The sequence below is a fragment of the Nisaea nitritireducens genome (assembly GCF_014904795.1).
In the GTDB taxonomy this organism is placed as follows: domain Bacteria; phylum Pseudomonadota; class Alphaproteobacteria; order Thalassobaculales; family Thalassobaculaceae; genus Nisaea; species Nisaea nitritireducens.
Map to the genome: position 1 here is coordinate 1 of NZ_JACZFS010000034.1, position 48,282 is coordinate 48,282.

A 48,282-nucleotide genomic window follows, 5' to 3' on the forward strand; every position below is an offset into this window, starting at 1 on the left:
CGTGCCGCGCTGGATCGAGCCGTCGACGACGATCTCGGCCCGCCCGGCAACCGCGTCCACCACCTCCGGCAGAACATCGAGCGACCCGCGACCATGGTCGAGCTGGCGTCCGCCGTGATTGGAGACATAGACCACGTCCACGCCACGCTCGACGGCCATGACAGCATCCTCTGCCGTGGCAATTCCCTTCAGGATCAGCGGAATGTCATACCGCTCCTTGAAGCGCTCCACGTCTTTCCAGTTGAGAGCCGCCTGCCAATCCGCGCCGGCACCGGCGCGCCACGGCTTGACGAAACGGGCGGCAATATCCCGCTCGCGCCGACTGTAATAGGCGCTGTCGACGGTCAGCGAGACCGCAAAACACCTGGCATCCTTCGCCCGCTGCACCTGCTCATCAAGCCAGCCATCGTCGCCGCGCTTGTAGAGGGCGGAGATCAATAATCCGTCGGCCTCGGCAGCGACGTCCTCAATCGGAATAGAGCCGACATTGCTCAGCATCAGGGCATTGCCGAATTCCGCCGCCGCCCGCATCGCGGTCTTGCCGCCGCCGGGCTCGAAGCTCTCCAGCGAGCCGACCGGCGCCAGCAGGACCGGCAGGGCCAGATCCTTGCCAAGCAAACGGCCGCCGACCGCGACTTCACGCATGTCATTCAGAACCCGTGGCCGGAAGGCCACGCTGTCCAACGCCTGGCGGTTCCGTTTCATCGTCGTCTCGGTCTCGGTCGCGCCGCGCAGATAGTTCCAGATATTCTGGCTCAACGCCTGCTCCGCCGCCTCGACGATCTCGTGCAGACACAAGAATCGTTCCGAGGGATCTGTATTGTCCGCCTCATTCATGCCGGACACCACGCTACTCATTTTATTGTCTCCTCCATCCAAGCCCCGAGCGGTTCCCAGACCGCTTTCTTGGCATTCGAACTTGCCATCATGCCCACATGACCGAGCGGCACACGCAAAGTTTCGGCATGCGGCAAAGCCGCCGCCAGCGCTTCGGCCGAGGGCGGCGGAACGATCCTGTCCCGCGACGGAATAATAATTGCGGTCGGCAGACTGATATCGGCAGGGTCGACCGTACGCCCGGCAATCTTCCATTGCAGCTGCGCAGTCGTGTTCGCGCCGTACCATTCAAGAAATGCCTCGGCCGCGACCGGCCCCATCAACGGCACCCCGTCATTCAGCCAGTCCTCGAGCGCAACGAAATCAATCGCTTCGGCACCATCGGCATCCAGAGACCGGAAACGCAGAAACTTCTTTATGACCAACATCGGATCCAGCATGTGGAACAATGCCTGCAGCAAATCGGTCCCGACCTCGTGCCCCCTGTCAGAGGTTGCCGTCAGGAATGGCCTCATAAGTGGCAGGAGCGCAGCAACGGGTGGCGCGCCGGCGGCAAAATCCCATGGGGTTGCCAGCAGTCCAAGCGCCCTGATATCGGCCTGACGCCGGGTTGCCAGCGCCAGGGCAAGCAACCCGCCCATGCAATAGCCGAGCACGATCGGCGGTTTTCCCGTAATTGCCCGGACAGCATCAAGAGCCTGGTCCAGGCGGCCGGCGACATAATCGGTCAGGGTAAACCGGGCCTCGCTCGGCCCCGGTCGGTCCCAGTCCACCACGAAAGGCCGGAAACCGCGACTTTCCAGATAGCGGAGAAACGACTGGTCGGATCTGAGATCGAGGATGTAATAGCGATTGATCAGCGACGGGACGACGAGAACCGGCGGGCCGTCGAGATTCCGCGTTCCGTAATCCAGAAGCGCTGTATTCCCGGCCCGCCAGGCCACGGGCGCGGGTTCGGTTTCGCGAACGTAAGGATGCCGGCGATACATCAGGACCGCATCGAGCAAATCCTGACTGCGTTCCAGGATTGCCTGGTCGACGGCGGCGACGAAGGCATTCCAGGTCTTCGCCTCATCCCCATTCCCGGAGGATTCAGGAGCGCCGTTTCCGGCTGTCTCCGCGGCGCTGTCTTTCAGTTGGCGTTCCAGATCCCGCTGCAGTGTCTCGAGGCCGGGATTCAAGGGAGGCAAGCCGCTCCTCAAGCTCTCTGACGCGAGCCGCGAGCCGCTCCAGTTCAGCATCGCGGTCGTCAGGTACAGCGGCAACGGGCGCGGCCCCAGTCTCGGCGGACGCTCCGGATTCTCTGGCTTCGGGTCCTTCATCGACACCGCGTGTCTCTCCTATTTCGCCGGGGCCGGCTGCTGCGGCCCGGCCGGCACCATGTGCCCGGCTTGCACCGCCTGCCCGGTAATCCGGTGAAAACCCGTCATGCTCCCTTCCGGCAGCACCGTCCGGCTCTGCCGGCGTTTGGGCGAACGGCATGAACAGAGCCATCCACTGCTCGGCAAATGTCCGCATTTCAGGGTCGCGGGCCATACGGGTTGCCTGATCCTGCCAGAGATCAAGAAAGCTGTGGGCCAGCGCATCGTAGTCGACCTGCTTCGACATCGTTCCTTGAGCACCAATTTTCCGCCGGTTTTAAGGGCACCTTCATCACCTGCCAAATCTGAACGGGACGGGCGATTTCCGCAATCTCTGTGAGAAAATTTCAATGACCGGAAAGATCATCGCAATATTTCGCATTGCAACGAAGGATTTTCCGAATACGCTTTTCACTGTGCGATGCAATATCGCCGAATACCGTGAATCCGGAACCGGACACGGTCACAAGGGTGGAAGCAAGGGGAAACCGGCATGGCAACTCAACGCAAAAAGGCGTCCCAGAATAATCCGGAAACGGGAACGGAGGGGGCTGCCGAGGCGACCGCCGGGGTCATTACCATCAAGAAGTATGCGAACCGACGTCTCTACAACACGGCGACCAGCAGCTACGTGACGCTCGATCACCTGTGCCAGATGGTCAAGGACGGCCAGGATTTCGTCGTCTACGACGCCAAGACAGGCGAGGACATCACCCGGCCGGTCCTGACGCAGATCATCGTCGAGGAAGAGAGCAAAGGCCAAAACATGTTGCCTATCAGCTTCTTGCGCCAACTCATCGGTTTCTATGGCGACAATCTGCAGATGGTGGTTCCGCGCTATCTCGAGTTCGCGATGGCGGCCTTCACCAAAGATCAGGATCGCACCCGCGATTACATGCAGGAAGCACTCGGCGGCATGTTCCCGTTCTCCAATTTCGAGGAAATGGGCAAGCAGAACATGGCCATGCTCGAGAAGACCATGGGCATGTTCAACCCCTACCGGTCGCAGGATAGCGAAGATAACGGGACGCCTGAGGCCAAACCTGCAAGCCCGGCCACGGATCCGGCCAAGGGCGCGGTCGATGCCCTGCAGTCGCTGCAGGAGCAGGTTGTGCAGTTGCAGCAGCAGCTAACCGCCCTCAGCACGGGCAATGTGGCCGCGCAACCGTCGAAGAAAGACGACAAGGACGACAGCTGAGCCGCTGCCCGCCTTTGTTTTTGGCTACTTCTGCAAGATATTGGTGATCTCACGCAGCTGCGTTCGGGCCCGCAGCAGGTAAAAGCCCTGCACCGAGAGATGGCTCGGGAAAAACAGGCCGTCCGGCGCCCCGTTCATGATCACCAGCGGGTCGAGCGCGGCGGCCGCACGCATGGACGCAAGCATCTGGTTCCAGGCCGATCCGAGGTCACGATCCTGGATCACCCGGTCGAAATCGACGCCCAGCTCCCGCAACAACATGTAATAGCCATAAAGGCGGCCTTTCACGTTGTAGAAGATGTCGTCCACCTTGGTATCCATGCCCCAGCCGCCGGCATGTGTCAGATGCTGGTCGATAATCGCCGAGGATGAGCCGAGATCGGCCGTCATCCGCTCCAGCGTGGCCTGCAGATTGTCGGAACGCTTCTCGAACGTGGCGTCACCGGCGGCCAGCCGCTGGTTATAGGCAATCAGTGCGCGGCGGGCGGCTGCATATTGCTTTTCCGCGGGAGTGGTCGGCGCCCAGGAGGTTTCGAAATCAAACAGCCAGATGGTGCCCGGGAACTTCAGCTTCCCAGCAGCATCTTCCAGATCCTTGTCGACTTCGCTGGAAGCGCGTGTCCGGCCAAGCTGATCCGACATTTCGATGGCGAAACGGCTGATCGCATAGATGATGCCCTGCTGGAAATTCGGCATGTTATCGAGCATGTAGCCGGGCAGGAAGAACGGGTTATTGGCGACCCAGCTGTTCTGCTCCGTCTCGCGATATATCAGATCCGCCGCCATCTGCACGGCCCGGCTGGAACCCGGCGTCGTCTCGCTCAATGCCTGGTCGACATCGTCGGAGATCCGGTGCGTCAGAACCATCCCGATCAGGTAGTAGGCCACAATGGCGACGATCAGAAGCCCGATCCCGTACCCGCCAACGCGCGCTATCCAGGGCGCAATCGCGCGCCGCTGTGCCGGAGTATCGTCGTCCCAGTTCAGATCGTGCTTTTGCGCCATCACTCATTTCCGTCGGTCAGAAGTCCCGTCTAACATGGGAATGTTACGGAGAGAGCGCAATCGAATTGAGGAAACGAAGCTTTGCGAGGCGGGACGGCGCTGAGCCGATCTAGCGGCGGCGAAGGAAGCGCTTGGCGGCAACAGGCACCAGCGCCAGCAGTCCAAGCCCGACCATGGCGAGGATAATTTCCGGGGTCATGATATCTCCGAGGCCGATTTCACCTTCCTGATCGAAGATGCTGCCGAGGCCCGCGCCGACAGTCGCGAACACGAACCCGCCAGGAATGATGCCAATGACGGTTGCCAGAATGTACGTACGGGTGGACACACCGAGGAAGGCGGGCACCAGGTTGACGATAAAGAACGGGAATGCCGGCACCAGCCGGAGAAACAGCAGATAGTTGAAGGCATCCCGGCGGAAACCTTCACGCATCAGGCCGATCGCCTTGCCGGCCCGGGCCCGCAGCGCGTCGCCAAAAGCCGTCCGCGCGGCCCAGAAAATCGCCGTCGCACCAATCGTCGCGCCGATCACTGCATAGGCTGTGCCGCCGATAGTCCCGAAGAGGAAGCCGCCACTCAGCGTCAACACAGCCGCCCCCGGCACGGAAAGCCCGGTGACAACGGCATAGAGGACAATGAAAGCCAACGCCGCCAGCAGATAATGGTCCGCAACGAAACCGGTCAGCAGTTCCCGGTTATCCCGCAGCAGCTCCAGGCTGACATAACGGTCGAGACCAAGGCCGAAAAACAGAGCCATGGCGAGCACGAGACCGAGAACCGGCGCCATACGCGAAGCCCAGCCGCGTTTACCGCCATTGGCTTGCGCCCCGTCGCTGTTCTCCACGCCGCTTACCCCGGTTTCCTCAACCACCTGAATCCTCGCATCTGCTTGTTCGATCAGGTCTGGAGGTAATCTACGCGGCATGATTCCGCACATGAAAGGATTTCACACCAGCGTGACCGATCCGCGATCCGGCACAGGATGCGTCTTCAGATCTGACGCAACCGGCTCTCCGGAAACCGCAATGTCACAAGCGTTCCCTTGCCGATCTCACTATTGATACTCAGGCTTCCCTGATGCAGTTCGATCAGGCGGGAAACGATGGACAGGCCGAGGCCGGAGCCTTCCTGCGCCACCAGCCGGCCTTTGCCGACCTGGCCGAACGGCGTCAGCGCGACCTCGATATCCTCCGGGGCCATGCCAATCCCGGTATCGCCGACGCGGAATTCCAGATGGCCGTCGACGATTTCTCCGCCCTCAACCCAGACCTTTCCGCCCTCATCGGTGAATTTCACCGCATTGGACAGCAGGTTAAGCAAAATCTGGCGGAACATCCGCTGATCGGCTTCGACCGCAAGCCGCTTCGCATCGATGGAGACCGCAATTTCGATTTGCTTACGAGCCGCCCGCTCACTCATGAAGCGGACGCAGCGGTCGACCGCCGAGATAGCGTCGAACAGATCGTCGGAGACAATGAACTCGTTCGCCTCGATCTTGGCCATATCGAGAATGTCGTTGATCAGCTCCAGAAGATGCACCGCGCTGCTGTTGATATCGCCTGCATATTCCTTGTACCGATCGTTCGAGAGTGCCCCGAACATTTCCGATGCAATCGTTTGCGAGAATCCGAGGATCGCGTTCAGCGGCGTGCGCAGCTCGTGGCTCATATTGGCGAGGAATTCGGACTTGGCCCGATTGGCGAGCTCGGCCTGCTCCTTGGCCGCGCGCAGCTCGTCTTCGTGTTTCTTGCGCGCCGTGACCTCGGTGACCGAGCCGGCCATGCGCGCGACCCGTCCGGCCGCGTCGCGAACCACCCGAAAATGATTGGAAACCCAGACCGGTTCCCCGTCACGGTCCTCGATCCGGTATTCCAGTGAAAAACTGTCCGCGCCCTCGCGCAGCTTCCGCATCATGGCGCGGCGTGCCGCCCTCCGGTGCTCCGGATGAATGTAGGAATCGGCGGACCGGCCCGGCATGGTGCGGGATTCCTCGCCCCACCCCACCGTTCGGCACATCTGCGCCGAGGCAAAGAACTCGTTGCCAGCCAGGTTCCAGTCCCACAGCCCGTCGCGCGCGCCTTCGACCGCAAGCTCGTACCGCTCCTGCGCCTTGCGGAGCTGATCCTCGATCTCCTTGCGATCGGTGATGTCCTCCACAGTCTGCAACACCCAACCCCAGCTCTCCTCGAAGCCGGGCATGATGCTGGTACTGGTCCGAAGATAGACATCCCGTCCATCAAATGTCGTGTCCCAGCCCTCGACAACGACCTTGGTCTCGCCAGCAAAGAAACGCGTGAGCAACTCAACAAAGATGTCGGAGAGCCCGGTTTCAGGATTATAGGAAGAAAGATCGGGGGCCTGGTTGAAATGCTCGATCAGGGTCCGCTTGTCCGGCGCGTTGTATGTCTTTACCGCCGCCTCGTTGAGGTCGACGATCCGCGCACCATCGGCAAGATCCACCAGGATCTCAGGATTCGCCCTGACATAGGCCGGGATATCGGTGTGACCGTCCCGCTTCAGCCGTTCGAGCACCCGCCGGGCACCGGTCCAGTCTTCATCCGTGGTGCCGACCGGGTAATCGTCGAACCTCGAGCGTTCCAGCTCCAGGTTACGCAAAACCGTTTTCTCCCGGCGTGCCGCCGAAGCATTGTCCGTCGCCACGACAGCGACCCCGGAGACCGCCCCCTCCGTGTCGCGTATCGGATATGCATCGATACGCAGAAAGCGCTCGCGCTCTCCCGCATGCGCCCGAAGATTGCGGCTACGATTCTCCCCGCTGGCGAGAACCGACTTCAGCAGGGAAAGGTAGCCCGGATCGACCTCTTCGAGGGTGCGGACATTGAGATCCTCGAGCACCGCCTCGAAGCCGGGCGTGCGGCGCAGAACGCCGAGATCGGACCCACGAAATTCCGACGGAATGGCCGCGGCAAATCCGCTGTCCAGCATCGCCGTGACTGTCTCCCCCGCATCGTCGATTGAGCGGTTTTTGGTGTTCACTACCAAATCAAGTCGCCAGTCACAGGTCTCAGATTACGTCATCGGAGAAAGCAGAGTGACCTATTCCATGTTCGAAGGAAATCCGCGCATTGCCTACTTTTTTCAATCCTACCTGCGGCTGTTATGCTCATTGCCGGGCACTGCGGCAGACAGCCCCGACTCCAGAAACGTTAAATATTTGTAAAGACACTTCATTTTCTAAAAAAATTTCCGTGAAAACTGTTTCCATACAGCCAATTTCACCGAACCCTCGCGAAGACGACGGGATCAAGGCCTTCGCGTATAGATAATCATCGAACTTTCCCGGCCAATTCCGCATCGGGCCCGAATCGCTGTAATGCTTCGGCTTTTCGTCCCCGTCAGGCGTCCGAAATCCGGCCCAGCGTCCGCTCCGACATCTCTTCATAACTGTCCGCACGGGTCAGACGCTTCATCAGGTCAGACGATGCCAGAGGTGTTTTGATTTCGGACGGATGACAGCCGTCCCGCAGCGCGCGCAGCGTTGCCTCGACGGCGGCAACCGCCGCGGCGATCGGCTGGTGCCCCTGAAGGGCAATGCGGACGCCGCGCGCCGAGAGATAATCCCAGTCGTCCAGCTCCGGCGGCACACCGCCGATGATCAGCGGGCGGTTTACCGCCCCGGCAACCGCATCGAGATCGGCCCGGGTCTTGATGCCGATCAGGAAGATGACATCGACACCGACTTCTTCGTACGCCTTCGCCCGCTCAATGGCATCCGCAACCCCATTGATGCTTGCCGCACTGGTCCGCCCGGCAATGACGAGATCGGGGTCCTGCCGGCCGGCGAGCGCGGCGCGCATCTTGCCGACGCCTTCCTCAAGGCTGAGCAACCGCGCCTTTCCATCACTGCCATATGGCTCGGGCAGGTCCGTATCCTCGATCGAGAGACCGGCGGCACCCGCCGTCTCCAGTTCCTCCACCGTACGGCGGACATTCAGCGCATTGCCGAAGCCATGATCCGCATCGATCATCAGCGGCAGGTCGCCAGCACGATTGATCCGCAGCACCAGCCCGGCAAGCTCGGACAAGGTAAGCACCATCACGTCCGGCGCACCGAGAACCGCGAGCGAGGCGACGGAGCCGCCAAGCATTCCGGCCTCGAAGCCGAGATCCTGGGCGATCCGGGCGGACAGCGCATCATGCACGGAGCCGGGCCGGATGCACCGCTCACCCTCGATAACGCCGCGAAACCGGCGCCGGCGATCTTTCCAGTCCAAGTTCAGTCCTCCCTTTCAGTCCGTCCGGCGGTTAACCCGCTCTAGCGGAAATCGAATCCGAGTTCCTTCAGCCGCTCGCGCAGATCGTCGCGAAGCGGCGGAGAGAATTTCTTGTCCATATCATCGGACCATGACGCGTCGGTGGTCTCCCGGCCCTGGGAGCGATAATGCTTCGCCAGCGCACCATCGTAGCTGTCCACGATTGCCGTTGCGTCGGCGCCACTCCGGCTTTTGCCATACTGTTCGAAATGCACCAGACCGTCGTAATCCATGCGCGGCTTCTGCGCCGGAGCTTCCCCGGGCCAGCCGAGACACATGCCAAAAACGCAGAAGACTCGCGGCGGCAGACCGAGAATCCGGGCGACTTCGACCGGTTTGTTGCGGGCACCACCGATCATCACGCCTTTGAGGCCCAGGCTGTCCGCCACCAGATAGGCGGACATGCCGACCAGCCCGGCATCGAGGGCGGACACCAGGCCGGTTTCCAGATTGTTGCTGTCGATGTTGTGTCCGTTGCGGACCAGAGCATCCTCGATCCGGGTAAGATCCGCGCAGAAGGCCAGGAAGACCGGCGCTGTGCCGATATGTCGCTGATTGCCGCACGCCGCCATCAATGCATCGCGCCGTTCCTGATCGCGGACCACGACAACGCTATAAGTCTGGATATTCGAGGAAGTCGGCGCCCTGAACGCAGTCTTCAGGATCGTATCGATCATCTCCTCGCTGACCGGCTGGTCGGTGTATTTGCGAACGCTGACCCGGTTCAGGAGCGTTTCGATCACATCGTTCGAAGGGATGTTCTGGCTGTCGGGCATTGGCGGTGTTTCTCCGGTTCCGATCGCGCAGCCTCGGCTGCGTCTGTTGGCGGCAACTCTACCCGGTCGCCGCAGGGCTGCAAGCGGCCCTGCCACAATGTGGGGCTGAACACCGGAATTCCAGCGGTTCCCCATCGGCAAGAATAAGCAGCGTGCACCACGTTGCGGATTTGCTACCGTTGGCGAATGGGCAAATCACTTCTCATCGTCGCGCACGCTCCGTCCGAAAACACACGCACCCTTCTTGATGCGGTTCGCAGCGGTGCCGAGGAAGCCGGCGACGGCAGTGTGAACGTGACCTGCCTCTCACCATTCGATACCGGCCCTGATGCCGTCCTCTCCGCCGATGCCATGATCCTCGGAACGACCGAAAATCTCGGCTACATGAGCGGGGCGCTGAAGGACTTTTTCGACCGGATCTATTATCCCTGCCTGGAGGAAACCCAGGGCCTGCCCTATGCGCTTTTCGTGCGCGCCGGGCATGACGGCACCGGCACCTGCCGGGCAGTACAATCGATCACAACCGGTCTGCGCTGGCGCGCGGTTCAGGAACCGCTGGTCTGCCGCGGCACGTTCGATCCGCGCTTCATCGAGGAATGCCGCGATCTCGGTGCCGGCATGTCTGCCGGGCTGGAGGCCGGAATTTTCTAGGAACGGCATTCATGTCGCCGTGAAGCATTTACATGCGCATCAACCTGCTAGCCTGATTGCTCCCGCCCTCTCTCCTCGGAGATGCCGATGACCCGAGATCCCCTGCTGCAGCCTTTCCAGCTCAAGCACCTGACCCTGCGCAACCGGCTGATGTCCACGGCGCACGAGCCCGCCTATTCTGAGGACGGCCTGCCGACCGACCGTTACCGGCTCTATCATCTGGAAAAGGCCAAGGGCGGCATCGCCATGACAATGACGGCGGGGTCCGCCCTCGTCTCCGAAGACAGCCCGGCCGCCTTCGGCAACCTGCATGCCTATCGCGACGAGATCGTTCCGCATCTGAAACGCATTGCCGACGACTGCCACGAATACGGCACCGCCGTGATGATCCAGATCACCCATCTTGGCCGGCGCACCAACTGGAACAAGGCGGACTGGCTGCCCGTCCTCGCCCCGTCCCCAGTGCGCGAGCCGGCCCACCGGGCCTTTCCGAAAGAAGCCGAGGACTGGGATCTCGACCGCATTGCCGAGGATTACGCGACGGCCGCCGAACGAATGCAGGCCGCAGGCCTCGACGGTATCGAGCTGGAAGCCTACGGGCATCTGCTCGACGGCTTCTGGTCACCGGCGACGAATTTCCGCGAAGACGAGCATAATGGCAGCCTCGACAATCGGCTGCGCTTCACCCGCCGGGTCCTCGACAGCATCCGCGACCGGGTCGGCGCCGATTTCATTGTCGGCCTTCGCCTGGTCGCGGACGAGCAATGGGACAAGGGGATTTCAAAGGACGAGGGAATAGAGATCTGCCGCCGGCTGGTCGGCACCGGTCAGGTCGACTTCCTCAATGTCATCCGGGGCCATATCGACAGCGATGCGGCATTGTCGAACGTCATCCCGGTCCAGGGCATGCCGGCATCCCCGCATCTCGATTTCGCCGGCGAGGTCCGGTCCGAGACCAGGTTCCCGGTCTTCCATGCCGCCCGGATCGCGGATGTCGCCACTGCCCGGCATGCCGTGGCCGAGGGCAAGCTCGATATGGTCGGCATGACCCGCGCCCATATCGCAGACCCGCATATCGCCCTGAAGCTGAGCCAGGGCCGCGAGCACGATATCCGGCCCTGTGTCGGCGCCACCTATTGCCTCGACCGGATCTACGAAGGGCACGAAGCGCTTTGCATCCACAACGCGGCGACGGGGCGCGAGCTGACCATGCCGCAGATCATTTCGCCAACGGAAGGACCGCGCAAGCGCATCACCGTGGTTGGCGCAGGTCCAGCCGGCCTTGAAGCCGCTCGGGTCGCCGCCGCGCGAGGGCATCATGTCCATGTTTTCGAAGCCGCGCCGGATGCAGGCGGCCAGGTCCGGCTGGCGGCGCAGAGCCGGCGCAGGTCCGAGCTGATCGGCATTGTCGACTGGCGTCTGGCACAGCTTGAGGCGGCCGGGGTCCAGATCAGCTTCAATACCTACGCCGAAGCGGCGGACGTTTTGGCGGAAGAACCGGATTTCGTCTTTATCGCCACCGGCGGTCTGCCGAACACGGAAATCCTCGAAGAAGGCAACGCGTTGGTGCATTCGAGCTGGGATGTGTTGTCAGGCGATCTTTCGGCAACCGGCCGGGTGCTGGTCTTTGACGATAATGGCGGTCATCCCGGCATGCAGGCGGCGGAAATGCTGATCGAGAAGGGTGCGGAAGTCGAGATCGTCACGCCGGAGCGCTTTTTCGCGCCGGAAATCGGCGGCCTCAATCATGTCGCCTATGCCAAGGCGCTGCATCAGTCGGCCAGCCGTATCACCATCAACATGCGGCTGATCGGCGTCTCTCGGAACGGGAACGAACTTGTAGCCACGCTCGGCTCGGATTACGGCGAGCGGACGGAGACCCGCGCCGTCGATCATGTCGTGATCGAACATGGCACGCTGCCGATGGACGAACTTTATTTCGATCTGAAGCCGCAGTCGCGCAATCTCGGTGCCGTGGATTACAAGGCCCTGATCAGGGGCGAGGACGCCTTCCCGGCACGCAATCCGGACGCCGGTTTCACATTGGCCCGGATCGGAGACGCAGTCGCCTCCCGCAATATCCACGCATCGATCTATGACGGCTTGCGCTTCGCCAAGGACCTCTAGTCCCGACGCACCGTGCGCAGGGCCCGGGAGCGGAATTCCCGGCGATGCAGGACCGCGACGACCCAGAGCGAGGCGGCGATGAAGGCGAAGGGATGCACGAACCATGTGCAGACCGCGAGGCCGAAATAATAGGAGTGTACACCGCCGTTGTAATGCCGGGCAGCCAGGCTCGCGAGTTCGGCCGCAACCCCGGCCCGTTCACGACCGACCTCACGCAGATCCTCGATTTCCGGCTGCGGGATCGCACCGAGCACCACGGCCGCGTTGTTGTGCAGCCTGATGGACCAGGCCAGCCGGAAGAAGGCATTGGTGAAAATGAAGATCAGCAAGGCAATCTTCAGACCGAACCGGTCCTGACTTGTTTCGACAAGAAAACGAAACTGGTTCAGTACCGCGACGGCCTGTTCAGACGCCCCGAAGACGGCAGCGAGGCCGCCAACCACGAAAATGCTGGTCGAGGCCATGAAGGCCGAGTTCCCGGCAAGCGAGCGCAGGATCTGGATATCGATGATCCGGTTTTCCCGGGTCGCGGAGGCCTCGAACCAGTCCCGCCGCCAGGCCTGCATGGCCGCCGGCAGACCGTGCCCACGCTTGATCCTGAGCGCCACGAAGGTCTCGTAGCCAAGCCAGCAGGCTATGAAAATCGCCAGCGCGACCAGATCGTCGCGCCGCAGCATGTCCAAGAGTGACGCCATTCCAGACTCCCCGTCCCCGATACCAGTCTATCCTGCCAGTATCGGGACACCAAGCAGCCGCAGGCGAACCGCCAGGCAGCGGGTTCAGCGAACCCGGTTAAGCACCCGGGCGCGGATCGTGCCCTCAAGCGCACGAACGGCGCGGATCACCTTGTCCGCCTCGGGAACATGCCCCTCCGCGTCGAGCACGACATACCCGATCTCACCGTCCGTCTGGTAATGCTGGGCCGCGATGTTGATATTGTGGGCCGCAAACACATCGTTCAGCCGCCCGAGTTCGCCCGGCAGATTGCGCTGCACCTGGATGAAGCGGGTGCCGGCCGGACGCGGCGGAAGCTGTACTTCCGGAAAGTTCACCGCACCGGCGGTCGAGCCTACATCGGAATATTCGATCATCTTGCGGATAACTTCCTCTCCGATACGCTCCTGCGCTTCCTCGGTCGAGCCGCCGACATGCGGTGTCAGGATCACGTTGTCGAGCCCCTGCAGCGGGGACTGGAACGGGTCCGCGTTCGATTTCGGCTCTGTCGGGAACACATCCACCGCCGCACCGGCGAGATGCCCGCTCTTCAGAGCCGCCGCCAGCGCGTCCACATCCAGAATGGTGCCACGGGCATTGTTGATGAGATAGGCGCCCGGCTTCATCTTGGCGATTTCGCGCGCGCCAATCATGTCCTTGGTTTCCGGGGTTTCCGGCAGGTGCAGGGAAACCACGTCGGACGCTTCCAGCAACTCGTCCAGGCTGGCTGCCGGCTCCACATTGCCGTGGCTCAGCTTGTCGGTGCGATCGAAATAGATCACCCGCATGCCCATCGCCTCGGCAAGATTCGCCAGCTGGGTGCCGATATTGCCGTATCCGACGATCCCGAGAGTCTTGCCCCTGATCTCCCGGCTGCCGGCCGCCGATTTCTCCCAGCGGCTCTCATGCGCCGCGACCGACCGCGGGAACACCCTCCGGAACAGCATGACGATTTCAGCAATGGTCAGTTCCGCGACACTGCGGGTGTTCGAAAACGGCGCATTGAAGACAGGAATACCCTTCCGCTTCGCCGCTTCCAGATCGACCTGATTTGTACCAACCGAGAAACAGCCCAGCGCGATCAGCTTGTCCGTCGATGCGAATACGCTTTCCGTCATTTTTGTACGGGAGCGGATACCGAGCAGCCTGACATCCTTTAGCGCAGCTTTCAGCGCCTCTTCCTCAAGTGCCTTCGCCTGCCGCTCGATACACGGATATCCGGCAAGCTCAAGCTGCCGTATTGCAGTCTCTGAGATGCCCTCAAGCAGCAGGAACTTGATCTTGTCTTTCGGCAGGGACGGATTCTGGATCTTGCTCATTCTGGCGCGGGTCCGGGTGGGTTTCAGATGCCCCTCGCGTGCTCAATGCGCTTGATCGCACTGCAGCGCGGCGGCGGCGCTACAGATATAGCGACCCCGGCCGAATCGCAAGGCACCGCCTCGTCGCGACGAGGAAAGAAACCAGGCACCCCGAAAACCGGTACGGATTCTGCATTGTCGAAATCCGTCGTTTACGAATTCGAAAGTCTTCAGCTCGACAGTAACGTGGGCAGTGAAGCTGCATTTCCGTCGGGGGACGGAGCTGTCCTGCGGTGAAAGGGGAAGTCACACATGCCGCGCTGGATCTCGCACAAACCCGGCCATCATGCAGACATGAACGATGCGCTTCCGAGTTTCGTGACACGGAGCTGCACGCTTCTCGCAACGGGATATGCCAAGCTGATGCAGAATAACGGGGGCAAAATCCCCGCCAAGAACGGGCTGGATATTTCCAGCTTCGGCCCCGTCATGGCAAATACCGCACTTGGGGCCGTGACGCTCGGCTCAGCCTGCACTTTCCGTATCGCAGGAGAGAGTATCCGGGAGCGTTTCGCTCAAAAGCTGGTTGGCACCGACTATTACGATCTTGTTGATCCGGCACGCCGTAGCTGCGCCATGAAATCGATGGACATGGCCGTCAGCTTCCCCTGTGCTTTCAGGGCGGAACTGCTTCAGAAATACGACAATGGCGAGGAACGCCGCGCTGAAGCATGCGCTTTCCCGCTACTATCGGACGAACCGGACATCGATGGCTTCATCTTGTTTGCCAATGAAGATATCGACCGTACGCGGCGCATCTCAGTGATCCGGCCTGTCCTGACCAAATCCTGGGTCATCCACCGCGAGCTGATAGATCTCGGCTTCGGCATCGACGAGAGTTTCGAGGATCTCGTGCCAAGAGATCTGATGCTGGCGCCGCCCGCACTCTAGTCAATCAGTACCGGTGGTCCGTCTAACCGGGAAATTTCAGCCGCGATCCCCGCCTGACCATCCTCAAGCTCAACCATATCCCGAACGCCAAGCGCGGACAGTAATCGGCCAAGGCGATCCGGCTCCGGGTGGCGCAGAATAAGCTTCGAGATCGATAAGCCGAGATCCGGCATCCGACCCGCCGGATGCGGCCCGTCCGGCCATTGAATGAAGACCGGCAGGGTTCCGCCCTCCGGCAGATCTCCGTCATCGCGGACGGAAAGCCGCCATGTCAGGTCGCCCCTGCTGACCTGAACCGGCTCCCCGAGATCAAGACCAAGGTCACGCGCCACGCCAAGCACGGCATCCAGATCGTCCGTCGCGACAATCCAGGAAAGCGGCCGCAGCGCCGTCTTCGTCATTTCATGAACCGCCGGATCGTCCATCCGGTACCAGCGCTTCCTGCCCGGATCGGCCTGCTCCGGGTCAATGGCGATGATTTCGAGGAAATTATCCGGTCCGGTCCGGGTCAGTCTGTTGTGGGTGCCCATTTTAGGATGCGCGCCGCCAACATTCATATCGACGCCGAGCCGCTCCCTTGCCCAGTCCGTCCCGACTTCAAGGTCAGCGGCCACAACGGCGAGATGATCGAAAACAAGGCGCATGAGAGTCACTCCGGTGAGGGGCGAGTTTACCGTTTAGAGCGGCCGATCTGGCCGCGACATGAAAACGTCATCAAACCGACGTCAAGACGACACGGACCCAACATCAGGCAGAGATACCCCTCCGATAAGGTCGGACGTTCAGACAAACCGGGCGATAACCCGACATTTGGAGGCATTACCGATGTTGCGCAAGATCCTTGCGGCCGCGATCGTGGCCATCTCTCTTCCGACCATTGCACAGGCGGGTGAAACTGTCCGCCTCGCGGTCACCGACATTGAAGGCCTCGAGGCCCTGCAACAGGAATTCGGTCCCTTCGAAGCAGCGATCGAGAAAAGTACGGGTCTCGACGTTGAACTCTTCCCGGTCGGCAACCGCACGGCCGCCGTGGAAGCGATGAAATCCGGCCAGGTCGATTTCGTGCTGACCGGCCCGGCCGAATATGTCGTCATCAAGGAGCTGGCCACGCCGGAAATCGTTGTCGCCTGGCAGCGTCCCGACTACTTCGCCCAGATCGTCACGCTGGCGACCGGGCCGGTGAAACAGGTCAGCGACCTCAAGGGCAAAGTGATCTCCTTCGGCTCTGTCGGCTCAACTTCCCAACATCTCGGCCCGGCACAGGCGCTGGCCGATCTCGGCCTCGATTACGGCCGCGACTACGAGCCGAAAATCATCTCCCGCAATGTCGCCATCGAGGCCCTGATCCGCGGCGACCTCAGCGCCATCGGGATGAATTTCGGCCATCTGCAAAAAGCCCGGAAAGCCTATCCGGACGTTGCTTTCACCGTGATCGCACGCGGCCGCGATCTGCCGAACGATATCCTCGTCGCCCGCACCGGGCTCGACAAGAACCTCGTTGCAAAGGTCCGCAAGGCCTTTGAAGAGGATGGACAGGACCTTCTGGCCGCCGTGCTGAAGGGCGATGACAACCAGAAATATCGTGGCGGTTTCTTCCTCTCGTCGGTCAACGATGCCGACTACGACTATGTCCGCTCCATGTACAAGACCATCGGCGTCGAGCGCTTCACCAGCTTCGTCGGCGACTGATTGAAATTGCCAGGCACGGGCCCGGGACCCACTGTCTCCGGCGCCCGTGCAGCGGCATCGTTGCATGACCGGATCTATAATCCAGGTACGCCACGCGCAGAAGAGCTTCGCGCCCGGCATGCCTATCCTGAATGGTGTCAGTCTCGATATCCGGCAGGGTGAACGCGTCGCCCTGATCGGCGCCAACGGCGCCGGCAAGTCCACCCTGCTGCGCTGCCTCGCCGGCCTTGTTCCTCTGAGCGCCGGGGATGTCGAGATTCTGGGCGAGACATTTTCCGGCAGTCCCAGCGCGCGCCAGCGGAAGGCGCTGCGCCGCCAGCTCGGCTTTGTCTTCCAGTTCCACGGGCTGGTCCGCCGCACAAGTGCACTGTCGAATGTGGTGAACGGGTATATCGGGCAGGGCCACGGTATGCGGGCCTGGCACCAGATGCTTGCCCCGCATACCGTCCGTGAAGAAGCCCGGGCAGCCCTCGAAGCGGTCGGCCTCGGGGAGAAATGGGATGCCCGCGCCGACACGCTTTCCGGCGGGCAATCCCAGCGCGTTGCCATTGCCCGCGCCATTGTTCACAAGCCCTCCCTGATCATCGCGGACGAACCCGCGGCAAGTCTCGATCCAGCGGCCGGAAGTGACATCATGACGCTGTTCCACCGGCTTGCCGGAGCGCGGGGCTGCACCCTGCTCTTCACCAGCCATGACATGAACCACGCCCTTTCCTATGCGGACCGGGTCATCGCGCTGAAAGCCGGCACGGTGATGCTGGACGCGGCCAGCAGTGACCTCACACCCGCAGACCTGGAGCCCGTGTTCCATGGCGACTGATATCCGTACGGAAAAACCCGTCATGCCCCGCATTGCCCGGCTTGATCCACTGCGCTTCGCGCTCGCCGTCGCTCTCGGCGCGCTGCTGGTTGCTTCCATCGGAGAAGTCACTCCGTCGCCGGAGCGGTTGGCCGGGGCCCTGCCGCGAATGGGCTCCCTGCTCGACAGGATGCTGCCGCCGGAAACCGACCCGGCCTTCCTTGGCCGGATGGCGATGCGACTGCTCGAGACCGTTCAGATCGCGCTCGCCGGGACATTCTTCGGCATCCTTGTCAGCTTTCCCCTGGCCTGGTGCGGCGCCATGGGACTGTCCCCGCTGGGACCCTTCCGCTGGGCGGCACGGATGGTCGTATCCCTGTTCCGCACGGTGCCTGATCTGGTCTGGGCATTGTTCTTCGTCTCCGCCGTCGGCCTTGGCGCCGTCGCCGGAACCCTGACCATCATCGTGGATACCGCCGGGTTCTGCGGCCGCTTTTTCGCCGAAGCCATGGAGGATTCCGACCGGCAATCCCGCGAGGCGCTCGACGCCGGCGGTGCCCGCAAGATCGACATCCTGTTCGCCGCCGTGGTGCCGGACTGCATGCCGTCCTTCATCAATACCAGCCTGTTCAGTCTTGAACTGGCAGTGCGATCGTCGGTGGTGCTCGGGATTGTCGGTGCCGGGGGTATCGGTCAGGAACTGAAGTCCGCCTTCGAGCTGTTCCAATACCCGAAGGCCTCCGCCATCATTCTCGCGATTTTCGTGATCGTTTTGGGAATGGAACAATTGACGGACTGGCTGAGGCGCCGCATCGCCTAGTGCGGCCTGCGCTTAATAATCCACGCCTTTTCCCCTGAATGTTTCTTGATTTCTGTCAATTGTGTAAACCGGAGTTATTGAAGTTAATACTATTTATCCACGGTCTCTGTTAGTCTCGATTCACGATGTATTGGCATCTGCCTTGCATTGCTTTCCGCGCACCAGAAGGTTGCAAGGATAGCGGCGTTGCATTCTTGGAACCCGCTACGGACCGGAAGAAGAAGGAATATACTTATGTCCCGGACTAAAACGGTCCCGAATGTAAATTGGCTTCCTGGGCTCCGACCCCGCAAAATCCTGCTCGCAGTCATGCCCTATGAAGGGGAAGTGCGGGACAAGGTAACAGACAAATTCTACAAGAACAGCGCCGTCAAATACATGCCGCTGGGTGTCCTGAGCATCGCCGCCTGCATCCCGGACTGCTATGAGGTCAAGGTGCTGGACGCAGCGAGCCGCGGCCTTACGCTAGAAGAAACAATCAATGAGATTGAGGCCTTTGCACCCGATGTTCTCGGTCTCTCAGTCGTCACCTATCGCGCATGGTCGATGGTGCAGATCCTCAAGCGCTGTTCGGCCCCTGTCAAAGTGGTCGGTGGACCGCACGCGACCAAAAGTTCAGCCTATATAATCGAACAGGGCGCGGATGCGGTATTTATCGACGATGCGGAAGTTACCTTTCCGAAATGGCTTGCCAACGGCTGCCCAAAGGGTGTGTTCGATGGCGGTCAAGCCGACCTAAATGCCCTGCCGCTGCCGGCGCGGCACCTACTCGACAAAAAAGACTATTACATCGAACACAATGACGATCTGCTGTTCGATGTGGGCCGCCTCCGGCTCCCAGTCTTCACCTCAAAGGGTTGTCCGTTCAGCTGCATCTATTGCGATGTTCAGCAGAAAACCTTCAATTTCAAATCGCCGGAGCGGGTCGCAGAAGAATTTGCAGACTTGGTGGAGTATGGCGCAACCTCAATCCATATTCTCGACGACGCCTTCAACATCCGTAAAAATCGTGTCGTTGGTATCAGCCAAGTTCTTGCGGAACGGGGCATCGACATTGACTGGAGTGCACGCGGCACAGTCGAGGTGCGCGAGGAAGTCATCGCCGAACTCGCAGCTGCCGGCTGCAAAAGACTGCATGTCGGTATCGAGAGCCTTGACGACAAAGTCCTGCAGAATCTTAAGAAAGCCCAGCGCTACAAGCATATCGAAACATTTGCCAACCACTGCGCCAAGCACGGGATCGACATCCTCGGCTACTTCATTATGGGATCGCCTGGCGAGACCGAAGCGTATCGCCAGAAGCTTCCGGAAATGATCGCGGACCTAGGTATTCGCATCCCCTATTTCAACATTCTCTCACCTCTCGCGGAAACTCCCTACTACTCTCAACTTCTCAAAGAAGGCCGCTTTGAGCGCGATCATTGGGACGATTTCAGCCGCGAGCCGGTTAAAGATTTCATCATGCCGGATGTGCGGCCACAGGAAGAGCGTGCCATGCTCGAGTCAACGATCGTTGACTATGTTTCCTATTTCAAGCGCCGGGATATGCATGTCTTTGCAGCATAGGGAACAGAACAGACGTCTTACGCACGGGTAGACCAAAAGAGGTGTCCTCGTAAGTCAGCCGTGCTGCCGTCTGTTCTCAGCGTGGCGACTATTTCCGATTCCGGAATTCCCTATATTCGATATGGCGATTTGAAATTTTCCGCGATCTGACGCATTCTTAACCATAACCGGGCCGTGTAATTCAGAGATTGCGGGATTCGGATCGGTTGACCGCAACGGTCCACACCATCGTCTTCTTCAGTAAATGTGGGGGCGGGCCGATGCTGTTTGCAAACCTTCTATCCCGGATGATAAAGACCGGGACGATCACGATTATCGGACCCGGCGACCGGCGCCGGACTGTTGGATCGGGCGCACCGGATGTCACGATCCGCGTGCATGACCGCACGACCGACATGCAGCTTGCGCTTTATCCTCAGCTCGCTCTCGGCGAAGCATACATGGACGGCCGGCTAAGCATCGAAGAAGGCCGGCTCTACGATCTTGTCGAGATCGGCATGGTGAATTACCAGCGCCTTGAAGATCAGCCTCTGCAACGCATGCTTGGCGCCATAAGCTGGGCGGTGCGCGGGCTGCAGCAATACAACCCGATCAGTCGCGCCCGCGAGAATGTGGCTCACCATTACGACCTCTCGGGCGCCCTTTATGACAGCTTCCTCGATCCGCAACGGCAGTATTCCTGCGCTTACTTCCCGCAACCCGATACCGGTCTCGACGCCGCGCAGGAAGCGAAGATCCGGCATATCGCGGCGAAGCTTCTGCTGAAACCGGGACAGCGGGTACTCGATATCGGCTGCGGCTGGGGCGGGCTCGCCATTGCCCTGGCGAGGATGGCGGATGTCGAAGTCCTCGGGGTCACCCTTTCGGAAGAGCAGCATAAGAGTGCCGTTGCCCGAGCCAAAGCTTCCGGCCTGTCGGACCGTGTCCGGTTCGAGTTGATGGATTACCGCCTGATCGAGGAGAAATTCGATCGGATCGTATCCGTCGGCATGTTCGAGCATGTCGGCGTCAACCAATACCGAGATTTCTTCTCGAAGGTTCGCGGAACTCTGACGGAAGACGGTGTCGCCCTGTTGCACTCCATCGGCCGCCAGGACGGGCCGGGCTTCACCAATCCCTGGATCCGCCGCTATATCTTCCCGGGCGGCTATTCACCGGCATTGTCCGAAGTACTGCCCGAGATCGAGCGGCAGCAGCTCTGGGTGACCGATATCGAAATCCTCCGCCTGCACTATGCCGAAACCATCCGCCATTGGCATGACCGATTCATGGCCAAGTGGGACGCCATGTCCGCACTCTATGACGAGCGTTTCTGCAGGATGTGGGAGTTTTACCTGATCAGCTCCGAACTCTCCTTCCGTCACTTTGGTCACATGGTGTTTCAGGTACAGATCGCGCTCGATCAGGAAGCCGTTCCGCTCACACGCGACTATATCAGCGACTATGACCGCGACATGCCGACAGCCTTGCGCGCGGTTCCGGACGCTGCCAGGCGCTAGACTTCAGTTCCCGCTGCGCAGGGCCTCTGTTCCGGCTACGTCCAGCGCAACAGCCAGCGTTGCGCCAGGATCGTCCGGATCCCCCTTCAAGATCACGCCATACTGGTCTCGCGCACATCCTGTTGAAACCAGCCCGTCCCGCCAGTCCCGCCAAACCTCTTCCACGGGCCGGGATTTCGGGTCGCCCCATCCACCGCCACCGGGAGAACTGGCCGTCAGTCGGGCGGCTCCCATGTGCTTGAGGCCGAATTTTGGCGCCAACTCGGGCTCTTCACCCTCCTCCTGCACATGCATCTCGCCCGCCTGCCCCCAGAAACCGCCCTTGATGCCAAAGCCGGTCTGGTAGCGGAGCCCCTCGCCCCGGAAGGAATAGAGAGCCGGGGTTTTTATTTCGACCTCGTAATGTGCGCCCGTTCCACCGCGCCAACGCCCGGCACCGCCACCGTCGCAGCGCAGTTCCTGGCCTTTGAAATGCACAGGGTAAAGCCGCTCATAGGTCTCCGCATTGGAGATGGTCAGCCCGCCAAGGGTGCAGAGATGGCCGATCTGGTTGAAACCGTCCCGGCCCTCGACCGCGCCGGCGCCGGCCGCCGCCAGCCCGTGATAGAAAACGTAAGGACGGCCTTCAGTGCCGTGCGTTCCCGGCTCCCGGCCGGACGTCACGCCGAAGATATTCTTCGCCCACCCGGCCACAGCCCGATCCGGCGCCGCCTGGTTCAGCGCCTTCCAGACCGCATGGATGATCTCGTGCGCGACGAAAACCGTGTCCATGGTTGTCGGCGCGCCTTCGCGGGCGTTCACCAGGCTGCCTTCCGGCGCCGCGATATCGATGACGGAGAAAGTCCCCTCGTTGCGCGGAATCGCCGGATCGAAGAAAGCGGCAAAGGCGGTGTAAACCGCCGAATGGGTGTTCGCGACGGTCGAATTCTTGAACCCCCGGATCTGCGGGTCGGTGCCGGTGAAATCCACCGTCGCCCGGCCGTTCGCGATCGTCACCGTCACCCGCACCCAGATGTCACGCAACTCGAAGCAATCATTATCGCTGCGCTCCTCACCCTCGTAGGTGCCATCCGGCAAATCCGAGAGTGCGGCTCCCATCCGGCCGGCGGCATGGGCAAGGATGCCGTCGAAGTAACCGAGTGCTGCATCGACACCAAGCTCCGAGACGAGCTTCGCCACTTGTTCCGCCCCAATCCTGGTCGACCCCAGCATGGCGCCAAGATCCCCTTCCAGCAGATCCGGCGTGCGGGTATTCAGCAGCAACAGTTTCCACAGATCGCGGCGGACCCTGCCGGCCTCGACCAGCTTCAGCACCGGCAGCCGCACCCCTTCCTGCCAGACTTCGGTGGCTTCGGGATTGTAGGTCCCGGCGGCCCCGCCACCGATATCGGACTGGTGCGCCCGGTTGCAGACGAGAGAGACAAGCCGGCCCTCGACGAAGACTGGCCGCGCGATCACCCAGTCCGGCAGATGATTGCCGCCGGCGGCCCATGGATCGTTCAGCAGAAAGACGTCGCCATCCTGGATATCGCCGTCGAAATCGCGCAGCACGGCACGCACCGCGAAACCGCCGCCGCCGCTATGGATTGGAATTCCGTCCGCCTGCGCTGTCACCCGCCCGTCCGGCCCCGCGATGAAACAGGTGAAATCATGCGCCTGGCTGAAAATTGGACTGCGTGCAGTGCGAACCATGACATGGCCCATCTGCTGCGAAATATGATCCAGCCGGTTCTGCGTCAGGGCCAGAAGAACCGGATCTGCGGCTTTCGTCTCGGCCCGGCTCATGCCGCGTCCCTCCGTTCCTGAAATGTAATGAGATAGTTGCCCGCCGCATCTACCGTCACGAGATCGCCCGGCCCGGCAAAAACGGTTGTGGTCTCTTCCTCGATCAGCAGCGGCCCATGGAGCCTGTGCCCCGGCAACAGAGTGGCGCCGCGATAAATCGCGGCCTCCTGCGTTCCGTGACGTTCGTCGATGAAGACAGGCCGGCGCTCAACCGGCTCGGCCGGACAGGCCGCAGAGGGTAATCTGCCTTCGGCCAGCGTTGGCAACAGCCCCTTGCCGACAACACGGAGCGCGGTGACGAGAATCCGCCCGCCCGGCACCAGATGGCCGAAACGCTGTTCGTATTCCCTCTCGAACGCGGCCCGGATGTCCACCGGTCCATCCTCCGTCGCCACCGGGATACGCAGGTCCCATTGCTGACCGTCATAGCGCAGATCCATCTCTTGCTCCGTTCGCATTGCGTCCGGTGCAAAGCCTTCATTGGAGAGCATCGCCAGCGCGCGCTCCTCCAGCGCTGCGTATCTCATCGTGACAGGTTGTTCCGATATCGTATCCAGATCCTGGAAATGCACATCCATGAAGTCCTGGCGGACATCCGAATACAGCATGCCGAGAGCACAGAACGCGCCCGCCTGACGCGGCACATAGACCGCCGCGCAACCGAGCCGTCGACCAACAGTTGCGCCATGCATCGGCCCGGCCCCACCGCAGGCAACAAGCCAGAACCGGCGCGGGTTCTCTCCCCGCTGGACCGAAATCCGCTCCACCGCATGCAGCAGATTCTGCTCCACCAGCCGGATGATCCCGGCAGCCCCATCCTCGACCGACAGGCCAAGCGGCTCCGAAGCCCTTGTTCGCACCGCCTCCCGGGCCTTTTCCAGATCAAGGCTGACGGACCCGCCGGCATAGGCGCCAGGCTTCAGACGGCCGAGCACCAGATTGGCGTCCGTCACAGTCGGCTCGGTGCCTCCGAAGCCGTAGCAGGCCGGACCCGGACGGGCGCCCGCACCTTCCGGCCCGGCGAACAGCATGCCAGCGCCGTCGACCCCGGCAATGGTGCCGCCCCCGGCGCCGACCGTGTGGATATCGACCGAGGGGATAACGAGATCGTAGTCGGCCACCGACAGCTCATCGGTGACGGCGATCCGGCCGGCCCCCATCAGCATCACATCGCAACTGGTGCCGCCGATCTCCATCGAAAGCAGGTTATCGTGACCCGAGACATCCGCCAGATGGCGCATCGAGCCAACCCCGGCAGCCGGGCCCGAGAGAATCAGGTTCACCGGGCGCTCGGCAATCTGTCCAACCGAGACCGCACCGCCATTCGACTGCAGCATGAAGAGTTTGTGCCGCAATCCGGAGGCCGCCAGCGTCGCCTCCAGTTCCTGCAGATAACCGACCACGCGCGGCGCCACATAGGCGCTCACAACCGTGGTCGAACTGCGTTCATATTCCCCGATGATCGGCGCCACCGCACTGGATCGCGCGATCCAGTCCCCGCCCCAACTCTCCGCCAGCACCGCGGCCGCGGCCTCTTCGTGCGCCGGATTGGCGAAGGCATTCAGCAGGCAGATTGCCACCGCCTCCACCCCTTCGGCCCGGAACCGCTCGCCCACCGACCGGATCTGGTTGAGGTCGAGCGGCTCAAGCTCCTGGCCGTGCGTGTCCAGCCGCCCGGCAACGGGCCGCCGCAGATAACGCGGCACCAGCACCTCAGGGTAAGGCGTCCGGTGGTCCCAGGGATTAGTCCGGATGCCACGCCGGATCTCCAGTGAGTCCCGGAAGCCCTCGGTGGTCAGCAGCCCGACGCGCACACCCTTGCGTTCCAGCAGCGTGTTGGTCGCGACCGTGGAACCGTGCGCGAAGAAAGAGCATTGCCCGAGAAAATCGTCCTGGCTCAGCCCCATGTCGTTCGCCGCCTTCGCCACCGCGTTCATCACGCCGCGCGCAGGGTCCGACGGAACCGAGGGCACCTTGAAGACATGCAGCGCACCGTCCGCGCCGGCCACCACCATATCCGTGAACGTGCCCCCCACATCGACGCCAATCCGCCAGGGGGATTTTAGGAAAATCATCAGAAAGAACTTTCGGGGCTGTTCGGAATTACGCCCACAAGTGTGGTGTGATATAGCCCGAGCTCACAAGCTCACTGCTAGATCAGAAATTTAGATAAGGCTTAGCGGCCACCAGCTTCAGCTAGCTTTGCCTCCAACTTCGAGGCCATTCTTATATATTCGCGTGTAGATTCCAGAGAGGGAGAGAAGTCAGCAGTATGAGCAGCGTGGTTCCGAAGCGTGCGAAGCTCATAGAATACAGACGCAGTTTCTGGCTCAATCACTCCCCGTTTAACCAGTTCGTCGATCAATCTCCAACTAAGCTTCCGCAAATCTAAATCTTTCAAATGCTTCTGAGCAATGTCGTGCAACGCAGTATCAACGAGTATCCAGGCTTCTAGGATTGCCCCACGCGGACTGATTTGCGCCTCGGCAAAGAGTGCAAGTTCATCTGATCGTGAAATTAACCCTCCAGGACGCGGCAATTCTGAGCTTTTTTCATGTTCCAGTTTTTGCGAAAGCGATGCGACTTCGTGCTCGAACTCGGCCTCCAACGGGCCTGCTTTCAAACGCTTCAACAGCGGAACTAAGTCCCGAATATGCTTTCGAAACAGAACAATAAAAACAATCGTGACCGTCGGCCAAATGAGAACGTCGACAAGACTTACCGCAACCTCAAAATACTTAAGTAGGGAAATTTCTTTATCGCTCATCACGTAAAAATAGCACCCACGATGCTACATCAAAAAATGAAAAATTCACGGTTCGCTCACTGCGTCATCAAACTCCCATATCCCTCAACTTCCGCCCGCGCCCCCGCCAACCGCAAGCAGTGCCAGAGACTCGCCTGATTGGCCGAAATCACCGGACGCTGCAAATCCTCCTCCAGCGCTTCGATGATCCCGACGCAGCGGAAGCCCGTGCCGAGGATGAGCACGCCGTCGGCCTCAACCGGGCAGGCGGCTTTGACCTGGTTGTAGAGCGGTTCGATCTGCTGCTCGAACCCGAGACCCATCGGGTACATGTCGCCGGTCGGCACGTCACGCCAGCCCGGACCCGGATCGTAGCGCAGCATGCCGGCGGGCTCGACGCCGTGATCGCGGAAATAACCGAGGCCGACGGCGAGTGTGGCGTCGTTGAACCAGGGCGGCAGGACCAGAAAAGGGTTTTTGATTTCAGACGCTTTCAGAGCGGCAAAACAGTCGAGAGCATTGGTGGTGACCGGGATATCGGGCCCGAGAATCTCCGAGACCCCCTGTACGACCGCTTCATCCCAGCCCTTGCCGCCAACCAGACTGCTGGAGCTGTGGCCGAGCACCACCGCCGACAGGCGCATGGAAGCGAACTGCTTCGCGCCGCGTTCCAGATCCTCCGACAAGGTGACATGTGTCCGCGCCGCATCCCAGGCAGCCCAGGGCGCCGGCGCGGTGACGCGGGCGGCATGGACGGAGACATGCGGCGGCATCATTGCCCACCATTCCGCCTCCGGAACGGCCTCGCTGCTGACAATGAACATGCCGATCCGGGCCTTCCAGCCCCAATTGTCCCGTGCCGTCATCCACCGCCTCCCTTTTTTATCCTGCGAATGCTGCTTTCGCGGCTGCAAGTGCAGCACCTTTATCGGCGCTGGCACCAAGGTCGGCAAGGGCAGCGGAAATCTGTTCCAGGTCGGTCAGGATATCTGCCTCGCTGACCCATCCCATGGTGCCGATCCGAACCAGGCGATCCTTCAGGTCCTCGAACCGGGTGCCGGCGATCATGAAATTATAGCGCTCCGCCAGATGATCGATCAGCGCCGGAGCGGAAACTCCCTCCGGTGTTTTCACCACAACCAGCGTCGGGCTCGGCGTGCCTGTCGGGAAAACCGAGAAACCGAGGGCTTCAAGCCCGGCGGTAAGCGCACGGTTAAGCCGCAGATGCCGTGCCAGTGTCGCATCCAGCCCCTCCTCGCCGATCATGGTCAAGGACTCGTCGAGGGCATTCAGCATGGCGACCGGAGCTGTATAGGTCGGCTCGCCCTTCTCCGCCATCGGCCGGAAACGGCGATAGTCGAAATAGCCGCGCGGACCGCGATCGTCGCGCTCGATCACACCCCATGCCTTCTCGCTGATGCTGGCGATGCCGAGGCCCGGCGGGCACATCAGGCATTTCTGCGAGGCGGACACCACGATATCGACGCCCCACTCATCGGCGCGCAATTCGGCCCCGCCAAGACCGCTGACACTGTCGCAGACCAGAACCGATTCCGTTTCCGCAACGACCCCGCCAAGCGCCTTCAGATCGGTCAGCGCACCCGTCGAGCTCTCGCTGTGCACAGTCAGGACAGCCGCATAGCTTTTCTCGCCCAGCGCCCGGCGCACGCCATCAAGATCAATCGGATCGCCAAGACCGGAGACTACCTCGTCGACCTCGGCGCCGATCCCCTCGGCCAGCCGCCGGAAGACCGGCCCCCACTGGCCGTTGGTCGCGATCAGCACCCGCTGACCGGGCCCGGCGACATTGATAACGCCCGATTCCATGGCGCCAATGCCGGTCGAGGCGAAGATAAAGGGCGGAACGCCGGAGCGGCCGAGAATGGGCTGCAACCGGTCCTGGATCGCCTTGAACCGGGCCAGGAATTCAGGCCCGCGATGGGCGATCATCGGCTGTGCCGCAGCATTGCGGACCCGTTCGGGAACGGCGGTCGGGCCGGGCAGACGCAGGCGGTAGGGCAGGGAAGCCCCGGTGCTGGAGGCGGACATGGCTTTGCTCATGAAATGGATCTTGGAACGAGGAGACCACGCCATGGAACCAGCGCTGTCATGTCAGCGCAAGGGGGCAGTCAGGAAAGAAGATCCGGCGGTAGCGGCACGGACCGCGCTCAAAGCATCAGGAAATCGTCGGCACTCTGGATCAGGGGCTGGCTGGCCGCGTCAAACCGGAAAAGCTCGGCGTCGCTCGCGCTGGAAACAGTCCCGGTCTCCTGATCCGCCGCCCGGCGATGCAGACCGATCTCGTTCAAGCCGTCTTCCGGAACGGCGCGGGCCGCTTCCATGCCCCGCATGGCGGCATGCATGGGCGAGCCTTCAAGCCCGGCCCGACGGGCAGCACCGGCGACCGTATCGACCAGTTCCAGTTCATAGAGATCGGCGCCAGCTGAACGGACCAGCGCATCCGCGCCGATCTCGTCCCGGGCACTGTCCTCGCCATAGGAAGCAACCAGCCGACTGATCGCGGCAAAGGTCTGGTCCGTCTCCACACCGGCAACAAGGCTTCCGGTCTCGATCACGATCTCGGCGGGCTCCGCACCGCGTGCCTCGGGCAAGGATGGGCTGGACTCGCGCAGATGCGACGGGTCTGACGCCCGCCGGTAGCCTTTGAAATCCTCTCCGTCCAGATTCCGCGCAATGACCTCGCGCGACCAGTCGCCCGGCGCAACTCCCTGCTGCCAGAATCCAAAACTGTGCATCTGAAGGCCGTCCGCACCGGCGCCTGCAGGTGCGGATACCTCCGAAACCCCGGAGTCCATTCTTTCGGCAAATGCCATCGGCAACTGCTTCCATCACGTGTTCAGGCCCGCCCGGCGGCGCGCCTCTGTAGAGACGTGAGGTAAGCAAGAAGCAAGCCAAACCTGGAGTTCATCGAGAAAGACGCGTTCGGCGCCGGACGTTAACCCTGAGCTTCGTCTTCCCCGCGCGGGATGATCCCCGGATCGCCATAGCCGAAATGCTCGGCATACGGGGCAAGTGTGTCCAGATAAGGCGCCATCTGGTCCCGGTATCGTGCCCACCGGCCAACAGCGCGCGTATAGATCGGCTCCGAAACCTGGCGGAAACTGGGGGTGCGGATCATCCCGCGCGCCTTGGCGTGCGCCGTGTGATCGAGGACCGCGTCGGTCCAGTCGAGGCCAAGGAAGCTGGTCACCCGCCGGGCAGTTCCTTCCGTGTCCGCAACCAGATCCTCGTAGCGCACGGTAATATGGTCGGGCGACAGCGTCTGCTCAATCTCCTGCCACAGCGCCATGACGCGCGCGTAGAAACCGGCGGCTCCCTGCATAGAGGTGAAACTGGCCATCGCCGAATTGAGCCGGATCGACTGCATGAAACAGCTCAGGCAGCAATCGCAGGGATGGCGCAGGGACAGGATGACCTTGGCCTTCGGATAGAGCCTGAGGGCCAGCGGCAGATAGACGATGTTGAGCGGCATCTTGTCGATCACCACGCGCGGCCGGCTCCCCTCTTCCCCTGCCCAGCGCGCCAGCTTTGCCCGGTATTCCGCCCGCAGCTTGTCGGCGTCAGCCTGCGTGAGCGCGGCCAGCCGTTCGGCCAGCGTTCCCTCCCCCAGCGCCGCGAACCCGGCCCCGACGCTGGAAAGCACGGGCTGCTCCTCGATCACCCGCGCATCCGGATGGGCATCCAGAATCTGGTCCAATAACGTTGTTCCCGAGCGAGGAAAGCCGACCATGAACACGGCGGGCGGTTCCGCCTCCGATAGAGGCGTCCAGCGCGTCGGCCACCCGTCCGATATCGCCCTCTCATAAGCATTGAGCGTGTTCAAAAACAGGCGCGGGTCAGCAGTACCCGACGGCGCGCGCTGGACCGCGATCTCATTGCCACGCTCGAAACGAGCCCAGGCCTCATCATATTGCCCGAGCCGGTCGAGAACGGTCCCCAGCTCAAACTCGACGGCATCGCGCCCCGCCTCGCCGTCCAGCGCCTCCGGCAAAGCCTGCAAGCGATGCAGAGCCCCTTCGAGATCGCCCTGGCGACGCTCGACAATCGAGAGAAACACCGCGCTCACGTGATCTTCCGGATCGATGACCAGAGCCCGGCGAGCCGCCCTGTCCGCGAGGTCAAGTTTCGACAAGGTCTCGGCGAGGGCCGCCATCCGGCGCCAGGCAAGATTGCCGTCCGGGCCGGCAAGCAAGGCCCGGCGCAACTCCGTCTCGGCTTCTCTCTCACGGCCGGATTCACGCAGGATCACGGCGAGATTGACCCGTACCCATGCCATGTTCGGATCGGCATGCAGGGCATCCCGGGCAGCGCGCTCCGCTTCACGGAGTCGTCCCAATTCCTGATAACTGCTTGCAAGGGCACCCAGCGCCTCTGCCTTGCCCGGATGGGTCAGCGCCCAGAGCGCCGTCGCCCTGTGACGGCCGGCCAGAGGTTCTGCAGTGGAGGCAACAGTCAACAAAGCCGTCGCGGATGGGGACGCCGGATCAAGCAGCACAGCCCGCCGCGCCGCCGTCAGGGCAAGCGAGGGCACTCCAGCCCGCAATCCCGCCGCCGCCGCCTGAACCCATCCACCCACCGCCGCCGGGTGGCGCCGGGCGACACGCATGAACCCATCCGCCGATCCCGCCAGATCCCCACGCTCCAACGCCGCCTGCGCCTCTGCCATCAGGCGGCGGCTTTCGGTCAGATAATCTGGATCAGCGACAAAGGCGGACATCGGGCAAACTCTTTGGCAATTCAACGCGAGAGTAGTTGATCAGCACTGGCCAGCGATAGCCATACCCATGCAATAAATAAGAAGGGGGACAGCCAAGGACGAACAGGGGCCGGATCCCGTTGAAGATGCGGCGCCATCCTCAGAAAACAAACCGGATGCACCGGGCGTGACGGCCGCAATCCCCGTTGGCAGAGCTCCGCTCCTGGTCTATGGGATGTAGACGGTCATTCACGGCCGACCTGCCAAGCGCTGCTTCAGACAGCGCCAGAAAAGTCGATCCGCACCCGGAGGAAACATGCCAAGCGTCGGCACCCTGATCGTGGATACACTGGTCCGGAACGGCATCGACCGGGTCTTCTGCGTCCCCGGCGAAAGCTATCTCGGCCTGCTGGACGCGCTGTACGAGCGGGACGATATCGACACTGTGGTCTGCCGGCACGAAGCCGGCGCCGGGTTCATGGCCCTGGCCGACGCCCGGCTCTCCGGTGTGCCGGGTATCGCCTGTGTCAGCCGCGGCCCCGGTGCCAGCAATGCCGCCATCGCCGTCCATACCGCCCAGCAGGACGGCGTGCCCTTCATCCTCCTCGTCGGCCAGGTGCCGACACAGGACTTGCGGCGGGATTCCTTCCAGGAAATCGACTACGGCCACATGTTCGGCCGGATCGCCAAATGGACCGCCGAGATCACCGACCCGGAGCGGGCCCCGGAGGTCATGCTGCGGGCCCTCGTCACCGCCACGACGGGGACGCCGGGCCCGGTTGTCGTGGTCGTGCCGGAGGACGTGCTGACCGCGAGCCTCGACGCCCTGCCGGTCATCGTCCCGGCACTGCCGGTAATGGCGCCCGACCCGGCCCAACTCGCCACGTTGCGCGATGCCCTCGTCGCGGCCGAACGGCCGCTTGCCATTGTCGGCAGCGCCTTTGACCGGCCCGGCGGCCGCGCGGCCATCGGCGATTTCCTCTCCACCTGGCAGATCCCGGCAGTGGTCTCCTTCCGCCGCCAGGACCTGGTCGACAATACCGAGCGGCACTATGCCGGCGACATGGGGCTGGCCAACCCGGCGGACCAGATGGCGGCGCTGCGCGACGCCGACCTGCTGCTCGTGCTCGGCGCCCGGCTCTCGGACATCACCACCCAGGGCTACAGCTTTCCGCGCATGGTCCGGCCGGAGATGAAACTGGTCCACGTCCACGCTGACCCGGCGCAGATCGGCACCCATTTCGCGCCGGACATCTCGTTCGTCTGCGACCCCATCCGTTTCGTTACTGAAATGGGTTCGAGCACGACACCACCGCCAAACGGCAGGGCGGCCTGGACCGACCGGTTGCGCACCATCCGCAACGGTATCGCCGCGCCGCGCAGCTTTTCCGTTACCGACGGCATGCCGTTCGAGACGGTGATCCACCGGATGGGTGAAATCCTGCCGGAGGACGCCATCGTCACGGTGGATGCCGGCACTTTCGGTGCGCCGGTCTATCGGGTGGTGCCCTTCCGGCCATCCCAGCGGCTTCTGGCGCCGATTTCCGGCGCCATGGGTTTCGGAGTCCCGGCCGCGGTTGCAGCCGGCCTGCGCCGGCCCGGCACGCCGGTGATCTGCCTTGTCGGCGACGGCGGTTTCCTGATGACCGGCAGCGAGCTTTCCGTCGCCATGGAACGCGGTCTGCCGCTGAAGGTGATTCTCTCGGAGAACGGCGTCTATGCGTCGATCCGGATCAACCAGGAGCGCCACTTTCCGGGCCGTCCGGTCGGTACCGGCTTCGTCAATCCGAACCTCGAGCTGATGGGACGGGCCTATGGCTTCGCCGTCACACGGTTGAAGACAGAGGCCGATCTCGACCTCCTGCCGGCGCTTCTCGCCGCGCCCGGGCCGCAATTCATTGTCGTCGATACCAGCTTGGACGCGGTGCTGCCCAGGAACAGTTAGGCGACCGCCCATCAACCATCGAACTGGCCAAACCGGTCCTGGAGTCCAAACTGCCAACAAGGCAACGGGAAGGGAAAGCATTATGAGCGAGCGGAAAGTCGCATTGATCACAGGCGGGGGCGGCGGAATCGGGGCCGCCATGGCCAGGGCGGTCGCGGCACGCGGCGTCCGGATCGCGGTAACCGACATAGATGGCACCGCCGCCGGCAGAGTAGCTGCCGAAATCAACGAGCAGCATGGCGCGGGCTCCGCCATCGCCTTCCCGCACGATGTCTCCGTCGAGGATGACTGTACCAGGGCCGTCGCCGAGACAATCGCCGCCTTCGGCAGCCTCGACATCCTGTTCAACAATGCCGGGATCAGCGTCAGCACCTTCCGGCCCGACGCGGAGACGAACCTGCCCTCCATAGCGGAGGTCACTCCGGAGCTGATGACCAGGTTCTTCACAATCAACTACATGGGCGCCGTGCATATGATCCGCGCCGCGGCGCCGGCCATGGTCGAGCGTGGCTGGGGCCGTGTCGTCAACAACACGACCAGTTTCATTACCATGCTGCGGGTGCTGCCCTACGGCCCCCTGAAAGCCGCCCTGGAGGCGAGCTCCGCGGTCTGGGCGCAGGAACTGGAAGGCACCGGCGTCACCGTCAACGTCCTGGTTCCGGGCGGACCGACCGATACCGCGTTCATCAGCGACGAAGCGGGCATTCCGCGCGCCAAGATGCTGAAGCCCGAGGTGATGGGGCCACCGGCCGCCTGGCTGGCCAGCCCCGAGTCCGACGGGATCACGGGCAAGCGCTACATCGCCGGCTTCTGGAACACGGCCTTGACCGAGCGCGATGCCGCAAAGGAGGCCGGTGCGCCGATCGGCTGGCCCGACCTCGCCGCCGCCACGCGGCTCTGGCCCGGTCAGGAGCCCGGCAAGGGTCCCGGCAAAGGGCTCTAGCGGGGTAAGGGGGGCGAAATCGGAAAACGCCGTCCGGCCGGTCGTCGGCGGGCCATAACTCATTGAATATAATTTAAGGGGGTCTGGCGGAGAGAGAGGGATTCGAACCCTCGGAACGCTTGCGCGCTCAACGGTTTTCGAGACCGTCCCGTTCAACCACTCCGGCACCTCTCCGAACAGGGGCCGGAACATAGCGGGGCGGGTGGCGGGATTCAATACCGGAATTGCATGTCCAGCGTTCCGGCTTTCGCACTGGCCCGCGTCGCCTATTTCAGCCGGTTATTTCAGATGATAGGTCAGGGCGCTGCGGATGAGCAGCCGCAGCGGGTCGAGCGGCAGGGCTGTGCCCTCTCTGAAATGCACCGCGCGATTGCCTTCATACCGGAAGTCATCCGGGAAGAGGCTGCGGAAGTCCGGGATGAGTGTCGTCTGGCAATGGGTATAGAGGGCGAAGCCGCCCTGCTTCGGCAAACCGAGCCGGATGGTGGAGCCTGATCTGGTTTTCGGCGTCAGGTAGGCGGGCTGGCCCCATTTCAGGGTTTCCTCAAGAGGGCCGACCCCCGGCGTCTCCGCCGCCGTCTCGAAGATCAGATCGCGCAGCGCCAGCAGACCTTCCCGCTCCCTCGGAGGAAAGGACTCGTATGCAGCCGCGACGGCCGGATTCTCGAAAGGCGGTATTGCGTATGTCATGATACCGGTCCGCTTCACCCGGCCTGATCGTATCCGGCAGTATATTTCCCGTCAAAAGCACGGCGAAAACGCAATGCGCCTTCCGGCAATTCCGGCCCGGTTTTCCCGGCCTTTGCGCCTGCCCGCGTCGGACACTATATATAGGGGCCTGATCCGGTGACGATGCGGACATCCGGGGCCAACATATCTGCCCCGCAGATTCTCTCAAAAACCGGGCAATCCGCTGTTGACTTGAACGTCGCCAGGAGTATAGTCCGCCGCTCTGACGCGGGAGTAAGTGTCCGCGCGCCCTTTTCATTGCCAGAGTATTGACAATGTTCGCAGTCGTTAAAACCGGCGGTAAACAGTACAAAGTCGCCCCGAACGACGTCATCAAGGTAGAGAAGCTTTCCGGCGATGCCGGTTCTTCCGTTGATCTTGCCGACGTTCTGATGCTGGGTGAAGGCGAAGACCTCACAGTTGGTGCGCCGACTGTCGAAGGTGCTGTTGTACGCGCCGAAGTGCTTGAGCAGACCAAAGGCGACAAGGTCGTCGTCTTTAAAAAGAAGCGCCGTCAGGGCTATCGCCGGACCCGTGGACATCGTCAGGAACTGACGGTTCTGCGTGTGACCGACATCCTGGCCGACGGCAAGAAGAAAGCCGCGCCGAAGAAGGCCGCTGCCAAGAAAGCTCCGGCGAAAGCTGAAGCTCCGGCAGAGGTTTCGGCCGAAGCCGAGACGAAGGAGTAATCCATGGCCCATAAAAAGGCAGGCGGTAGTTCCCGTAACGGTCGCGATTCCGCCGGACGCCGTCTTGGCGTCAAGAAATTCGGTGGCGAAGCCGTGATCCCGGGCAACATCATCATCCGGCAGCGGGGCACCAAGTTCCATCCGGGCGAGAATGTCGGCATGGGACGTGACCACACCCTGTTCGCGCTGTCGGAAGGCAAGGTTGCTTTCCGCCGGAAGAGCAACGGCCGCACCTTCGTGGAAGTGGCGCTGGCTGAAGCAGCAGAATAACGCCGCACCCGCTTCCGGGCGGGTCACGGCTGCGGATGAGGGAACGGTCCTTTGGCTGTTCCCTTTTTTCGTGCCCGAATTCCGGATCTCTGGGCCGGGCCGGGTATTACTGGATGACATGAGATGAAGTTCCTCGATCAGGCCAAGGTGTTTCTGAAAAGCGGCGACGGCGGCCCCGGTTGCGTCAGCTTCCGGCGTGAGGCTTTCATCGAATATGGCGGGCCGGATGGCGGCGATGGCGGTCGCGGCGGCGCCGTGGTGCTGGAATGCGTCGACGGCCTGAACACGCTGATCGACTACCGCTACCAGCAGCATTTCAAGGCCGATAGCGGCCGTCCCGGCTCCGGCGGCAACCGCAGTGGCGCCAGCGGCGGCGACTCCGTGCTGCGCCTGCCTGTCGGAACGCAGGTCCTGGACGACGACCGCGAGCATGTCATCGCCGACCTGACGAGAGTCGGTCAGCGCATCGTCTTGATGAAGGGCGGTGACGGCGGCTTCGGCAACGCGCATTACAAGACATCCACGAACCAGGCGCCGCGCAAGTCCCTGCCCGGCTGGCCGGGTGAGGAAATGTGGGTCTGGCTGCGGCTGAAACTGATCGCCGATGCCGGTCTGCTCGGCCTGCCCAACGCCGGAAAGTCGACCTTCCTGTCCAGTGTCACCCGGGCCCGCCCGAAAATCGCGGATTACCCTTTCACCACCCTGCATCCCGGTCTCGGCGTCGCCACGGTCGGCAAGGATGAATTCGTCATTGCCGATATTCCTGGCCTGATCGAGGGTGCCTCGGAAGGGGCCGGGCTCGGCCACCGCTTCCTCGGCCATGTCGAGCGCTGCGCCGTACTGCTGCATCTGGTCGACGCAACCCAGAACGATCCGGCCGCCGCCTATCGCACCGTGCGCCAGGAGCTTGAGGATTATGGCGGGGGTCTCTCCGACAAGCAGGAGATCGTCGCGCTTTCCAAGATCGATGCGGTGCCCGAGGAAGATATCCCCGTGCTGATCGACATGGTGCAGCAGGAAATCGGCCGTGAGGTCATCACCCTTTCCGCCGTCTCCGGCGCCGGCCTCGATGCCGCACTCGCTGCCCTGATCGGACCCGTTCAGGAAGCGCGCCGGGCGCGTAAGGATGCGGCGGAGAAGGACGACAACGACAACGCCGCGTCCGAAGACGAAACAGAAGGCTCCGAAGAAACCGGCGAGAGTGGAGCCGGCTGGTCTCCCGTATGAGTCCCGACGGCACTGAGCTGCTGAAGACAGCCGGTCTCGACACCGCCGAGCGGATCGTCGTCAAGATCGGCTCTGCCCTGCTCGTGGACGAGGATGGCGGCGAGGTCAGGCGCGACTGGCTGAACTCCCTGGCCGACGATATCGCGGAGCTGAAGGCGCAGGGCAAACAGGTGCTGGTGGTCTCCTCCGGCGCCATCGCCGTCGGACGGCGCCATCTCGGCCTGCCGAAAGGCGCGCTGAAGCTGGAAGAGAAACAGGCCGCCGCCGCGACCGGACAGGTCCGGCTCGCCCATGCCTATCAGGAAGCTCTGGCCCGGCATGGCATCACGGTCGCGCAGGTCTTGCTCTCCCCCGACGATACCGAAGAGCGGCGGCGCCACCTGAACGCGCGCTCCACGCTGACCGCCCTGCTGGGCCTTGGCGCTGTTCCGGTGATCAACGAAAACGATACTGTCGCGACCGAGGAAATCCGTTTCGGGGACAATGACAGGCTCGGCGCCCGCGTCGCCCAGATGGTCAGCGCGGACACCCTGATCCTGCTCTCCGACATCGACGGCCTCTACACCGCCGACCCGCGCCATGATCCCTCAGCCGCGCATCTCCCTTTCGTCGAGCATATCGACGCGGAGATCGAAGCCATGGCCGGGACCGCCGGCAGCGATCACGCGTCGGGCGGCATGGTCACCAAGATCGCCGCCGGGAAGATCGCCACCGCCGCCGGGTGCCGCATGGCCATCGCCAAGGGTTACGCGCCACACCCGCTACGGGCCATCAGTGACGGCGCGCCCGTGACCTGGTTCGCGGCAGCGACCACACCGCGCGGCGCACGCAAGAACTGGATTGCCGGCTCTCTCACGCCAAAAGGCTCTCTCACCCTTGATGAGGGCGCCCTGAAAGCGCTGACACGCGGCAAGAGCCTGCTGCCCGCAGGTGTCACGAAGGTCGGCGGCGCTTTCGAGCGCGGCGACCTGGTGGAAATCCTCGATCCGGCGGGGCGGCCGGTCGCACGCGGGCTTTCGGCCTACAGTGCGGCGGATGCCAAGCTGATCGCGGGGTACAAATCCCGTGAAATAGAACGTGTCCTCGGCTACCGTGGCCGCGACGAGTTGGTCCACAGGGACGATCTGGTGCTTGAGCGCTGACCGGCGCGCACCGAAGGAAATTTGGGAGCAAGCGGACCCATGGCCATTCTTGAGATCGACAGCACGGATAATGGCGACATTGCCGGGATGATGTCCGGCCTCGGCGCAGCCGCGCGTGAGGCCTCAGCCGCCCTCGCCGTTGCGACAACGGAACAAAAAAATGCGGCGCTGAAAGGTGCTGCCGAAGCGATCCGTGCCTCCCTGCCGCAAATCCTGGAAGCGAACGCGAAAGACCTTGATTTCGCAAACGAAAAAGGCGTTCGCGAGTCCCTGATGGACCGGCTGAAACTGGATGCGGACCGGATCGAGGCCATCGCCCAGGGCATGGAAGACGTCGCCGCCCTGCCGGATCCGATCGGCGGTGTGATGGCCGAGTGGGACCGCCCGAACGGGCTGAAAATCGCCCGCGTCCGGGTGCCTCTCGGCGTCATCGGCATCATCTATGAATCCCGCCCGAACGTGACCGCGGATGCCGGCAGTCTCTGCCTCAAATCCGGCAATGCAGCGATCCTGCGTGGCGGCTCGGAAAGCTTCCATTCCTCGAACGCGCTGGTCGAGTGCCTGCATCAGGGGCTGAAAGCCGCCGGTCTTCCGGAAGCCGCGGTGCAACTGATCCCGACCCGCGACCGCGCGGCTGTCGGCGCGCTTCTGACCATGAACGACACGGTGGACATCATCGTGCCGCGCGGCGGCAAGAGCCTGATTGAGCGGGTGCAGAAGGAAAGCCGGATTCCTGTCATCGCCCATCTCGACGGCGTCTGCCATGTCTATGTCGACGCGGCGGCGGACCCGGATATGGCCCGCGATATTGCACTGAATTCGAAAATGCGCCGGACCAGCGTCTGCGGTTCCGCCGAAACACTCCTGATCGACAAAAAAGTCGCGGCGGCTCAGCTCCCGGGCATCGCGTCCGCGCTCCGGGAAGCAGGGTGCGTTCTGAAAGGCGACGCTGCCGCGCGGAAAATCGTTCCGGATATGCAAGAAGCGACCGAAGCAGACTGGTCGACGGAGTATCTCGACGCAATTCTCTCGATCCGGGTGGTCGACGGCGTTGATGCGGCAATCGACCATATCAACGGCTACGGCTCGCACCACACGGACAGCATCGTGACCGGTGACGCGGCTGCGGCCGCGCGTTTTACCGCCCGGGTGGACAGCGCCATCGTGCTGCATAATGCCTCGACCCAGTTCGCCGATGGCGGCGAGTTCGGCATGGGCGCCGAGATCGGCATTTCCACCGGCAAACTGCACGCGCGGGGGCCTGTCGGTGCGGAACAGCTCACCAGCTTCAAATATGTCGTGACCGGGACCGGCCAGACGCGCCCGTGAGCGGGCAGCAGCGTCGTACCGGCACCATGTCATGATCAAAAACCCCAGGGCCCGCCGTTTCCTTGCCGCCGCGCGCGGCAAGACCATCGCCGTGATGGGCGGGTCCTTCAATCCGGCGCACAAGGGCCATCTCGACGTCGCGCTTTACGCTCTGCGGAAGTTGCGGGCGGACGAGGTCTGGTGGATGGTCTCGCCGCAAAACCCGCTGAAGACCGCGGATGACATGGCGCCGTTCGCCGAGCGCATGGCCTCGGCCGAGCAGCTTGCCCGGCATCACTCCAGAATACGGGTGACGGATATCGAGGTTCTGCTCGGCACGCAGTTCACCGCCGACACGCTCTGCACCCTGGTCGGCAACGCCAGGGATACCCGTTTCATCTGGGTTATGGGGGCGGATAATCTGGTCGGCTTTCACCGCTGGGCTGCATGGCAACAAATCTTCAACAGTGTCGTCATTGCAGTTTTCGACCGTCCATCCTATTCTCTAAGGGCCTTGTCGGGCCCGGCGGCCCGCCGTTTTGCCAGGAAGCGTCTCCGGGAGCGTTCCGGTTCGCTGCTTCGCAATCGACGGGCACCGGCGTGGGTGTTCTTTCACACCCCGCTCAATCCGTTGTCCGCTACCCGTATCCGGTATGGGGCGGAACAGTAGGACAGACGGACGCTTACCCTGACATGTGCTACAAACTGGCGCCGTTCCGGATTAACGGTGCCACACTATTTGATCGGCTTAGCGCCATTGGCGCGAAAGGAGACTGTCATACCGAAAAAAACCGCTCTCCCTTCAAGGGAAAGCCTCGTCGATCTGGCCTCTCGCTCGCTCGACGATATTAAGGCTGAGGATCTGGTCGTTATCGACCTCGAAGGCAAAACCTCGATATGCGATCACATGATCATCGCAAGCGGGCGGTCCAGCCGCCAAGTCGCCGCCTTGGCGGAACACCTCATCGAGACACTGAAATCCGCCGGCGTAAAGGGAATCTCGGTAGAGGGTCTCTCGCAAGGCGATTGGGTTCTGGTCGATGCCGGTGACATCATCGTGCACCTGTTCCGACCGGAAGTTCGCGAATTCTACGGACTTGAGAAAATGTGGGGCAGCGAGCTCGCCGACAGCGGCAGGACCGTTCAGGTCGGCAGCATGGACGATGCCCGGGAATTTGCCCACGCCTGAATAACTGACCGGCAGGTGGCGCGGCGCCGATAGCACGGACTGGCGCCCGCCTCGACATCCGCGGTCCCGGAATGCATTCATGAAACTGACCCTGGCTGCGGTCGGCAAAGCTCGTCGTGACGTCCATTCGGACCTGTTCGCCCACTACAAAGGGCGTCTTTCCTGGCCGCTGGAACTCCGCGAAGTCGATATCCGCCGCAAGCTTCCACCCGAGCAGATGCAGGAGGAAGAGGCCGCCCAGCTTCTTGCTCTTGTGCCGGACGGCGCAATCGCCGTGGTGCTGGACGAGCGCGGCAAGGCGCTTTCGAGTGCCGAGTTCGCAGACAAGATCGGCACCTGGCGTGACGATGGTATCAGGGACATCGTCTTTCTGATCGGCGGCGCGGACGGACATCATGAGCGCGTCCGGCGCCGGGCGGATCTGCTGTTCTCTCTCGGCCGGGCAACCTGGCCGCACATGCTGGTGCGCGGGATGATCGCCGAGCAGCTTTACCGGGCACAGCAAATCCTGGCCGGACATCCCTATCATCGGGAATGATTCGGCCATGAACATGCATGACCCAACTGGCGGAAATCTGTATAAACCGGAACCATGACCGAGCAGCTGAACAAACCGCGTCCCGTCGTCCTCTGCATCATGGACGGCTGGGGACAGCGCAGCGAGCGTGACAACAATGCCGTCGCCCTCGCCAACACCCCGAATGTCGATCGCCTGACCGCTTCCGAGCCAAGCGGCTACATGCGCGCCAGCGGCGCCGATGTCGGCCTGCCGGACGGGCAGATGGGCAATTCCGAAGTCGGGCACATGAATCTCGGCGCCGGGCGCGTGGTCATGCAGGACCTGCCCCGCATCAGCAAGGCTGTTACCGATGGCACCCTCGCCGACATCACCGCGCTGAAGGCGCTGATCGAAAAGGCCAAAGCCGGCACCGGCCGCTGCCATTTGCTCGGCCTGACATCTCCCGGCGGTGTGCATGCGCACCAGTCCCATATCGCCGCCCTGGCCCGTGTGCTGACGGACGCCGGTATCGACGTTCTGGTCCATGCCTTCCTCGACGGCCGGGACACCCCGCCGAAGAGCGCCCGCGGCGATATCGAACGCCTGCTGGCCGATCTTCCGGACGGCGCGAAGATCGCCACACTTTCTGGCCGCTTCTATGCCATGGATCGTGACAATCGCTGGGAGCGCGTGGAACAGGCCTACAAGGTCATTGCGGAAGCGGAAGGAAACACTGCCTCCGACCCACTCTCGGAAATAGACCGGGCCTATGCTGCCGGGGAGACGGACGAGTTCGTCACGCCGGCCACGATGCCGGGTTATGACGGCGTGAGGGATGGCGACGTCCTGCTGTCGGCCAACTTCCGCGCCGACCGGATGCGGGAAATCCTGGCTAGCCTGCTCGATCCCGCATTCGACGGCTTTGCCCGCGCGCGCCCGCTTAAATTCGCCGCCGCAGCCGGCATGGTGAGCTATTCCAGCGCGCTTGACCCGTTCCTGTCCGTGCTGTTCCCCGCCATTGATCTGAAGAACACCCTCGGCGAAACAGTCGCGAATGCAGGCCTTGCCCAGCTGCGCATGGCCGAGACCGAGAAATACCCGCACGTCACCTTTTTCCTGAATGGCGGCCGCGAGGAAGTGTTCGAGGGCGAGGACCGGATCATGGTGCCGTCCCCGAAAGTGCGGACCTATGACATGCAGCCGGAAATGTCCGCGCCGGAGCTGACCGACAAGCTGGTCGGCGCGATCGAGAGCGGCAAGTACGACCTGATCGTCTGCAACTTCGCCAACCCGGACATGGTCGGCCATACCGGCAGTCTGGAAGCGGCGATCAAGGCCGTGGAAACCGTCGATGGCGCTGTCGGCAAGATCGAGGCAGCCCTGCGGAAGACCGGCGGCTGCATGTTCCTGACTGCCGATCACGGCAATTGCGAAATGATGCAGGATCCGGAAACCGGCGGGCCGCATACCGCGCATACCACCAATCTGGTGCCGACCGTTCTGGTCAATGCACCTGCCGGGATCGAGAGCCTCGCAACCGGCCGCCTCGCGGATGTCGCCCCGACCCTGCTGGACCTGCTCGGCGTGGCCCAGCCCGCCGGCATGACCGGCACTTCCATGTTGCGCACCAGCGCCGCCAGCGCGGCAGAGTAGCGACGGCCCGCGCCATGATCCGCGCCCCATGGACACGCACCATGAGGAGCAAACGCGACATGACCGGCCGGGTGCCGATGTCCGTCGCGATGCTCGCACTGGCCGGGCTGCTCGCCGTGACAGCGGCGGCGCGCGGCGCTGAGTCGTTGCCGGACGCTGAAACCCTGGATCACAATCTCGACCAGGTGGAAAAGGCCCTGCGGAACGGCGCCGCACGGAAACATGATCTGGACGATCTGGCTAACAGCGTAGAGCAGGAATTGCAGCGTCTGCGGCACGCTCTGGTCCAGGCTGCCGAAGCCACGCAGAAACGGGAAGCTGCACTGACCGCCGTCGAGCAGAAGCTTGCTGATCTCAAGACCAAACGAACCTTGAGCGCCGAAGCCCTCGGGGTGAAGAAGCGACAGCTCGCACATGTCTCCGGCGCCCTCCGCCGCCTGGCAGCGCGACCGCCCGTCGCCATGGTCGCCTCCCCCGCCGACCCGCTCGACACCGTACACACGGCCATGCTTCTCAGTTCCGTCGCACCGAGCCTGCGCCGGGATGCCCGGCAGCTCGCGACCGAGATTGCCAGGCACGAAGCTGTTGAGCGCGGGATCATGGACGAAAAACGGCGCCTCGCCTCCGCCACCAGCGCGCTGGATCGGGAACGGGCAACCGTTGCCGCTCTGCTCAAGGAGAAGCAGGAAGCACGACGGTCGATGGCGAAAGAACGATCCGCAGTGGTCGACAGGCTGAATGCGCTGGCAGCCTCGGCACGGGACCTGCGCGACCTGATGCAGAAAATCGAACGCCACAAGGCAGCGGGAGATAAAGCACGGGCCCGGCTGGATTCGATGGTCCAGAAAGACGCGATACCGTCCGGCGAGAGTGTGGTAGCGCCGGGCGCCGCACCTGCTGGCTCTGTCAGCGCAACACCCGGCAAAACGACTGTTTCACCGGATTTCGTGGCAGACCTGCCGACGGGCCCGGAGATCGGTGCGAGCAAAGGCGGGCTGACCTATCCGGCTACAGGCGAAATCAGCCAGCGATACGGTGTCGCGAACCGGTTGGGCCTGACCGAACAGGGGGTTGTGATCGCGACACGCGAAAACGCGCAAGTCGTTGCCCCTTTTGACGGAAAAGTCATTTATGCCGGACCGTTTCGCGGATATGGTCAGATTGTGATGATTGAACATGACCAAGACTACCTTACCTTGATGGCAGGGATGTCTCTGGTCGATGTTCAGGTCGGGCAGGGCGTGCTTGCAGGCGAGCCTGTGGCTCGCATGGGAGATGCTGGGACGGGTGCGGACGGAACCGAGGGGCTGTATGTGGAGTTTCGCCACAATGGCGCCCCGATTGATCCGCTACCATGGTGGTCCGCGCGCACGAACAAGGTAAGGCGATGATGAAATCGATCCGTCAGACGAAATTCTGGTCCAGAGCCGCTTTGGTCGGTGCCGTAGCCGCGACCGCGTTTCTGTTCGTGCCGCCATCGGAAGATGCCAAGGCGCAGCTGCAGCCGACCCACGACACCTATGATCAGCTCAAGCTGTTCGCCGACGTGTTCGAGCGGGTTCGCTCCGAATATGTCGAGGAAGTCACCGACCAGGAGCTGATGGAAGCGGCCATCAACGGCATGCTGACCAATCTCGATCCTCATTCCAGCTTTCTCAATTCCAAGAGCTTCCGCGACATGCGGGTGCAGACCAAGGGCGAGTTCGGTGGCCTCGGTATCGAGGTTTCCATGGAGAACGGCCTGGTGAAGGTCGTCTCCCCGATCGACGACACACCGGCAGCGGAAGCCGGGCTGGAGCCGGGTGACCTGATCACCCATCTCGATGGCGAGCCTGTCATGGGCCTGACCCTCGGCCAGGCCGTCGAAAAGATGCGCGGCCCGGTCGATTCCGATCTGACCATCTCGATCCGGCGCGGCGCGAAAGAGCCGTTCGATGTCACCCTCACCCGCGCGGTCATCAAGATCCGCTCCGTACGCTCCCGGATGATCGATGATGTCGGCTATATCCGGATCACCACCTTCAACGAGCAGACCACCTCCGGCCTGAAGAAGGCGATCGACAAGATCAAGGCCGAGAAAGGCGATCAGCTTACCGGCTACGTGATTGACCTGCGTAACAACCCGGGCGGCCTGCTGGACGAAGCGATCACGGTTTCCGACGCCTTCCTGGAACAGGGTGAGATTGTCTCCACCCGCGGCCGCGATCCGGAGAATGCTTCCCGCGTTCACGCCAAGCCCGGCGATCTGACCGACGGCAAGCCGCTCGTGGTGCTGATCAATGGCGGTTCGGCCTCCGCTTCCGAAATCGTCGCCGGCGCGCTGCAGGACCATCGCCGCGCGATCCTGCTCGGCACCAAGAGTTTCGGCAAGGGATCGGTCCAGACCATCATCCCGCTTTCCGGACAGGTTGCGATGCGGCTGACCACGGCGCGCTATTACACACCGTCCGGCCGCTCGATCCAGCAAACCGGGATCGAGCCGGACATCGACGTGCCGCTGGCCCGCATCGAAAAGCTTGATAATGGACGCGGACGCCGGGAAGCCGACTTGCGCGGCGCCCTGAACAATCCGGCAGGCAATGGCGACGATTCCCCGGGCGCCGTACCAGCCGACGGTGATGACACCGCAGAGAAAAAACCCGAGCAGGAAGATTATCAGCTCGCCCGGGCCATCGATCTGCTACGGGGCATTGACCTCTACCAACAGCGCATCGTGAATTGAAGCTACCCATACCAAAAATCAGCCTGAAACTGCCGGGACTTCCGTTTCGTAAACGGGGCCCGGCAGACGGCGTTGAAGACGATATCGCGGGCGGTAGCGAGCAGCCGCGAAAGACCAGCCGGATTGGCAAAATCCTGCGCATGGCCGGAATGGCGGTGCTCGGCATATCCGTGATCGGCGGCCTTGGCGCTGTCGTCGGATGGCTGGTCGTGAACGGCCCGGAAACCGTCGCCGAGCGTGAGGCCCGGCGACCGGTTCTTACGGTAGCCGTCCTTGAGGACGGCGCCGTTCCGGAACCGAATACAAGTCTCGACAATAAACCCGCGCCGATGCCCGACAGCCATGGTGACGATCACGCCATGGCCAACAATGAGGGTGACGGTCAGGGACCGGAACACGACTCAGCCCCGGATGGGCAAGAGCCGCATGATCCCAATCAGGCCGGTCAAGAAGACCCCGCACTGGCCGAACAAAAAGGCCCCAGGTTCGAGCTCGCGCTCATCGAGGAAACCGAGAAGGGTATGCTCCCGATGGTGGCTCCCGACGGGCGCAAGGCGTGGGAGACCTATGCCCGGCCCTTCGACGGAGATACGAAACGTCCCCGCATCGCCATCATCATGACCCGGATGGGTATATCCCACTCCCTGACGGAGGCAGCGGCCGAAGTTCTTCCCCCCGAAATCTCATTCTCCTTCTCACCCGCCGCGAGCGATCTGGACAACCAGGTCGCAATGGCCCAGCGGGCCGGGCATGAGATTTTCCTCGATATTCCGATGGAGCCGTTCGGGTATCCGATCAACGACCCGGGACCCTTGACGCTCCTCACCTCGCTCAGTGCAGTCGACAATCTCAACCGGCTGGAATCCGCGCTTGGCCGGACCGTCGGCTATGCCGGTGTGATCGGTGTGAAAGGCTCCCAGTTCACCACTGACGAAGAGGCGTTGACCCCAGTCCTTGCAGTCCTGAAGGAACGCGGGTTGATGTATGTGGACAGCGCTGCGACGTCGCGGACCATCGCGCTGGAAATCGCAGGCACCATCCAGCTTCCCCGGGCCGTTGCAAACGCGAATATCGACGACAATCCGGCTATTTCGGAAATGGAGCGGCGGTTCGCAGCCCTAGAGCGAACCGCGCGGCGCACAGGATACGCGCTCGGTGTCGTCCCGCCCCTGCCCCTGACAATCGACCTGCTTGCCTCCTGGGTCTCGACGCTCGCCGAACGTGGTTTCACACTGGTGCCAGCGACGGCGATCGCAAACAAGCAAAGCCTGCGCTAGCCACAGATAGAATGGATCATGCCGCTTATGGCGACCGAACCGGCCACTCTTCCTTACCGTCCCTGCGTCGGGATTGTCCTGATCAATGACGAAGGAAAGGTTTTTATCGGTCGGCGTGCGGACATGAGGCCCGCTGCCTGGCAGATGCCGCAGGGCGGCGTAGACGACGGCGAGGACCCACTGCAAGCCGGCCTGCGCGAACTCGCCGAGGAGACCGGTGTCACCGCCTGTGAAGTGCTCGACATGACACCGGACTGGCTGACCTACGACTTTCCTCCCGAAGCAGTCCGCAAGGGGATCAAATCCCGATATCGGGGGCAGAAGCAGAAATGGATCCTGGCCCGCTACACCGGAGCGGACGCGGATATCGACCTCTCTGGCCATACAATCGAGTTCGACGCCTGGCGCTGGGTCGGCTGCGATGAGGTGCTTCGCCTGATCGTGGACTTCAAACGGCCCGTTTATCAGGCTGCCCTCAACCAATTCGCGCGATTCCTGATGCGCTAGTCTTCTTGCCTTCAGACACGGGACTGTTAGGGTTGTGTCTGACTGGTGGTCAACACTGTGAGTTTCCCCATGGCCGCGGACCGCCGGTCGAGCAAAACATAAGGCCGATTAAGCGATGTCCGGGGCCGCCAGCAACCTCCCACAAACATTCGAGCGTCGCGGGACTTGCGTCCCTCTGGTGTCGGTACCGGCATTCAATCATCTACGTGTGCGCGAATATCTAGGTGGCCGTGGACGCTTGCTGGAAGCGACGATTCCGAATTTCTCCGGCACCCGCCGGGGCGAGTTCGCCATTGTCGACTGGAAGCAACTCCCAAGTATGGGGGTGCTGTCCGAGCGTGACGAAGAGGTCCATGGCCGCGTTCTGGGAACACGGAATGCGCAGGATCTGGATCCGATCAATATCCGCTCCATCCTGCAGCAGGCCGATGCGGCCTATAATCCTGACGAGGAACACCGCCGTCTCGCCCGCGAGCAGGCACAGCGCGATATTGAGGAAAGAGAGCTCGTCCGGATGTCCTGCATCGCCCAGATGACACGCGAGTGCGGCGTGGCTCAAGGCGATGCCTTCATGGCCCGGGCGAGTACGCAGACTTTGCTGAATTTGATGACCGGCAAAAGTGCGACCTCAGAGTTCCGTATAGACGAGCTGGTCTCCAAGGTAATGTCTCACACGGCATTGCGCGCCGGATGCACGGTGAATGAGGTCCGGGACTGGCTTGAACCGTTGGTCGGCCTTATCGCACCGTTTGGCTCTGTCGCCTCAGACAAGGAGAAAAAGACCGACGGCTTCCTTTTCCGCCAGCATCTCCGGTTGCTGGAACTTCGGGGCTCTCTGCAGGTCTATGCGGCTGAATCTCGTCCCGAGGTCGTTGATTCGGTCAACCTTGTTCTCAGGGTGGTAGATCAAACGATCGGCTATGTGAGCGAGCGGATCGTCACACTAGACACGCTGCTGGCCAGTATCGCCGGCATGTTCTCGAAGGTCGATGATTCGGTCTCCAAGCTGCAGAAGCTGCGGCGGGAAGTCGCCTACGGGCTGGATGGCTGGGATGACCTTGTGTCGATCTGGCTGGACGCGTTCGAGAACAGGCACCTGATCGGCGGCGAAGCCGGTCTGGAGCGCGCCATTATTCATATCCTCTGGCATTTGCCGGTCCTGCCATACAAGGAATTGCACGGGGACGCTTTCGACACGCAGTCTTCGGTCGAACGGGCACGGGTCAAGATCGTCAGCCAAATGCATTCCTGGCAAACCGACGAACTCGATCATGAGCTGAAAGACCGGGTGGACAAGGGCAAGGACAAGGCCGCCGAGGAAAAAACCAGCTGGTAGGCTCCCAAACTGGTTCGCAAAACGCAAAACGGA

At 62.3% G+C, this 48,282-nt stretch carries 43 protein-coding genes, 1 tRNA gene and 1 pseudogene; 25 read left to right on the forward strand and 20 right to left on the reverse strand.

What is annotated here, in order from left to right:
* The 3 genes from IG629_RS12075 to IG629_RS22650 all read right to left on the reverse strand — a co-directional run.
* Positions 1-858: alpha-hydroxy acid oxidase (locus IG629_RS12075; RefSeq protein WP_193172198.1), on the reverse strand; the 858-nt coding region annotated here is incomplete at its 3' end.
* Positions 855-2,018 carry an alpha/beta fold hydrolase gene (locus tag IG629_RS12080; protein ID WP_226886650.1) on the reverse strand — a complete coding sequence of 388 codons (1,164 nt, stop codon included), beginning with the start codon at positions 2,016-2,018 and terminating at the stop codon, positions 855-857. The genes IG629_RS12075 and IG629_RS12080, both read right to left, overlap by 4 nt.
* The gene (locus IG629_RS22650) at positions 1,930-2,445 is read right to left on the reverse strand and encodes a hypothetical protein (RefSeq protein WP_226886651.1); all 516 of its coding nucleotides are present in this window, start codon (positions 2,443-2,445) and stop codon (positions 1,930-1,932) included. Before IG629_RS22650 ends, IG629_RS12080 begins: the two co-directional genes overlap by 89 nt.
* A gap of 246 nt (positions 2,446-2,691) precedes the next feature.
* Between IG629_RS22650 and phaR the strand changes: the two genes are divergently transcribed.
* Positions 2,692-3,396: a polyhydroxyalkanoate synthesis repressor PhaR gene (gene phaR / locus IG629_RS12085; protein WP_193172199.1), complete on the forward strand. Its 705-nt coding sequence runs from the start codon at positions 2,692-2,694 to the stop codon at positions 3,394-3,396.
* A 24-nt stretch (positions 3,397-3,420) separates the two neighbouring features.
* Here the strand turns inward: phaR and IG629_RS12090 are convergent, their stop codons facing one another.
* From IG629_RS12090 to IG629_RS12110, 5 genes are all read right to left on the reverse strand, one after another.
* On the reverse strand, positions 3,421-4,401 hold the full coding sequence (locus IG629_RS12090; RefSeq protein ID WP_193172200.1) for a DUF2333 family protein: 981 nt from the start codon (positions 4,399-4,401) through the stop codon (positions 3,421-3,423).
* 109 nt (positions 4,402-4,510) lie between these two features.
* The gene (locus IG629_RS12095) at positions 4,511-5,272 is read right to left on the reverse strand and encodes a TVP38/TMEM64 family protein (RefSeq protein WP_319025070.1); all 762 of its coding nucleotides are present in this window, start codon (positions 5,270-5,272) and stop codon (positions 4,511-4,513) included.
* A gap of 119 nt (positions 5,273-5,391) precedes the next feature.
* Positions 5,392-7,398 carry a PAS domain-containing sensor histidine kinase gene (locus IG629_RS22950; RefSeq protein WP_193172201.1) on the reverse strand — a complete coding sequence of 669 codons (2,007 nt, stop codon included), beginning with the start codon at positions 7,396-7,398 and terminating at the stop codon, positions 5,392-5,394.
* A 359-nt stretch (positions 7,399-7,757) separates the two neighbouring features.
* Entirely contained in the window at positions 7,758-8,636 is an 879-nt protein-coding gene (locus tag IG629_RS12105; protein ID WP_193172202.1) for an isocitrate lyase/PEP mutase family protein, read from the reverse strand.
* Between the two features lie 41 nt (positions 8,637-8,677).
* Positions 8,678-9,451: an NADPH-dependent oxidoreductase gene (locus IG629_RS12110; protein WP_193172203.1), complete on the reverse strand. Its 774-nt coding sequence runs from the start codon at positions 9,449-9,451 to the stop codon at positions 8,678-8,680.
* A gap of 186 nt (positions 9,452-9,637) precedes the next feature.
* Between IG629_RS12110 and IG629_RS12115 the strand changes: the two genes are divergently transcribed.
* Both IG629_RS12115 and IG629_RS12120 read left to right on the forward strand, forming a co-directional pair.
* Complete coding sequence (locus IG629_RS12115; protein WP_193172204.1) at positions 9,638-10,102, forward strand: flavodoxin family protein; 465 nt, start codon at positions 9,638-9,640, stop codon at positions 10,100-10,102.
* Between the two features lie 87 nt (positions 10,103-10,189).
* The gene (locus IG629_RS12120) at positions 10,190-12,229 is read left to right on the forward strand and encodes an NADH:flavin oxidoreductase (protein ID WP_193172205.1); all 2,040 of its coding nucleotides are present in this window, start codon (positions 10,190-10,192) and stop codon (positions 12,227-12,229) included.
* On the opposite strand, the gene IG629_RS12125 is transcribed toward IG629_RS12120, so the two are convergent.
* A complete protein-coding gene (locus IG629_RS12125; protein ID WP_193172206.1) occupies positions 12,226-12,924 on the reverse strand; it encodes a DUF599 domain-containing protein in 699 nt (232 codons plus the stop codon). The genes IG629_RS12120 and IG629_RS12125 overlap by 4 nt on opposite strands.
* 84 nt (positions 12,925-13,008) lie before the next feature.
* Positions 13,009-14,262 carry a phosphoglycerate dehydrogenase gene (serA, locus tag IG629_RS12130; protein ID WP_193172207.1) on the reverse strand — a complete coding sequence of 418 codons (1,254 nt, stop codon included), beginning with the start codon at positions 14,260-14,262 and terminating at the stop codon, positions 13,009-13,011.
* Between the two features lie 291 nt (positions 14,263-14,553).
* On the opposite strand from serA, the gene IG629_RS12135 reads away from it, so the two are divergent.
* Positions 14,554-15,192, forward strand: a complete 639-nt coding sequence (locus tag IG629_RS12135; protein WP_193172208.1) for a PAS domain-containing protein — start codon at positions 14,554-14,556, stop codon at positions 15,190-15,192.
* Here IG629_RS12135 and IG629_RS12140 read toward each other — a convergent pair.
* On the reverse strand, positions 15,189-15,836 hold the full coding sequence (locus IG629_RS12140; protein WP_193172209.1) for a VOC family protein: 648 nt from the start codon (positions 15,834-15,836) through the stop codon (positions 15,189-15,191). The two genes, IG629_RS12135 and IG629_RS12140, sit on opposite strands and share 4 nt — an antisense overlap.
* A 181-nt stretch (positions 15,837-16,017) precedes the next feature.
* Here IG629_RS12140 and IG629_RS12145 point away from each other — a divergent pair, with 181 nt between their 5' ends.
* From IG629_RS12145 to IG629_RS12165, 5 genes are all read left to right on the forward strand, one after another.
* The gene (locus IG629_RS12145) at positions 16,018-16,881 is read left to right on the forward strand and encodes a PhnD/SsuA/transferrin family substrate-binding protein (RefSeq protein ID WP_193172210.1); all 864 of its coding nucleotides are present in this window, start codon (positions 16,018-16,020) and stop codon (positions 16,879-16,881) included.
* 64 nt (positions 16,882-16,945) lie between these two features.
* Positions 16,946-17,701 carry a phosphonate ABC transporter ATP-binding protein gene (locus tag IG629_RS12150; protein WP_193172211.1) on the forward strand — a complete coding sequence of 252 codons (756 nt, stop codon included), beginning with the start codon at positions 16,946-16,948 and terminating at the stop codon, positions 17,699-17,701.
* Positions 17,691-18,500, forward strand: a complete 810-nt coding sequence (gene phnE, locus IG629_RS12155) for a phosphonate ABC transporter, permease protein PhnE (protein ID WP_226886652.1) — start codon at positions 17,691-17,693, stop codon at positions 18,498-18,500. Before IG629_RS12150 ends, phnE begins: the two co-directional genes overlap by 11 nt.
* A gap of 234 nt (positions 18,501-18,734) precedes the next feature.
* Complete coding sequence (locus IG629_RS12160) at positions 18,735-20,066, forward strand: B12-binding domain-containing radical SAM protein (RefSeq protein WP_193172212.1); 1,332 nt, start codon at positions 18,735-18,737, stop codon at positions 20,064-20,066.
* Positions 20,067-20,326: 260 nt separating this feature from the next.
* Positions 20,327-21,565, forward strand: a complete 1,239-nt coding sequence (locus tag IG629_RS12165; protein WP_193172213.1) for a class I SAM-dependent methyltransferase — start codon at positions 20,327-20,329, stop codon at positions 21,563-21,565.
* A 3-nt stretch (positions 21,566-21,568) separates the two neighbouring features.
* On the opposite strand, the gene IG629_RS12170 is transcribed toward IG629_RS12165, so the two are convergent.
* The 7 genes from IG629_RS12170 to IG629_RS12200 all read right to left on the reverse strand — a co-directional run bounded on the left by IG629_RS12170 (position 21,569) and on the right by IG629_RS12200 (position 30,834).
* Positions 21,569-23,350 (reverse strand): hydantoinase B/oxoprolinase family protein, encoded by a 1,782-nt coding sequence (locus IG629_RS12170; protein WP_193172214.1) that lies wholly within the window; start codon positions 23,348-23,350, stop codon positions 21,569-21,571.
* Positions 23,347-25,425 carry a hydantoinase/oxoprolinase family protein gene (locus tag IG629_RS12175; RefSeq protein ID WP_193172215.1) on the reverse strand — a complete coding sequence of 693 codons (2,079 nt, stop codon included), beginning with the start codon at positions 25,423-25,425 and terminating at the stop codon, positions 23,347-23,349. Before IG629_RS12175 ends, IG629_RS12170 begins: the two co-directional genes overlap by 4 nt.
* A gap of 101 nt (positions 25,426-25,526) precedes the next feature.
* Complete coding sequence (locus tag IG629_RS12180; protein WP_193172216.1) at positions 25,527-26,117, reverse strand: DUF4145 domain-containing protein; 591 nt, start codon at positions 26,115-26,117, stop codon at positions 25,527-25,529.
* A gap of 56 nt (positions 26,118-26,173) precedes the next feature.
* Positions 26,174-26,962 carry a maleate cis-trans isomerase family protein gene (locus IG629_RS12185; RefSeq protein WP_193172217.1) on the reverse strand — a complete coding sequence of 263 codons (789 nt, stop codon included), beginning with the start codon at positions 26,960-26,962 and terminating at the stop codon, positions 26,174-26,176.
* Positions 26,963-26,978: 16 nt separating this feature from the next.
* Positions 26,979-28,157 carry a pyridoxal-phosphate-dependent aminotransferase family protein gene (locus IG629_RS12190; protein ID WP_193172218.1) on the reverse strand — a complete coding sequence of 393 codons (1,179 nt, stop codon included), beginning with the start codon at positions 28,155-28,157 and terminating at the stop codon, positions 26,979-26,981.
* 107 nt (positions 28,158-28,264) lie between these two features.
* Complete coding sequence (locus IG629_RS12195) at positions 28,265-28,852, reverse strand: hypothetical protein (protein WP_193172219.1); 588 nt, start codon at positions 28,850-28,852, stop codon at positions 28,265-28,267.
* A 200-nt stretch (positions 28,853-29,052) separates the two neighbouring features.
* Positions 29,053-30,834, reverse strand: coding sequence for a tetratricopeptide repeat-containing sulfotransferase family protein (locus tag IG629_RS12200; protein ID WP_193172220.1), 1,782 nt, complete (start codon positions 30,832-30,834; stop codon positions 29,053-29,055).
* A gap of 295 nt (positions 30,835-31,129) precedes the next feature.
* Between IG629_RS12200 and IG629_RS12205 the strand changes: the two genes are divergently transcribed.
* Both IG629_RS12205 and IG629_RS12210 read left to right on the forward strand, forming a co-directional pair.
* Positions 31,130-32,758: a thiamine pyrophosphate-binding protein gene (locus IG629_RS12205; RefSeq protein ID WP_193172221.1), complete on the forward strand. Its 1,629-nt coding sequence runs from the start codon at positions 31,130-31,132 to the stop codon at positions 32,756-32,758.
* An 82-nt stretch (positions 32,759-32,840) separates the two neighbouring features.
* Positions 32,841-33,701 (forward strand): SDR family NAD(P)-dependent oxidoreductase, encoded by an 861-nt coding sequence (locus tag IG629_RS12210; RefSeq protein ID WP_193172222.1) that lies wholly within the window; start codon positions 32,841-32,843, stop codon positions 33,699-33,701.
* Between the two features lie 84 nt (positions 33,702-33,785).
* On the opposite strand, the gene IG629_RS12215 is transcribed toward IG629_RS12210, so the two are convergent.
* Together IG629_RS12215 and IG629_RS12220 are read right to left on the reverse strand one after the other, a co-directional pair.
* Positions 33,786-33,875 (reverse strand) — tRNA-Ser (locus IG629_RS12215).
* A 105-nt stretch (positions 33,876-33,980) separates the two neighbouring features.
* Complete coding sequence (locus tag IG629_RS12220) at positions 33,981-34,391, reverse strand: DUF1801 domain-containing protein (protein ID WP_193172223.1); 411 nt, start codon at positions 34,389-34,391, stop codon at positions 33,981-33,983.
* A gap of 314 nt (positions 34,392-34,705) precedes the next feature.
* Between IG629_RS12220 and rplU the strand changes: the two are divergent.
* From rplU to IG629_RS12290, 14 genes and pseudogenes are all read left to right on the forward strand, one after another.
* A pseudogene (gene rplU, locus IG629_RS12225) lies at positions 34,706-35,014 on the forward strand (50S ribosomal protein L21); the annotation flags it as partial.
* A gap of 108 nt (positions 35,015-35,122) precedes the next feature.
* The gene (gene rpmA / locus IG629_RS12230; RefSeq protein ID WP_028466096.1) at positions 35,123-35,389 is read left to right on the forward strand and encodes a 50S ribosomal protein L27; all 267 of its coding nucleotides are present in this window, start codon (positions 35,123-35,125) and stop codon (positions 35,387-35,389) included.
* Between the two features lie 123 nt (positions 35,390-35,512).
* The gene (gene obgE, locus IG629_RS12235; protein WP_193172225.1) at positions 35,513-36,616 is read left to right on the forward strand and encodes a GTPase ObgE; all 1,104 of its coding nucleotides are present in this window, start codon (positions 35,513-35,515) and stop codon (positions 36,614-36,616) included.
* The gene (gene proB / locus IG629_RS12240) at positions 36,613-37,758 is read left to right on the forward strand and encodes a glutamate 5-kinase (protein WP_193172226.1); all 1,146 of its coding nucleotides are present in this window, start codon (positions 36,613-36,615) and stop codon (positions 37,756-37,758) included. The genes obgE and proB overlap by 4 nt, the downstream gene beginning before the upstream one ends.
* Before the next feature lie 39 nt (positions 37,759-37,797).
* Positions 37,798-39,087, forward strand: coding sequence for a glutamate-5-semialdehyde dehydrogenase (locus tag IG629_RS12245; RefSeq protein WP_193172227.1), 1,290 nt, complete (start codon positions 37,798-37,800; stop codon positions 39,085-39,087).
* A 31-nt stretch (positions 39,088-39,118) separates the two neighbouring features.
* Positions 39,119-39,736: a nicotinate-nucleotide adenylyltransferase gene (locus tag IG629_RS12250; protein ID WP_193172228.1), complete on the forward strand. Its 618-nt coding sequence runs from the start codon at positions 39,119-39,121 to the stop codon at positions 39,734-39,736.
* Between the two features lie 87 nt (positions 39,737-39,823).
* A complete protein-coding gene (gene rsfS / locus IG629_RS12255) occupies positions 39,824-40,255 on the forward strand; it encodes a ribosome silencing factor (RefSeq protein ID WP_193172229.1) in 432 nt (143 codons plus the stop codon).
* Positions 40,256-40,334: 79 nt separating this feature from the next.
* Entirely contained in the window at positions 40,335-40,793 is a 459-nt protein-coding gene (gene rlmH, locus IG629_RS12260; protein ID WP_193172230.1) for a 23S rRNA (pseudouridine(1915)-N(3))-methyltransferase RlmH, read from the forward strand.
* 54 nt (positions 40,794-40,847) lie between these two features.
* Positions 40,848-42,407, forward strand: coding sequence for a 2,3-bisphosphoglycerate-independent phosphoglycerate mutase (gene gpmI / locus IG629_RS12265; RefSeq protein ID WP_193172231.1), 1,560 nt, complete (start codon positions 40,848-40,850; stop codon positions 42,405-42,407).
* A gap of 41 nt (positions 42,408-42,448) precedes the next feature.
* Complete coding sequence (locus tag IG629_RS12270; RefSeq protein ID WP_193172232.1) at positions 42,449-43,798, forward strand: murein hydrolase activator EnvC family protein; 1,350 nt, start codon at positions 42,449-42,451, stop codon at positions 43,796-43,798.
* The gene (locus IG629_RS12275; RefSeq protein WP_193172239.1) at positions 43,798-45,129 is read left to right on the forward strand and encodes a S41 family peptidase; all 1,332 of its coding nucleotides are present in this window, start codon (positions 43,798-43,800) and stop codon (positions 45,127-45,129) included. The genes IG629_RS12270 and IG629_RS12275 overlap by 1 nt, the downstream gene beginning before the upstream one ends.
* Complete coding sequence (locus tag IG629_RS12280; protein ID WP_193172233.1) at positions 45,126-46,406, forward strand: divergent polysaccharide deacetylase family protein; 1,281 nt, start codon at positions 45,126-45,128, stop codon at positions 46,404-46,406. Before IG629_RS12275 ends, IG629_RS12280 begins: the two co-directional genes overlap by 4 nt.
* 27 nt (positions 46,407-46,433) lie before the next feature.
* On the forward strand, positions 46,434-46,913 hold the full coding sequence (locus tag IG629_RS12285; RefSeq protein WP_193172234.1) for an RNA pyrophosphohydrolase: 480 nt from the start codon (positions 46,434-46,436) through the stop codon (positions 46,911-46,913).
* 178 nt (positions 46,914-47,091) lie between these two features.
* A complete protein-coding gene (locus IG629_RS12290; protein WP_193172235.1) occupies positions 47,092-48,249 on the forward strand; it encodes a hypothetical protein in 1,158 nt (385 codons plus the stop codon).
* The last annotated feature ends 33 nt before the right edge of the window (positions 48,250-48,282 follow it).

Bases quoted from the DNA above. Each gene is read 5' to 3' on its own strand.
- IG629_RS12185 (WP_193172217.1), bottom strand. From the start codon at position 26,962: ATGACGGCACGGGACAATTGGGGCTGGAAGGCCCGGATCGGCATGTTC.
- IG629_RS12115 (WP_193172204.1), top strand. From the start codon at position 9,638: ATGGGCAAATCACTTCTCATCGTCGCGCACGCTCCGTCCGAAAACACA.
- IG629_RS12125 (WP_193172206.1), bottom strand. From the start codon at position 12,924: ATGGCGTCACTCTTGGACATGCTGCGGCGCGACGATCTGGTCGCGCTG.
- IG629_RS12145 (WP_193172210.1), top strand. From the start codon at position 16,018: ATGTTGCGCAAGATCCTTGCGGCCGCGATCGTGGCCATCTCTCTTCCG.
- IG629_RS12175 (WP_193172215.1), bottom strand. From the start codon at position 25,425: ATGATTTTCCTAAAATCCCCCTGGCGGATTGGCGTCGATGTGGGGGGC.
- IG629_RS12250 (WP_193172228.1), top strand. From the start codon at position 39,119: ATGATCAAAAACCCCAGGGCCCGCCGTTTCCTTGCCGCCGCGCGCGGC.
- IG629_RS12110 (WP_193172203.1), bottom strand. From the start codon at position 9,451: ATGCCCGACAGCCAGAACATCCCTTCGAACGATGTGATCGAAACGCTC.
- IG629_RS12205 (WP_193172221.1), top strand. From the start codon at position 31,130: ATGCCAAGCGTCGGCACCCTGATCGTGGATACACTGGTCCGGAACGGC.
- IG629_RS12195 (WP_193172219.1), bottom strand. From the start codon at position 28,852: ATGCACAGTTTTGGATTCTGGCAGCAGGGAGTTGCGCCGGGCGACTGG.
- IG629_RS12165 (WP_193172213.1), top strand. From the start codon at position 20,327: ATGCTGTTTGCAAACCTTCTATCCCGGATGATAAAGACCGGGACGATC.
- IG629_RS12170 (WP_193172214.1), bottom strand. From the start codon at position 23,350: ATGAGCCGGGCCGAGACGAAAGCCGCAGATCCGGTTCTTCTGGCCCTG.
- IG629_RS12190 (WP_193172218.1), bottom strand. From the start codon at position 28,157: ATGAGCAAAGCCATGTCCGCCTCCAGCACCGGGGCTTCCCTGCCCTAC.
- phaR (WP_193172199.1), top strand. From the start codon at position 2,692: ATGGCAACTCAACGCAAAAAGGCGTCCCAGAATAATCCGGAAACGGGA.
- gpmI (WP_193172231.1), top strand. From the start codon at position 40,848: ATGACCGAGCAGCTGAACAAACCGCGTCCCGTCGTCCTCTGCATCATG.
- phnE (WP_226886652.1), top strand. From the start codon at position 17,691: ATGGCGACTGATATCCGTACGGAAAAACCCGTCATGCCCCGCATTGCC.
- IG629_RS12150 (WP_193172211.1), top strand. From the start codon at position 16,946: ATGACCGGATCTATAATCCAGGTACGCCACGCGCAGAAGAGCTTCGCG.
- IG629_RS12180 (WP_193172216.1), bottom strand. From the start codon at position 26,117: ATGAGCGATAAAGAAATTTCCCTACTTAAGTATTTTGAGGTTGCGGTA.
- IG629_RS12285 (WP_193172234.1), top strand. From the start codon at position 46,434: ATGGCGACCGAACCGGCCACTCTTCCTTACCGTCCCTGCGTCGGGATT.
- IG629_RS12210 (WP_193172222.1), top strand. From the start codon at position 32,841: ATGAGCGAGCGGAAAGTCGCATTGATCACAGGCGGGGGCGGCGGAATC.
- IG629_RS12245 (WP_193172227.1), top strand. From the start codon at position 37,798: ATGGCCATTCTTGAGATCGACAGCACGGATAATGGCGACATTGCCGGG.
- IG629_RS12140 (WP_193172209.1), bottom strand. From the start codon at position 15,836: ATGCGCCTTGTTTTCGATCATCTCGCCGTTGTGGCCGCTGACCTTGAA.
- IG629_RS12120 (WP_193172205.1), top strand. From the start codon at position 10,190: ATGACCCGAGATCCCCTGCTGCAGCCTTTCCAGCTCAAGCACCTGACC.
- obgE (WP_193172225.1), top strand. From the start codon at position 35,513: ATGAAGTTCCTCGATCAGGCCAAGGTGTTTCTGAAAAGCGGCGACGGC.
- IG629_RS12270 (WP_193172232.1), top strand. From the start codon at position 42,449: ATGAGGAGCAAACGCGACATGACCGGCCGGGTGCCGATGTCCGTCGCG.
- IG629_RS12200 (WP_193172220.1), bottom strand. From the start codon at position 30,834: ATGTCCGCCTTTGTCGCTGATCCAGATTATCTGACCGAAAGCCGCCGC.
- proB (WP_193172226.1), top strand. From the start codon at position 36,613: ATGAGTCCCGACGGCACTGAGCTGCTGAAGACAGCCGGTCTCGACACC.
- IG629_RS12090 (WP_193172200.1), bottom strand. From the start codon at position 4,401: ATGGCGCAAAAGCACGATCTGAACTGGGACGACGATACTCCGGCACAG.
- IG629_RS12160 (WP_193172212.1), top strand. From the start codon at position 18,735: ATGTCCCGGACTAAAACGGTCCCGAATGTAAATTGGCTTCCTGGGCTC.
- rpmA (WP_028466096.1), top strand. From the start codon at position 35,123: ATGGCCCATAAAAAGGCAGGCGGTAGTTCCCGTAACGGTCGCGATTCC.
- IG629_RS12135 (WP_193172208.1), top strand. From the start codon at position 14,554: ATGCCGCGCTGGATCTCGCACAAACCCGGCCATCATGCAGACATGAAC.
- serA (WP_193172207.1), bottom strand. From the start codon at position 14,262: ATGAGCAAGATCCAGAATCCGTCCCTGCCGAAAGACAAGATCAAGTTC.
- IG629_RS12275 (WP_193172239.1), top strand. From the start codon at position 43,798: ATGAAATCGATCCGTCAGACGAAATTCTGGTCCAGAGCCGCTTTGGTC.
- rlmH (WP_193172230.1), top strand. From the start codon at position 40,335: ATGAAACTGACCCTGGCTGCGGTCGGCAAAGCTCGTCGTGACGTCCAT.
- IG629_RS12220 (WP_193172223.1), bottom strand. From the start codon at position 34,391: ATGACATACGCAATACCGCCTTTCGAGAATCCGGCCGTCGCGGCTGCA.
- IG629_RS22650 (WP_226886651.1), bottom strand. From the start codon at position 2,445: ATGTCGAAGCAGGTCGACTACGATGCGCTGGCCCACAGCTTTCTTGAT.